The organism is Nocardiopsis sp. iso_237 (assembly GCF_056173345.1).
The window spans coordinates 2,626,878-2,684,548 of record NZ_CM149669.1 but is presented as its reverse complement, the minus strand read 5'-3'; the positions used below and the strand labels follow the sequence as shown (position 1 = coordinate 2,684,548).

Below are 57,671 nucleotides of genomic sequence, written 5' to 3'. Positions count from 1 at the left end.
GGCACGAAGGCGCCCACCGCGTGGGCCGCGCCGCGTTCCTCGGAGCGGGCGACGACCCGGCCTCCGTGCAGGCGGAGCGCGGTCTCGGTGTCGTCGTCCGGATCGACGGCGCCGGCGGCCGCGGCCAGACCCGGGTCGAGCGCGATCCTCGGTCGCGCCCAGGCCCCGGCGGGGAAGGACGGGGACAGACAGGAGCGGAGTTCGGCCAGGGCCAGTCGGACCAACGGGAGGAGTTCGGCGGGCTCGGCGGTGACGGGCACGATCGTCACCGGCACCCCCTCCGGAGCGGCGCGCAGGGCCTCCTCCACCGCCTCCAGCCGGTGCAGCCCGAGCACCGCCACGATCCCGTCCCCGACCGGGAAGGGCTCGCCGCGCAGGGTGTCGTGGGCGGTGGGCGCGGACCAGGGTTCGTCCACGGGGCGGGCGTGCTGGACGTGGGCGATGTGCGGGAGCGGCCAGGCGTCGTCCAGGTCCACTCCGGCCAGGCGTTCGCAGGAGCGGATGACCGTGAAGGGGTCGGCGAAGCCGGGCGCGGCGGCGGCCAGCTGTCCGGCACCGTGCAGGGTGGTCAGGACGCTCTCCGCGACCCTGACCCGACGCCGACCGGGGTCGGGTTCGGTGTCGAGGCTCTCCAGGGCGCACCCGAGCAGGATCGCCTGGACCGCCGTGAGCTGGGCGAACACCCGACCCACCCGTGGGTCGGCGGCCACCTCGGCCATGAGTTCGGCCCCGACCCGCTCGTCGGCGCCGGTGAGGGGCAGGCGGGCCACCCACGCGCGGGCGAAGGCGCCCAGGGCCCGGGCGGCGTCGTCTGCGGGGCTGGCCGCCCCCGCCGGGGGTTCGCGCTCGGCCGCCTCGGCCAGCACCGCGAAGTACAGGGCGCGTTTGCCCGGGAAGTTGGAGTAGACGGCGCCCCGGGTGAGGTCGGCGCGGTCCGCGATGCGGTCGATCTTGGCGTCGCGGAAGCCGCGTTCGGCGAACTCCTCGCGTGCCGCGGTGAGCACCCGCGCCCGGTTGCGTTCCTGCTGCTGTGCCCTGCTGAGCCGGACCATCTTCCTCCTCGTCTCGGTCCCCCCATCCTACGTTGAGATACCAGCAGCACTCAGATACTGTCATCATTCAAATGTCAACATCATTTTAAACCCTCGGAGGGTGGAGTGAACCATGACTGAGTACGCGTTCCAGGCCCGGGGCCTGGTCAAACGGTTCGGCCGGACGACAGCGCTGTCCGGCGTCGACCTGGCCGCCCGCCCCGGGTCGGTACTCGCCGTCCTCGGCCCCAACGGCGCCGGGAAGACCACGGCCGTCCGCGTCCTGGCCACCCTCGCCCGCCCGGACGAGGGCACCGCCTCGGTCGGCGGCTTCGACGTCGTGCGCGAGGCCCCTCGGGCGCGTCGGCTGATCGGCCTGACCGGTCAGGGCTCGATGGTCGACGACGAACTCAGCGGCCGGGCCAACCTGGTGCTCCTCGGCCAACTGCTGGACCTGCGCCGGGGCGAGGCCCGCGACCGCGCCGACCACCTCCTGTCCCGCTTCGGCCTCACCGACGCGGCCCACCGCCCCCTCGCCACCTACTCCGGAGGTATGCGGCGCCGTCTGGACCTGGCGGCCAGCCTGGTGGGTCGGCCCAGCGTGGTCTTCCTCGACGAGCCGTCCGTGGGGCTGGACCCCGGACGGCGCGAGGACCTGTGGCGGATGGTCCGCGAACTCACCGCCGAGGGCACCACCGTGCTGCTCACCACGCAGTACCTGGAGGAGGCCGACGCCCTCGCCGACGGGATCACGGTGATCGACCAGGGCCGCGTGATCGCGGACGGCACGCCCGCCGAGCTCAAGCGCCGGGTGGGCGGGCAGGCCGTGTCCCTGCGGACCGCCGACCCCGCCCGGACCGATGAGGCCGCCGAGGTCATGCGACGGGTGACGGGCCGCGAGCCCGAGCGCACCCGCCACACCCTGTCCGTACCGGTCGGGGGCGACACCCCGGCCTGGGACATGGCCCGGGACCTACGCGACCGGGGGATCTCGGTGACCGAGTTCTCCCTGCACCTGCCCAGCCTGGACGAGGTGTTCTTCGCGCTCACCGGAGCGCAGCGGGACACCGGCACCGAGAAGGAGACCGCCGCATGAGCACCACCGAGGCCCGCACCGCCGCCCCGCGCCCGGCCCCCCTCGTCCGACACAGCCTCGTCCTGGCCCGGCGCGGCCTCGCCAAGTCCCTGCGCAACCCGGGTTCGCTGGTGAACGGCGTGATGACCCCGGCCCTGTTCATGGTCCTGTTCGTGTACCTCTTCGGAGGGTCGGTGTCCGGCTCCACCGGCGCCTACCTCCAGTACCTCTTCCCCGGCGTCCTCGTCATGGGCGCGAGCATCGCCGGGATGCTCTCCTCGGGGCTGACCATCAACATCGACATGAAGAAGGGGGTCTACGACCGCTTCCGGAGCCTGCCCATCGCACGCTCCGCCCCGCTGCTCGGATCGGTCCTGGCCGACCTGGCCCGGTACCTGGTCACGGTGGTGGTCCTGTTCGCGATCGGATACCTCATGGGTTTCCGGGTCGAGACCGACCCCGGCTCCGCGCTCGCCGCCTGCGCGCTGGCCGTCGGCTTCGGGTTCGGCCTGAGCTGGGTGATGGTGTTCCTGGGCGTGCTGCTGCGCGACGAGGGAGCCGTCATGGCCGTCACCTTCGTGGCGATCCTGCCGCTGCTGCTGGGCACCAGCATGGCCGCGCCGGTCGGGACCCTGCCCGGCTGGCTGCGGGCGTGGGCCGAGACCAACCCGGTCACCCACGCCATGGACGCCGCCCGCGCCCTGCTCACCGGCACCCCTGCGGGTGACTCGATCACCCTCACCCTCGCCTGGTCCGCTGGGCTGGTGGCGGTCTTCGCCCCACTGTCGGTCCGGGTGTTCAACCGCGAGCGCTGACGGGGACTCCCCCGGCGCACCCCGCTCCCCTAGGCTGGCCCCTCCGGTCCGGTTCCCCGTCGGGCTCCCCGGCGGGGCTCGAGAGGAGTCGCGTTGAGCGTCCAGCACCACCACGTCGAGGTGAACGGCCTCCGCCTGCACGTCGCGGAGCAGGGGGAGGGCCCACTCGTCCTGCTGCTGCACGGGTTCCCGGAGAGCTGGTACTCGTGGCGGCACCAGTTCGCCGCCCTCGCCGACGCCGGGTACCGGGTGGTCGCCCCCGACCAGCGCGGATACGCCCGCAGCGACCGCGCTCCCAGCTCCGACGAGTACAGCCTCCCCCACCTGGTCGGCGACGTCACCGCACTGATCGGCGCGCTGGACGCCGAGGACGCCGTGCTGGTCGGGCACGACTGGGGCGCGGTGGTCGCCTGGACCACGGCGCTGGTCCGCCCCGACCTCGTCCGCGCCGTGGCGGGGCTGAGCGTGCCGCCGGTGCCTCCGGCGGGGATGCCGTCCGTCACGTCGTCCCGGCGTACCTACGGTGACGGCTACTACCAGGCCTACTTCCAGGAGCCCGGCCGGGCCGACGCCGAGTTGGCGGCGGACCCGGCCGCGACGGTCAGGCGGATCCTGGTGGGTGCCTCCGGCGCCAACCTTCCGCGTCCCTGGGTCGTCCCCGAGGGCGCCCGACTGCTGGACGCCCTGCCCGAGCCCGAGGAGCTGCCCGCATGGCTCACCGCCGAGGACGTCGAGGTGTTCGCGGCGGACCACGCGGCCCCGGACGCCTTCACGGGACCGCTCGACTGGTACCGCAACATCGACCGCAACCAGGGACTGATGGCGGCCTTCCAGGGGCTGCGCGTCGAGGTCCCGGCGCTGTACGTGGTGGGCGACCGGGACATGGTCACCACCCTGGAGGGCGTCCCCGAGCTCCGCGCGGCGCTGACCGGAATCGCGCCGAAGCTGCACGCTGACGTCACCCTGCCCGGCTGCGGCCACTGGACCCAGCAGGAGCGGCCCGAGGAGGTCAACCGGGTCCTCCTGGACTTCCTCGCCGCCGTACAGTGAACGGGTCCGCGGCCCCCTGAGCCGTCCCGCGCCCGAGGAGATCCGACCGTTGTCGACCGCCGAACGCCTCCAGAGCCTGTTCGTGGCCCTGGCCGCCGCGGCCGGACTGGTGGCGGGCCTGCTGGTGCCGATCGGCCCCGCGGCCGAGCACGCGGTGCTGCCCGCCCTGCTCGTCATGCTCGCCGCCGTGTTCGTCCGGATGGACGCCGCCCACGTGGGTGAGGTCCGCCGCGCCAGGACACTGGTGGCGCTGAGCCTGGTCCTGAACTTCGCGTTCACCCCGGCGCTGGCCTGGGCCCTGGGAGCGGGCCTGCTCGGCGGGCAGCCGGACCTGCGCGTCGGACTGCTGTTGCTGCTGGTCACCCCCTGCACGGACTGGTACCTGGTCTTCACCGCCATGGCGCGGGGGCACACCGGGATCGCCGCCGCTCTGCTGCCGGTCAACCTGGTCCTCCAGCTGGCCCTGTTGCCGGTGTACGTGCTGCTGCTGGGCGGGCGGGCCGCCATGGTCGACGCGGGCACCCTCGCGGAGGCGGTGCTGCTCGTCCTGGTGGTACCGCTGGCCGTGGCGATGCTGGTGCGGTGGGGTTCGGCCCGGTTCCGGGACGCCGACTGGCGTGAGCGCCACGTGACCGGACCGGCCGGGCGCCTGGTGCTGCCGCTGCTGTACACGGCCGTGTTCGCGATGTTCGCCTGGCAGGCGCGCACGGTCCTGGAGCACCTCGGTGACCTGGCGGCGCTGTTGGTGCCCCTGGCGGTCTTCTTCGCGGTTCTGCCGTTGGTCGCACTGGGCCTGTCCCGGACGTTCCGGCTGCCCGCCGACCAGAGGGTGACCCTGGCCATGGTCACCACCGCCCGCAACTCCCCCATCGCGCTGGCGATCGCGGTGGCCGCGTTCCCCGACCGGCCGCTGATCGCGGTCGCCCTCGTGGTCGGCCCGCTGGTGGAACTGCCCGTGCTGGCCCTGCTCGCCCAGGTGGTGCGCGTGCGTCGTCCCGCCGAGCCGGGGACCACCACGGCCTGACCCCGTGCGCGCCCGCCCCCGAAGCAAGAGCAGCCCCCCATGTGATGACCTGGGCGAATTCGGATATTTTGGGGTGTCGGCACAGGTCGTCGTCGGTGGCGGGAGTCGAGGGGGTGGGGCGCCAGTGGCTGCGGCCGAGATCGCGGTGGCCTTCGAGGGCGCCGGGCTGGGCGCCTGGCGGCGCGAGCCCAGGACCCGTCTGCGTCGGGCCTCCGCGCTGCCCGAGGGCGCGTCCTCCCCCTTCGTGATCGTCTCCGAGTCCCACCCGCCGGGAGGCCCCACCGAGTGGGAGCCGCACGCGCACCCCGCGCACGAGCTGGTGTGGGTGAGCCACGGGGCGCTGACCGCCCGGGTGGGTGACCGCCTGTTCACGGTCTCGGCGGGGTGCGGCCTGTGGGTGCCCGAGGGTGAGGTGCACGCCGGGCGGCTGACGGCCGGGGCCGGGCTGCACAACGCCTTCTTCTCCCCGGACCGCACGCCCCTGGCGTTCGGGGGGCCGACGGCCGTCACGATGACCCCCGCGTTGGAGTCGCTGCTGATCCACCTGGCCCGCACGGACATCGACGCCGGGGCGCGCGCACGCGCGGAGGCGGTCGTGTTCGACCTGCTGGAGCCGACCGCCCCCCGGCTGGCGCTGCGACTGCCCGGCGACGCCCGGGCCGACACCATCGCGGAGGCGCTGATGGCGGACCCCGCGGACGACCGTTCCCTGGAGGAGTGGGCCCGGGACCTGGGCACCAGCCCGCGCACGATCAGTCGCGTGTTCCGCGCGTCCACGGGGTTGTCCTTCGCGCAGTGGCGACAGTCACTGCGCGTCCACCGGGCCCTGGCACTGCTCGGTGAGGGTCTTGAGGTCCAGGAGGTGTCCGAACTGCTCGGATACGCCCAGACCAGCACGTTCATCGACGCCTTCCGACGCGTGATGGGCACGACGCCGGGCGCGTTCACGGGCGGCCCGCACGGGCGCTGACCGGTTCTCCGTATCGGCTGTCCGGAAGTCCTGATTGCAGCCAGGACGCGGCCGAACCTATTCTGAGTGAGTGAAGGCTAACCTAACTTCCCCTGGCGTCCGCCCTGCTCACGGCGGACGCGTCGCACCCACCGGGCGGGTGGCGCGCCGAGCGCCGCACCGCCCGTGAGCGCCCTGAGCGGTGACCGGCTCGTCCTCGGCCACGGCGGGACCACCGTGGTCCACGGAACCTCGCTGACGATGACCGCCGGTCAGGTCACCGCTCTGGTGGGTCCGAACGGCAGCGGCAAGTCCACCCTCCTGCGCGCCCTCGCCCGACTCCACCGGGTCGACGGCGGCCAGGTGACGCTCGGCGGCCTCGACGGTGCTCCGGGCCGCCCGGCGTCACTGCTCAGCGCGCGCCGGTTCGCCCGCGAGGTCACGCTGTTCGCCCAGTCCCGGCCCGCCCCGGAGGGGCTGACCGTGAGCGAGGTCGTCGCCTTCGGCCGCCACCCCTACCGTCGCGGGTTCTCCGGTCTGACCGTCGAGGACCGGGACGCGATCGAACGCGCGATGCGCGTCACCGGGGTTCGGGACATGGCCGACCGCGCCGCCGGACGGCTTTCCGGCGGGGAAATGCAGCGCGTCTGGCTGGCCGCCTGCCTGTCCCAGGACACCGGCGTGGTGCTGCTCGACGAACCCACCAACCACCTGGACCTGCGCTACCAGGTCGAGACCCTCGACCTGATCCGCGACCTGGTCGAGGACCACGGAGTCGCGGTCGGGGTCGTGCTGCACGACCTGGACCACGCCGCGCGCGTCGCGGACCGGGTCCTGCTGTTGAGCTCCGGCCGGGCGCACGCCGAGGGACCGCCGTCCGAGGTGCTCACCACCGACAACCTCAGCGAGGTCTACGGCATCCGGATCGAGGTCACGGAGGACCCGGCCACCGGTCGGCTCCGCATGGACCCGGTGGGCCGTCACCCGGCCCACCACCGGTAGGCCCCCGGGCGGCCCCACCCGGGCCCACACCCTCCTCCCCACCCTTCTTCCCCGCCCCCTCAGCGAAGTCCCCAGAGCAGTACAGAGCAGAGAGAACCCATCATGACCAGTGCCCGCAGACTCGCGACCCTCACCGCCGTGGCCGTCGCCCTGATCGCGTCGGGGTGCGGCACCACGAGTGTCGACGAGACCGAGTCCGAGGCCGTCGCCGCGCCCCCTTCACAGGCCTGCGCCGCGGACACCACGGCCACCTCGACCGACCCGGTGACGCTGACCGACGGGGTCGGCCGGGAGGTGGAACTCGACCGGCCCGCCGAACGCGTCGCGGTCCTGGAGTGGCAGCAGGTCGAGGACGCCCTCACGCTGTGCGTCACCCCGGTGGCCGTCGCGGACCCCGAGGGCTACAGCACGTGGGTGAGCGCGGAGGAACTGCCCGAGGGCGTGGCGGACGTCGGCAACCGCGAGGAGCCCGACCTCGACACCCTGTACGCGCAGGACCCCGACCTGGTCATCGTGGAGGCCGCCGGACCCGACGACGAGATCATCGCCCGGCTGGAGGAGCGCGGCGTACCCGTCCTCGTCACCCGGGGAGCCGACCCGGCCGACCCCATCGGCAACATGCTGAACGTCTTCGAGCTGATCGGCGAGGCGACCGGGCGCACCGAACGGGCCGACCAGGTGGTGCGGGAGTTCGAGGACCACCTGGCCGAGTCCCGCGAGCTGGTGGCCGACGTCGACCTCCCCACCACCGACTTCCTCTTCTTCGACGGTTGGCTCCAAGGCGGCAACCTCACCATCCGCCCCTACGGCCAGGGTGCCCTGTTCACCGCGCTCGGTGAGGAGCTCGGGATGACCTCCGCCTGGACCGACGACATCAACGACGCCTATGGCGACGGCGGCGTCGACCCCTCCTACGGTCTCGCGCAGACCGACGTCGAGGGCCTGACCGCCGTGGGCGAGGCCAACCTCTTCTACGCCAACGACGAGGGTGTCGGCGGCTACGTCGAGGAGCTGGAGAAGAACCCGATCTGGACCTCCCTCCCGGCCGTCAAGGAGGAGCGGGCGCACGCCTTCCCGCCGCGCGTCTGGGGCGCGGGCGGCCCGCGATCGACCGCGCAGGCGATCGACGCCTTCGTCGACTCCCTCACCCAGGAATGAGCGGTCTTCGTACCGCCGGGTCCCGTCCGGCTCCGCCGGCGGGCCCCGGCCCTCGCGGCGCGGCCGCCGGGGCGGCGGTGGTCGCGGGCCTGGCCGCCGCGATCTGCGCGCTGGGCCTGTGGCACCTCACGCAGGGCACGTCCGGCGTGGGGTGGTGGGACCTCGTCCGGTTCCTCGCGGGTGACCGGGAGGAGGTCAGCGGGGTGCCGGTCGGCCACGTGCTGGAGGGTTCGCGGCTCCCCCGCCTGTTCGCCGGCGTGGCCGTGGGCTTCGCCCTGGGCGTGGCCGGGGCGCTCCTCCAGTCCGTCACTCGCAACCCGCTCGCCTCCCCCGACACGCTCGCCGTCACGGCGGGTTCCTACTTCTCGCTCACCCTGGTCGCCGCGTTCGGCCTCGCCGTCCCGCTCTGGGCCTCGGGGCTGGTGGCCTTCGGGGGCGGACTGCTGGCAGCCGCGCTCGTGTTGGCGCTCGCCGGAAGCGCCGGAGGGACCGCCACCACGCGGCTGGTACTGGCCGGTTCGGCGTTGGCGATGGCACTGGACGCGGCCACCGGCATGCTGCTGATCCTGTTCAAGGACAACACCACCGGTCTCTTCGCCTGGGGCAGCGGGTCCCTCGCCCAGCTCAACATCGACGCGTCGCTGCGCGCGATGCCGCTGATCGCGGCGGTACTCGTGGTGGCCCTGCTGCTGAGCCGCCGTCTGGACGTGCTCAGCCTGGGCGAGGACACCGCGTCCTCACTCGGTGTCCCGGTACGCTCCACCCGGATCACGGCGGTGCTCTGTGCCGTGCTCCTCACGGGGGTGTCCGTGACGCTCGCCGGGCCGATCGCCTTCATCGGGCTGGCCGCCCCCGTGCTGGCGAGGCTGGTCGCAGCCCGTGTCCCCGCCCTGCACCGGCACCTGTTCCTGGTGACCGTCTCCGGACTGCTCGGCGCGGCCCTGATCCTGGTCGCGGACGCGTCCCTGCGCGCCGTGCTCGGTGCCGAGGGCGCCGCGTCCATCCCCACGGGCGTGCCCACGGCGCTGCTGGGCGGCCTCCTCATCGTCGTGCTGGCCCTGCGTCTGCGTGACGCGGGTCCGCTCCGCCACCCGCCGGGGGCCGGGGCCGGTCCGCGCTCGCCCCGGAGGTTCCTCGGCGTCCTGCTCGTGACCGCCGCGCTGCTGGCCGCGGCGGCGCTGGTCGGCGTGCTCGCGGGCAGTCTGTGGCTGCGGACCGGGGACCTGGCGCTCTGGTTCCAGGGGACCGCTCCGGACCTGGTCGGACGGGCCCTCGACGACCGCGTTCCCCGAGTGGCCGCGGCCGTCCTCGCGGGAGCGGCGCTCGCCCTGGCCGGGAGCGTCGTCCAGGGCACCGTGCGCAATCCCCTCGCGGAGCCGGGCCTGCTGGGCATCACGGCCGGCGCGGGCCTGGGCGCGGTGATCGTCGTGACCTCGAACCCGGCCGGAGGGGCCGGCTCCCTCACCACGATGGCGGTGCTCGGGGGTCTGGCCACCTTCGCGCTGATCTGCGCCCTGGCCTGGCGGGGAGGGCTGCGTCCGGACCGTTTCGTCCTGATCGGCATCGGGTGCGGGTACGCCCTGAGCGCGGTCACGACGTTCCTCCTGCTGCGCGCCGACCCCTGGCAGACACCGCGTATCTTCACGTGGCTGTCCGGGACGACCTACGGCCGGACCCTGCCCGACGTGCTGCCCGTCGCCGTGGCCCTCCTCGTGGCGGCGCCCCTGGTCCTCGGGCTGAGCCGCCACCTGGACCTGCTGGCCGTGGACGAGGACACCCCGCGCATCCTGGGTATGCGGGTGGGCCCGACCCGGTTGGCGCTGCTGGCGCTCGCCGCCGTCCTGGCCGCCGTCAGCGTGGTCGCGGTGGGGGTGGTGGGCTTCGTCGGGCTCGTGGCGCCCCACCTGGCCCGTTCCCTGGTCGGCGCCAGGCACGCCCGGAGCGTTCCGGTCGCGATGCTCTCCGGCGGCCTCCTGGTGTGCGTCGCCGACACCCTGGGCCGCACCCTGATCGCGCCCGCGCAGGTCCCGGCCGGGCTGATGATCGCCCTGGTCGGCGGCCCCTACCTGATCTGGATCCTGCGCCGCTCGCGCGCATGAACGGCGACGGCGCCGCACCGGCGCCGTCCACCCCCGCGAACTCCCGGAGCACCGCATGCACTCCCACCGCGAGGTCCCGTCCGAGGACCGTGTCGTCGTCCCGTTCGACCCCGCCGCGCCGCCACCGGAGCTGGTGCCGGTCGTCCCGGCCGGGGTACGTGAACGCTGGGGGGCTCCCGACCGCTCGACCCACTCCCCCGTGATCGTGGCCGTCACCGACGGGGCGTCGGGCGCCTGGACCGGGGCGGCCCTGGTGACGTCCCGGCCCGGTTCGGCGTACGCGAAGATCGTCGACGCGGTGGGGGACGGGCCCCGCACCGTCGGGGCGGTCGTCGCGTTCGCGCGCGAGCGAGGGCTCTCCCAGGTCAAGTGGGAGGGGTGGACCGTGAGTCCCGGGCAGGCGGGCGCCCTCGGTTTCACCCCGCTGGAAGGCCCGCGCGGTCAGGTGGACGACCCCGGTCAGCCATCCTCCGGCCACGTGCGCTGGCTGGTGGACTCCGAGGTGGCCGAGCCCCCGTACTACCGGCAGACCACCACCTTCACCTGCGGGGCCGTCACCGCGCTCACCGCCGGGGTCCGGGCGGGGGCGCTGTCAGCCGGGTCCCTCGACCGCGCGGCGGAGTTGGCCCTGTGGCGTGAGGCCACCAACTTCCCCGCCTGCGAACCCGTCGGCCTGGGCCTCGCCGTCCACCGCGCTCGGCCGGACGCGACCGTCACGGTGCGGCTCGACACCGACGCCCCCGTGTTGCTCGACTCCTACTCCGGGGACGAGCGGGAGTGGCGCGCCGTCCTCCAGCGCGGTTCCCGGGCCGACGCGGCCCGGGCCGGGCTGCCGGTCGACCCCCGCCGCCTGTCCCCGGAGGAGCTGCGCGCGACCGTCACCGGGGGCGGACAGGTCCTCCTGCTGCTCTCGCTGGCCACGATGCAGGGGTTCGACGTACCCCACTGGGTGCTCTGCCACGGCGCCGTGCCGGGGGCCGTGGTGGTCGAGGACCCCTGGACCAACGCCGCGACGGGCGACACCTGGGTGGACGCGCACCTGCTGCCCGTTCCGGACGCGTCGCTCGACGCGATGTCCACGCTGGGGCCGGACGGCTACCGCGGGGCCGTGCTCCTGGAGCGCACCGGACGTACCGGGGGGCGAAGCGCGGGCTGACCGCCTCCGCAGCGGAAAAAGCGGTGGACACCCGGAGGCTCCCGAGGATGGGATGGGGCAGGACCGCCCCGCCCCACCACGGAGGACAGCGACCCGATGACGGAGACCGCCGCACCCGAGCTCCCCGCGATCGACACCCGGCTGGTCCGGCGACTGGTGGACGACCGGTTCCCGCAGTGGGCGGGGCTGCCGCTGCGGCCGGTCCGCCCCGGCGGCCTCGACCACGTGATCCACCGGCTGGGCGACGACCTGTCCGTCCGGCTCCCCCGCCACGCGGGCGCGGCCGGGCAGGCGGCGAAGGAGTCGCGGTGGCTGCCGGTCCTGGCGCCGCACCTCCCCCTGGCCGTACCGGAACCCGTGGCCGTGGGCGAGCCGGGGTTCGGGTACCCGTGGTTCTGGTCGGTGTCGCGCTGGCTGCCCGGGGAGACGGCGACGGTCGAAAGGCTCGCGGACAGCGCCGCCGACGCCCGCCTGCTCGCCCGTTTCCTGGCCGCCCTCCAGCGGAGCACACCCCGTGACGCACCGGAGCGCCTGGCGGGGGAACCGCTGGTCCTTCGTGATCCGGACACCCGGGCGGCCATCGAACGGCTCTCCGACACCTTCGACCCCCGGGCCCTGACCTCGGTCTGGGAGGCCGCGCTCGACGCCCCGGTATGGAACCGCCCGCCGGTCTGGTTCCACGGCGACTTCCACACCGGCAACCTGCTGACCGGCGCCGGAGGGGTGAGCGCCGTGATCGACTTCGGCACCCTGGGCCTGGGAGACCCCGCGCGCGACCTGATGATGGCCTACACCCTGATGTCACCCGCGTCCCGGACGGAGTTCCGGGCGGAGCTCCGATCGGAGCTCGGGCTGGAGCCCGGGGAGGACGACGCGCTGTGGGCCCGCGGCCGGGGCTGGGCCCTGGCCACCGGCCTGAACGGGCACGCCCACGCCGCCGCGCACCCGGTCGTCGCCGCGCAGACCACCCGCCAGATCGAACAGGCGCTCCTGAGTTAGGGAGGGTCGGCTCCGGTGTCCGACGGGGGCACGCGCGGCGGCGCGTGGTGGTCCTGGTCACCGGCGCCGCGCGGGGCTGCCCCGCACCGGCCGCACGCGGAACGACCACGGCACGACGCCACCGCCGCTCATGGACCGTGTGTGCGCGGGCACGGCCGCGCTGGTCAGCACACCCGCGCCCGGTTTCGACCCCGATGTCCGAACCCGGGGCCCGGTCCGTCCTGAGCAGCGCTCTCGCCGGAACGCCCGATGGGGCAAGAGATTCAGGAGTGACGCAAGATGTAAAAAGTACCCAAAGTTTCATTAGACTGGGCGCTTCGTCGCCTCCCAGGACAGGATGCCCGTGGCCCCCCGATGCCCGTACGCCGAGCTGCACTCCGCTGAATTCGCCGCCGACCCGCACACGGTCAACCGGCGCATGGTCAAGGAACACGGCCCCGTGTTCCCCGCCGAGATCTTCCCCGGGATCAAGGCCTGGGTCGTCGCCGACTACGCGCTGATCACCGCGTGGTGCCGGGACACCCGCACCTTCCGCCGCGACTCGCGCCTGTGGCTCGACTGGCGCGAGGGCCGTATCCCCGACGACGCCCCGGTCGTGGCGATGATGATGCACCGCCCCAACCTCCTGTTCTCCGACGGCGACGAGCACGCCCGTCTGAAGCGCTCGGTGATCGACTCCCTGGGCCGCGTCCCGGAGAGCCGGATCGGGGAGATCACCCGCAAGCACGCGGACATCCTCATCGACGCCTTCTGCCAGCGCGGTGAGGCCGAACTCGTCTCCGAGTACGCGCGCCTGCTCCCCCTCCTCGTCCTGTGCGAGATCTTCGGCTTCTCCCGTGACATCGGTGAGCGGGTGCTGAACTCCCTCAGCGCCCTGTGGGACGGCATCGACGTCGTCAGGTCCAACGGCGAGTACGAGCGGGCGCTGTCCGACGCGATCTCGGCCAAGCACGCCCAGCCCGGCGAGGACGTCACCTCCTGGCTGCTCCAGCACCGCTCCGGGCTCAGCGACGAGGAGCTCCTGCACCAGCTGGTGGTGACCATCGGCGCAGGGGCCGAACCCACCGCCAACCTCATCTCCGGGACCACCCACACGATCCTGGCCGACGACGAGGTCCGGCAGGCGTTCCGGGGCGCCCGCGTGGGCGTCAGCGAGGCGATCGACCAGCTGCTCTGGGTCGACCCCCCGGTCAACAACTACCCCGTCCTGTACCCGGTGAAGGACGTGCGGGTCAGCACCGGCACGGTGATCAGGGCCGGTGAGCCGATCCTGCTCGGGTACGCGGCCGCGCACGCCACCATGGCCGGGGAGGGCCCGGACATCGAGTCGGGCAACCGCGCGCACCTCGCCTTCGGGGTCGGCCCGCACCGGTGCCCCGCACAGGGGTTCGCGTACGCTATCGCCCAGGTCGGGGTGGAGAGCCTCACCAAGCGCCTCCCCGACCTGAGGACGAGCAAGGAGGAGGTCCTGCGACGACCCGCCCCCTTCGCTCTGGCGCTCTCCCAGCTGCCGGTCACGTTCACCCCCGCCTCCCCGAAAGGCACGACACCTCCATGGCAACAAACATCCCCGTCCTCCACCCCTACGACCTCCACCGACAGACCGCAGAACTCCGCTCCCGAGGCCCCGTCGTCGAAGTTGAGATCGTTGGTGGCGTGGTTGTTCGGGCGCTGACCGGACACGAGGTGCTCATGGAGGCCCTCGCCCACCCCGGGGTCCGCAAGGAGGTGCGCCACTGGCGCCCCTGGACCGAGGGCGAGATCCCCATGGACTGGCCGCTCATCTCCTGGGTGGCCCCGGACAACATGCTCACCGCGGACGGGGACAGGCACCGGCGGCTCCGCGCCCTGGTGTCCCAGGCGTTCACCCCCCGCCGGGTGGAGGCCCTGCGCCCGCGCGTCGAGGCGATCACCGCGCGGCTGCTCGACGACGTCGAGGCCGGCGGTCCGGGGCCGGTCGACCTCCGTGCGGGCCTCGCGCTGCCCCTGCCGATGACGGTGATCTCCGAACTCTTCGGGGTGGGCGAGGAGTACCGGGACACCCTGCACACGCTGATCCACCGGGTCTTCGACGCCACCATCACCCCGGAGATGGCCGCGCAGACCAACACGGACCTCCAGAGCTTCCTGAGCGGCCTGGCCGAGGCGAAGGCGAAGAACCCGGGCGACGACATGACCAGCGCGCTGCTCGACGCGCGCGCCGAGGGTGACGAGCGCCTGTCGCAGAGCGAGCTCGTGTGGACCCTGATCCTCATGATCGGCGCGGGCTACGAGACCACGATGAACCTCATCGGCAACGCGGTCCACGCCCTGCTCACCCACCCGGACCAGCTCGCCCTGATCCGCGACGGCGAGGCGACCTGGGCCGACGCCGTGGAGGAGACCCTGCGCTGGGACGCGAGCGTCCAGTACCTGCCGCTGCGCTACACGGCCGAGGACGTCACCCTGAGCGGGGTGCCCGTGCCCAAGGGCGAGGCCCTGCTGATGGGCTTCGGCGCCTCCGGTCGGGACCGGGCGCAGCACGGGGAGGACGCGGACGTCTTCGACCTGCGCCGCGCCCAGAACTCCCACCTGGCCTTCTCGCACGGCCCCCACTTCTGCCTGGGCGCGGGGCTGGCCAGGCTGGAGGGGGTCACGGCGCTGGAGCAGCTGTTCACCCGGTTCCCGAACCTCCGCCTGGCCGAGGGCGAGGAGATCCCCGAGTCGGCGTCGATCGTCTCCAACGGACTGGACCGCCTGCCCGTCGTCCTGGGCTGATCCGGACGCACACGACGAGGCCCCGCGCGCCCTGGCGGCGCGCGGGGCCTCGTCGTTCCCGCGACTTTACCTCAGCATCCACTTATATAAGCGAAGATTGATATACTCTGGTCATGCATGCCTTCGACGTACTCGGAGACCCGGTCAGACGGCGGCTCCTCGAGCTGCTCTCCGACGGGGAGCTGAGCTCCGGCGAACTCACCACGGTGGTCCGCGAGGAGTTCGGGATCAGCCAGCCCGCCGTCTCCCAGCACCTGCGGGTCCTGCGGGACCACGGCTTCGCGACCGTGCGCGCCGAAGGCACCCGGCGGCTGTACTCGGTCGACGCCGAGGCGCTGCGCCCCGTGGACGACTGGCTGGATCCGTTCCGCCGGTTCTGGGCGCCGCGACTCGCGGCCCTGGAGACCGAGATCGCCCGGGGAAAGCGACAACGACGCATCCAGGAGTGACCATGAGTGAGCGCACACCCGTCGACGTGGACGGACAGATCGAGGCCGTCTCCCGCAGGCTGGACACCGGGGAACGCGACCGGCAGCCGACCCTGGTGTCCACCATCAGCCAGCGGTACGCGACCACGGTCGAGGACCTGTGGGACGCGTGCACCTCCACCGAACGGCTCCCCCGCTGGTTCGCCCCGGTCACGGGCGACCTGCGCCAGGGCGGCCACTACCAGGTGGAGGGCAACGCCAACGGCACCATCGAGACCTGTGAGGCGCCGCGCTCCTTCACCGCCACCTGGGAGTTCGGCGGGGGCGTCAGCTGGATCGCGGTCCGAGTGGACCCCGACGGCGACGGGGCCCGGCTGACCCTCGAACACAGCGCGTACGCGGACATGGAGGCGCAGTTCTGGCAGCGGTTCGGCCCGGGCGCCACCGGCGTGGGCTGGGACATGGCCCTGCTCGGACTCGCCCTGTACCTGGGCACGGGAGCGAACATGCCCGAGGAGGCCGAGGGCTGGGAGGCCACGGACGAGGGCCGTCGCTTCGTCACGGCGAGCAGCGCCCGCTGGGCGGAGTGCAGTGTGGCCATCGGGACGCCTCGACCCGACGCCGAGGCGGCTCGGGACCGCACCACCGCCTTCTTCCTCGGTGAGGAGCCGCCCGCCGAGGGCTGACCGGAGAGGCCGAGGGCTGACCGGAGGTTGAGGGCTGAGCGGAGGTCGAGGGCTGAGCGGAGAGGAGGGGGCCGCCGCGACGCCGTTGTCGTGGCGGCCCCCTCGTCCAGGAGCCTGTCACCCGCCGACACCCGGATCAACCCACGTCGGCGCTCGGCGTGTTCGGCGCGCCACCCGCGCGCGGGTTTCCCCGGATTGTCCGGAGCCGGTGATACACATCTCGGGACAGCAGCACCCCAGCCGTGAGGAACCCGCCATGCGCAGCCTGATCGTCACCGCCTTCGTTTCCGTCGACGGGGTCATGGAGGCCCCGGGCGGGGAGTCCGGGTACCGCAACTCGGGCTGGACCATGAGCTCCGTGGAGATGGACGAGGCGGCCTTCGAGATCAAGGGCCGTGAGCAGGAGGAGGCGGGCGCCCTGCTCCTGGGACGGCGCAGCTACGAGGCGTTCGCCCCGGTGTGGCCCCGCATGGAGGAGTTCGCCGGATACAACTCCAAGCCCCGCTACGTCGTCTCCACCACGCTCACCGAGGAGGACCCGCGCTGGCCCGCCACGATCCTGCGGACCGTCGAGGACGTCGCGGAGCTCAAGCGGACCGAGGGCGGCCCGCTCTCCGTCCAGGGCAGTGCCACGCTGGGCCACGCCCTGGCCGACGCCGGGCTGGTCGACCGCTACCACCTGCTGGTCTTCCCGGTGCTCCTCGGAGCGGGCAGGCGCCTGTTCAGCGACACCGACCAGGACCTCACCCGGCTCAGCCTCGTCGAGCACGAGGTGTACGCGAACGGCGTGCAGAAGCAGGTCTTCGACGTCGTGCGCTGAGCCCCGGGCGGCACCGTTCACGTCCGCCCGGGACGGTTCGCCTTCGTCCGCGAGACCTCAGCGCCTGGTGAAGCGATATCCCGCGTGGTGCAGCACGTCTCCGTCGAACTCCCCGAAAGCCCAGAAACCCAGGTCGTCGAGGTAGTCGATCCGGGATCCGTCGACCCAGTACCGGCCGGTGTAGGCGCTCTCCCTGTCTCCGCGCGCCTCGTCGTAGCGACCGTTCGGCAGCAGCTCCTGGCGGACGAACCCGTTCTCCTCCACCCACAGCCCCGTGTGGGGGTGGAGCGGGTCATGGACGGGCTCCTTCACCCGCCCCGGGGCGGCGCCCGGCTCCCGGACCGGCTGTCCGCCCCAGACCCGGACCCGCCCGCCGGTGATCTGCACGTCGAGGCGGCCGTTCCCGGCCGGGGCGGTTCCCTCGGGGGCGCAGGGCTCGTCGGCGAACCGGAACACGGCCACATCCGCGGGGCCGCCCGGGGTCAGGGTGCCCCCCACGTGGTCCCGGGTGAGATCGAGGGTGGCGGGCAGGACCACGGTTCCCGAGCAGTCGACCACGATCATGCCGTCGTCGTCGGCCGCCGTCAGCAGGCCCGGACCGACCCCGACGATCACCTCTCCTCCGATGAGGACGTCCGCCCGCTGCCAGTCGCCCATCAGCGGGTTGTTCGTGATGACGACGCCGCCCGTCAGCAGCAGCGGGCGTCCGCCCGGGTCACCCAGCTGGGCCAGCGTCGCCTCGTCGCGCCTCGGCTGGATCGCGGACCTCGGGCCGCTCGACGCGGAGGTGGTCTTCTGGGTGTCGTTCATGGTGCTCCGTGTGTCCTGTTCCCGCCTGGTGGCGTTCACGCGTCGGGTGTTCGTTCGGTGTCGCTCGTGCGGTCGTCTCCCGGCCCCCGCCTGACCGAGGAGCCGGTCCCGTGAGTCGCGGACCTCTCCCCGCAGGGCGTCCAGGTCGACGTCCAGCACCCTTCCGCCCCACTTGCGGGGCTCGCCGTTGACCAGGACGCCGATGATGTTGCGGGCGTCCGCGCCCAGGACCACGGTGCCGACCGGGTCGTTCAGCGGCATGTTGTTCAGGTCCTCGGCAGCGATGACCAGGAGGTCGGCGCGTTTGCCGGGGGTGAGCGACCCGGTCACCCCGGCCAGGCCGTTGGTCCGTGCGCCTTGGAGGGTGGCGAAGTCCAGCACGTCGTGCACGCCGATCCGGACCGGTTCGGTGTCGACGCCGTAGGCGGCGTTGACCGCGCGCATCCGCTGCACGGTGTGCAGGGCCCGCATCTGGGTGAACATGTCCCCGGCCAGGGCCACCTCCACGTCGATGCTGAGCCCGGGGCGCACTCCCGCGGCGAGTGCCTCGTCGACGGCGGGGATCGCCGTCTCCAGACCGATCTGGGCATCGGAGGTCGGCGCCAGGGAGACCGTGGTCCCGGTCTCCCCGATCAGCCTCCACGCCTCGTCGGTCAGGCCGGTGGCGTGGATCAGGGTGACGTGCGGGCCGAGGAGCCCCTGCCGGGCCCAGTCCCGCACCGAGCGGGAGGACGAGGTGCCGAAGACGGCGTCAACGCTGACCCCGACGTCCAGTTCCCTGGCGACGCGCGCCAGTTCCGGCCCGTAGGCCAGGGACGGTCCCGCGATCTCGTCGGTGGCCAGCGCTCCGACCCGCAGGGTCAGCATCCGGTCCGACCCGCCCGCGTACTCCTCACGGAGCCGGGCGAGGTCCCCGGGCCACTGCTGATCCCAGGCGCCGAAGTGCGGCCCCATCGCGGCGTGGACCCCGCGGACGCCGCTGTCCGCCAGGGCCCGGACCGCGGCGTCGGAGTGCTCGCGCGACCTGGAGTTGTGCGAGAAGTCGAGCATGCAGGTGATGCCGCTGTCGATCGCCGACAGTGCGGCCAGCCGGGTGCCGACGTACATGTCCCGGGGCTCGTAGAGAGGCGCGTAACCGGCCAGGGTGGTGGTCACGTAGTCCACGAGATCGTCCACGTCCGGCATGATCCTGCGCAGCTGGGACTGCCAGGCGTGCCGGTGGGTGTCCACGAAGCCCGGAGTGATGATCGTGCCCGTGGCGTCGACCACCACCGCGTCCCCCGCCTCCGGGACGGAGCCCACCTGGGCGATCGAGCCTCCCTCGATCAGGACGTCCGAACGTTCCAGCGTCCCGATTTCCGGGTCCATGGTGACCACGGTCGCGTTGGTGAAGAGGACACGCCGCCCGGGGTCGTCGGCCCGACGCCGGATCTCCTCCAGCGCGAGGGGGCTCCCCGGATCGTGTGTGTGGGTCTCGGAGCTCATGGAGTGGTTCCTCCTTCGGGTGCGGCACGGTGGAGGGGCTTCCACCGCCTTCACCCGAAGTCTCGTCCCGCCACGCCGAGGCGACCAGGTCGCCGTCATCCCTGGTGCGCGACTCCCAGTGACGGAGCCGCGCCGCCCGGGGCCCCAGGTCTCACTCGAACCGCCGACGACCGCTCGGCTCCCGGTCCGCCGGGTCGCCCCGATCATGGGGTTCGGCGTGCAGGGAGCCGAGCAGGCCCAGCGCGCCCTCCGAGGGGCTTCCCCGTTCCGCCTGGTAGACGATCAGCTGCTGCCCGGGGGCGCCGTTGACCGTGAAGCTGTCGTAGCGCAGGTCCAGGTCGCCCGCCTCGGAGTGGTGCAGCGGTTTGGCGTCGCCCGTCTTGCCCCGCACTTCGTGCCGCGCCCACAGGGAACGGAACTCCTCGCTCTTGAGCGCGAGCTCACCGACGACCTCGTTCAGCCGGGGATCATCCGGGGTCAGGCCCGCCGCACGGTGGAGTTCGGCGACGGTCGACGAGGCGGTCCCGCGCCACTCGCGGTGGAAGCGACGCGCCGCCGGGTCGAGGAAGACCATACGCGCCAGGTTGTCGTCCAGGGCGAAGTCGGAGTGCAGGGCCTCGGCGAGGCGGTTGCGGGCCAGGATGTCCAGGGGGTGGTCCAACACGAAGGCCGGAGTGTCACTCCAGCGTTCGAGGAGACGGGCCAGGTGCGGGGAGACCCGTGTGTCCCGGCGGGCCTGACCGCGCGGGCGTCCCTGGGCGCGCGCCAGGCGACGCAGGTGGTCCGCGGCGTCCCCGTCCAGGTCCAGCGCCCTGGCCAGCGCCTCGACCACCTGGGCGGAGGGATGACGTTCGCGGCCCTGTTCCAGGCGCATGTAGTAGTCGGTGCTGACCCCGGCCAGGAGCGCCACCTCCTCGCGGCGGAGGCCGGGAACCCTGCGGCGGCCGTACGTGACCAGCCCGAGGTCCTCGGGACGCAGCCGTGAACGCCTGGCGCTCAGGAACTCTCCCAGGTGGAACCGGGGATCGGAGCTTCGGTCGTTGCCCATGGCCCCCAGGCTAGGCCGGGGGAGGTTCGGCCGGAAGCGGTGTGGGTGGGTGGGCCGCACCCACCCGACACCTCGTCGGCCCGCTCCCGTCGTCCGTTCGGAACCCGCTCGCCTCCGCCCGCTCCGGCACCGTGTCCGACCGCGGTGTCGGCGGAGCCCCGAGCTGCGGGAGTGCGCGCTCGGCGGCGTCCAGGTCCTCCTGGAGGTCGCGGTCGTCGGTGTCCGCGTTCGCGCCGCCCTGCGCCCGGAAGGCGTGCCAGGCCCGGTGGAAGACCGCCGTGTCACTCCCCCGCATCGCCAGGGCGCGCAGCGCCGTGAGGAGTTCGCAGGCCACAAGGGTGCGCAGGGCCACGGTGGCGGTCTCCGACTGCCGCACCGCCAACGGCGCGAAGCTCGCGTCCTCCTCCGCTCCCCGGGAGAGGACCACGGTCTCCAGGGACGCCGGAGCGGCCGCCGCGCGCAGGACGCCGTAGGCGGAGGCGGCCGTGTACTCGACGATCATGGTGCCCGAGGAGCCCGCCGGTCCCGTGGCGAGGAAGGCGGGCAGCCGGGTGACCGCCGGATCGGACAGGGCCCGCAACCGTCCCAGCGACGCCGGTGCCGCCTGGGCCACGGCCAGCCTGAGGGTGTCCAGGTGCAGGGTCAGGGCGGCCATGTGGAACCCGCCGTGGTGCACGACCCCGTCGCCCACCACCAGCGGGTTCTCCTGCGCGGTGCCGGTCAGCGCGCTGACGAACCCCGCGAGGTCGGCCAGCGCGTCGACGACGACCCCCTGGACCTGGGGCGCCGCGCGGAACCCGAAGGAGTCCTGGACCCTCGCCGGTCGCGCGGGGCCCATGAGCTCACGCAGTCCCCGTGCCACGGTGGCCGCGCCCGGTACGACGGCCGCGCGGGCGGCCTCGGCCGAGAACGCCTCCGGATTGGCCTGGCCGGCCAGCGCGGACAACGCCGTGGTCACCGTGGCCGCCCTCAGCAGCGGTTCCAGGTCCGCGACCACGAGCGCGGCCCTGCCGAGGGTCAGGGCGTTGCTGCTGACCAACGCCAGCGCGTCCGATTCGGGGAACCGTGCCATCGGCGCCCAGGGGACGCTCGCGGGGCGTTCCCCCAGCAGCGTCAGCCCCGTCCCGGCGAGCGCCGCGAGGTCGCCCGTGCCCACGGTGCCGTGCTCGCGGACCCGCGGGAGGGCGCCGGTGTTCAGCATCCTCAGCAGCGCCCGGGTCGTGCGCGGGGAGACCCCGGACCCGCCCACCGCGATCTGGTTGATCCGCACGACGAGCATCGCGCGGACCGCCTCGTCGGGCAGTGGGGCCCCGCCCGCCGCCGCGTGGCTCCGCAGCAGACGGTGGCCGTGCCCGTCGGCCCCGGCGGCGACGTCCCGGTTGGCCCCCACCCCGGTGTTCCGTCCGTACACGGGCCCCCGTTCGGCGGCCCGCTCCGCCCCGCGGTGCGCGGCCGACACCCGGGCCCAGGCTTCGGTGGTCATCGAGACGGGTTCCTCGAACCGGGCCGCGCGCGCGATCCGGCCACAGTCCAGAGGCGATCCGTCCAGGCTCAGCATGCTCGCCTCCCTCCAGGTTCTGCCATCAGATGGCAGCATGGTTCCATTGTATGGAACCAACCCGAAGTTCGCCCGTGTCCCGGGCGGATTTCTCACCGGAGGAAGCCCGTGGCTGAACAGTCGACCCGGACCGTCGAGAGGGCCCTGGAACTCCTGGCCGTCGTCGCCGAACAGGGAGAGGCCTCGCTCACCGAGTGCGCGCGCCGGACCGACCTGGCGCCCAGCACCGCTCTGCGCCTGCTGCGCACCCTGGAGGCCACGGGGTTCGCCGTCCGAGGGGAGGACGGCGCGTTCCGCCCGGGCCACCGGTTGATCGGCATCGGCGCCAAGGCCCTGAGCCACGACTCACTGGTCGCGTTCGCGCAGCCGTCCCTGGCGGAGCTGGCCCGGGCGACCGGTGAGTCCAGCTACCTCTGCGTGGGCACCCCGGACCAGGGGGTCCTGTACATCGCCCAGGCCGAGGGCAGCCACACGATCCGCCACGTCAGCTGGGTGGGGCACCGCTTCCCCCAGGACGGGTCCGCGGTCGGACTGGTTCTGCGCGGCGCCCTCCCGCCCGAGGGGTTCACCGCCGCGACCTCCACCGTGGAACCCGAGGTCATGGCCATCGCCGCCCCGGTACACGCGGCCACGGGGGTCGTCGCCGTCCTCAGCGTGGTGGGCCCGGCCTACCGCCTGGACCAGGCCCGCGTCGCGGAACTGGGCGCCCTCCTGACCGCCGAGGCCGAGCGGGTGTCCACCCTCCTGAGCGGACGCTAGGCGGCGGCCTGGGCGATGGCCTGGACGCGCATCCGCACCTGGCCGCGGATGATCCAGTGCAGCAGGCGGTTGGCGATCCGCCGGTGGCGCAGGGCGCTCGGCCAACTCCTGCGCACGCGCAACCGGGCGCGCTCCCCGACCGGCTCGACGGCGATCCGGAGCGTCTGACCGGCCTCCTCGTCGACCCGGGCCCAGGTGATCTCCCGTCCCTCGACCCGGTGTGCGACCGTCTCCCTGCGCACCGGCCCGTTCGCGGGCACGAGCTCCACCACGCCGTCCCCGACGACCCGCGCCTCGGCCTCACCCGGCTCCCACTCCGCCCGCCGTCGCGGATCCGAGACCAGGGCCCACAGGCGCTCCGCCGACACCGGGACCTCCCGCTCGTAGGTGAGGCCGTCCCACCCCTCCGGATCGGCACCCGGGTCGGAGGGGTGGACCCGCTCCGACGGGGAGAGCTCACCAAGACCGGCGCGCACGAGGTCGGGATCGACCCCCGAACGCTCCAGCAGGCGCCGGACCCGCCCTCCCCCGTCGTCGATGAGCGCGGCGATCAGCGCGACGTCGCCCCCGGACCAGGCGCACTCGACCAGGAGTTCACTCACGCGCTCGGACTGGGGGATCAGGACCGGCTCCTCCCCGCCAGCCGAGAGACCGGGGGTGTCGATGTCCAACAGGGCGAGGTCCTCGCGCAACAGCGCGCCGACGGTGGCGCGCGCCTCCGTCAGGTCCAGTCCGGCGTCCATCAGGAACCGGGCTCCGGGACCACCGCTGACAAGGGCGCCCAGCAGGAGGTGCTCGAACCCCACCTCGGCGTGCCCGGCGAGGGAGGCCTCCCGGCCCGCCGCGATCTCGATGGCGGCACGGTCGCCGCCCAGGCTCAGCAGGCTCCGTCTCGCGGACTGGTTGGTCATGCCCGACCTCTCTCCGTGATGTGGCGCAGTCTCTTCCCGTACTTCTTGTGGACGGCCTGCCGGGTCACCCCGAGGGCCGCCGCGATGGAGGTCCATGACTCTCCGGATCGCAGCGCCTCCTCCACCTGCCTCAGCTCCAGGGCGTCCACCAGTGTGCGCAGTGAGGCGACCGCGCGCAGCCCCTCGACGGGGGTGGAGGTGTCCGAGGCGGTGGCCGCCAGTTCCATCGCGTCCATGGGTGTCAACCTAGGTTGCGCGACCGACCCCTGTCAACCCAGGTTGCGCCCCATGACATCTGTCATGCCCGACCCATACGGAACACCGGAGGAGATCCTGACTGGTGACACTGTGTGACGGGAGCCCGGCTCCGTAGGTTCGAAGCATGAACAGAACCCCTCGCACTCCGTCCGGAGTGGAGTACCACCGTGTCCTGTCCTCAGGGAAGCGGCGCATCGGACGCGGCGTCCTCGCGATCGTGCTCCTGATCCTCGGGATGTTCGTCTTCAGCTTCGCCGCCTCCCAGGCGGCCGGCTACGTCGACCTGCGCATGGGCAGGGTGAACCCGGCGTTGGGCGGCACCGACTACACACCCCTCTACCACGGCGCGACGATGTTCTCCCTCGCCCTGCTGATCCCGTGGAGCATGTTCGTCCAGCGATGGCTGTACGGGGTTCGGGGCGCCTCACTGCACTCGGTGACCTCCCAGTTCAGGTTCGACCTCCTCGGCCGCGCACTCGTGTTCGTCGGCCCCGTCTGGCTCCTCGCGGTACTCGTCCTGAACCTGGGCTCCCCCGTCGAGCAGACCCGCTGGTCGGCTGTCTCCCTGATGAGCCTGGTCGTGCTCACCCTCGTGCTGACCCCCCTGCAGACAGCCGGGGAGGAGTACGGACTGCGCGGCCTGGTCTTCCGGATCGCGGGCAGCTGGGGGCGTGGACCGCGCACGTCGCTGATCACCGGGATCCTCGTGTCCAGCCTGTTGTTCACGCTGATCCACGGGGCCGGCGACCCCTGGATCAACCTCTGGTACTTCACGCTCGCGGCCAGCCTGGCCGTCATCACCTGGCGCACCGGTGGCCTGGAGGTCGCCGTCGTCATCCACGCGCTGCTCAACACGGTCACCTTCCTCGTCGCCACGGCTCTACACACGGACATCGGCGGGGCCGTCACGGACCGGTCCGCCGGTGTGGGATCACCCGTCCTCCTGGTGCCCACCCTCACCGTCGCCGCCATCGCGGGCGTGGTGTGGTGGCGCTCACGGAGGACCGGACCGGCCCTGACGCCCTCCGAGCCGCGCCCGGCGGCACAATGGCGGACATGAGTCCCCCGCTCGGAGCTCGCAGGTTCCAGATCCACGTACGTTGGTCCAGCTACGGCGTCGTGACGGCACCGGCCGCATCCCTCATCGTCGGCGCGACGTGGTCCGACCGGTTCGTGGGAACCCACCCCACGGTGCTGCTCTCGACGGTGGCCCTGACCCTCGGTCTGGCCGTCGGGAACGTCCTCGTCACCAGGTGGAGCATCGACACGGTCGTCGGCCGCTCCCACCGGTTCCCCGCCGTGGGTGGCGCCGTCTGGGTGCTGGCTCTCTGCGCCCTCGTCGCCGTCGCGTTCCTGTTCCCGGACCCCGCGATCGGACCGACGGTGGCGGCGGCGGTCGCGTCGGTCGCCGCGAGCGTCGTTCCCGTCCTCGGCGTACGCCGGACGCTGGTGCTGAACGCGCTGGTCGTCGTGCTGGCCGTCCCGCTCGTGGGGGTCGCCGACGTCGCGCGGCTGCTCGTCGGGGCGGCCATGATCACCGTCGTCCTGTGGGCCTGCTGGTCGAGCGCGTGGATGCTGCGCGTGCTCCTGGACCTTCAGGCGGCGCACGAGGACCGGGCCGCGCTCGCCCTCGCGAACGAACGCCTGCGGATCTCCCGCGACCTCCACGACGTCTTCGGGCGGACCCTGGCGACCATCGCGGTCAAGAGTTCCCTGGCCTCCGAGCTCGTCCGACGAGGCCGCAACGGACCGGCCTCGGAGGAGATCACCGAGGTTCGACGACTGGCCGAGGAGGCGGGCAGCGAGGTTCGCCGGGTCGTACGCGGCGAACACCGGACGACCTGGGACGACGAACTGTCGGGGGCGAGGTCGCTGCTGGCGTCCGCTGGCATCGACTGTACGGTGACCGGGGACGCCGTGCCCGAGGAGCACGCCGAGGCGCTGGCCTGGGTCGTACGCGAGGGCGTGACCAACCTGCTGCGCCACTCCGCGGCGACCCGGGTCTCGCTCACCACGAGGCAGGAGGACGGTGCGTTGCACCTGACCATCGCCAACGACGGGGCCGGTCCCGCCGACCCCGCGCGAATCGCCGAGGGAACCGGGCTGAGCACGATGTCCGAACGCGTACACGCGCGCGGCGGCCGGGTCACGTCCCGCCACGAGGGCGACTGGTTCCGGCTCGACGCCAGGGTCCCGCTTCACGGAGGCTCGACATGATCAGGCTGCTCGTCGCTGACGACGAACACCTCATCCGGGACGCCATCGCGGGGCTGCTCGCCCTGGAGGAGGACTTCGAGGTGGTCGGCCAGGCCGCGTCGGGCGACGAGGCCCTGGCCACGGCCCTGAGGGTCCGTCCGGACGTGGCCCTGCTCGACCTGCAACTGCCCGGCCCCGACGGTATCGAGGTCACCCGCCGCCTCGCGGTCGAGCTGCCCGACTGCCGCTGCGTCATCGTGACCTCGCACGGGCGCCCCGGCTACCTGAAATCAGCACTCGCCGCAGGTGCCCGGGGCTTCCTCCCGAAGACCGTTTCCTCGCGGACCTTCGCGGAGGTCGTGCGCAGGGTCGCGGACGGAGGTCGGTACGTCGACCCGGACCTGGCCGCCGAGGCGATCAGCGCGGGCGACTCCCCGCTCAGTCCGCGTGAGTCCGACGTCCTGGCCCTGGCACGCGACGGCGCACCGGTCGAGGAGATCGCGCGGCGCGTCTCACTCACCCGAGGGACCGTACGCAACCACCTCGCCTCGGTGATCTCCAAACTCGGCGCCGCCAATCGCCACGAAGCTGCTCGTATCGCAGCAGAACACGGCTGGATCTGACCCCGTACGGGTGCCGACGGCGCACGTGGGCGCGCCTGGCTCGGGCTGGGCCGTCGCGGACGCAGGGCCGGTGCCGGGACCGACGGGGCCGTCACGCCCGTCAGCTGGCGGCCGCCAACAGCTCCTCAACCATCAGAAGCGCCCCGGGCATCATCTCTTCCTTGTCGCCGCCCATGGCCGTGTAGCTGGCGTGGACGTAGACCTGCCCCTCCACCACCGTCACGCCCGCCCCTTTGTCACCCAGGCCATCGTCCGTGACCGCGAAGTCGCCCAGGTCGATGTCAGGGTCGGCGTCCGCCTCGGTGAGATCGGGATAGTCGGTGTCGACGTAGGGCTCCTCGTAGATCTCCATGTCGAAGCTCAACGTGTGAGAATTCGCGGAGACCAGCAGGCAGCTCATCCGCAACCGGTCCAGTTTGGCCAGATCCTCCGGATCGGGGACCCCCGTCGTGCTCTGCGGATCACTGCGAAGGTCCTCCTCGCCAAGGAGCTCGTCCAGAGTTTCGTCGGACAGGACCTGACACAGGTCGTCGGGGGCCAGATCCATGGGGTCCACCGTCTCCTGAGGCACTGTTGTCTCCTCAGCCGCGTCAGCGTCCGCAGCGGCGGAGTCCGGCTCCCGCTCGGCCTCCTCAGCTCCGCCGCACGCGCTCAGCAGGAGAGCCAGCGCCAAGCCTCCGGAAGTGAACAGGGCTCGGTTTGACACGGTGGATCCTTCCTCCAAGACGTCTGGGACAGCGGCCACGATAGCGGCCACGAACAGACACCCTGCACGCGAGACGGACCTGCCTCTCAGGACACGGGCGAGCCCAAAGCCGATCACCGCCGGACGCCGCAACTCCCCGAGCGAGGTCAGGGTCGTGCGCGGGGTTCACGAAACCCGCTTCGCTTCGATCTCAACCAAGTCCGGCCCATCCCCGCGTGCACGGGGCTCACGTCCCCGAGGAGGAGTGGGAGCCGTACTTCACCGGTCCATCCCCGCGTGTGCGGGGCTCACGCGGCCTTGCGCTCGCGCTCGGAGGCGGCCATCGGTCCATCCCCGCGTGTGCGGGGCTCACTGGAACACGTAGGCGTCGGTCACCCTCCCCGGCGGTCCATCCCCGCGTGTGCGGGGCTCACACCATCGACCTGCTGGTCGAGGAGGGTTGGGTCGGTCCATCCCCGCGTGTGCGGGGCTCACGCCCGCCGGACCGCCCCGAGCGTCTGCGACCCCGGTCCATCCCCGCGTGTGCGGGGCTCACCCGCAGACGGTGCAGGTCTCCACGATGCTCTCCGGTCCATCCCCGCGTGTGCGGGGCTCACCTCCAGGACCGACCGGACCGCCCGCCCGTGGTCGGTCCATCCCCGCGTGTGCGAGGCTCACCCCGGCACTGGGGCGTTCGAGCTGGACCAGGCAGGTCCATCCCCGCGTGTGCGGGGCTCACAGTTCGTGAACTGCGACGATGTGGGCCGTTATCTCTGCTTGATCTTCGACTCGGAGCGGTCTTCGATCATCATTCCACGTGGAAACGCAGGAACGGCCAGCCCCTCACTGGGGGCTGGCCGTTCCCGTACCTTCTAGCGCTTCATGCCCTTGGCGATGGCGTCGATGATGCTCGGGCGCAGCTCGGCGGCGCTGATGATGGCGTCGACCGAACCCACCTCGACCGCGCGCTGGATGCTGTGCACGCCGTCGAACTCCGTGGCGACCTCGCTCAGCTTCTCGGCGCGGACCGAGGCCTGCACCTCGGACAGCTCCGCGTTGAGCTCGGCGCGTTCGGCGGCACTGGCCTCCGACACCCGGGTCTGCAACTCGGTCACACGCGAATCCGTCGCGGTGCGCTTGTTCACCTCACCGGCGAACACCACCGCCGCCGCCGGGGCGCCGCCCAGGACCGACGCGAACGACCCCTCCAGGGCCAGCACCGTCATGTTCGGGTTCAGCGCCTTGGAGAACACCACGAACGCGCCACCGTGGTAGCGGGAGATCACGCAGAACACGATCGGGCCGTCGAAGTTGACGATCGCCCGGCCGATCTCCGCGCCGTACTCCAGCTGGAGTTTGCGCATCGACTCCGGCGAACCGTCGAATCCGGACAGGTTGGCCAGCACCACGAGCGGCCGGTTGCCCGAGGCGGCGTTGATCGCGCGCGCCGTCTTCTTGGACGAGCGCGGGAACAGCGTGCCCGCCGTGTAGGTGTCGGGACCGTCGGTGGGCGGGAACCCGCGCCGCGCCACCGAGCGGGACTCGATGCCCACCAGGCAGACCGGCCAACCGCCGATGTGCGCGTCCTGCACCGCCGAGGTGTCGGCGTCGGCCATCCCGGCCCAGCGCTCCAGCACCGGGTGGTCCTGGTCGGCCAGGGCCCGCATCACCGTGCGGATGTCGAACGGCTTCTTGCGGTCCGGGTTGTGCTCGGCGGAGAAGATCTCCCCCACCGTCGTGAAGTCGCTGCCCTCCACGGAGTGCGGGAAGTCGGAGACGTCCCGGTGGTCGGGGTCGCTGGTGACGGCCCGGCGCGGCCCCTCCTCGCCCGGCAGCACGTAGGTGTGGTCGTAGTGCGCCATCAGCACGTCGCGGGCGGCGGGCAGGTTCGGCGCCCAGTACTGCGCCTGGCCGTTGGGGCCCATCACCCGGTCGTAGCCGCCGATACCGAAGTTGTCCTCGGCCGACACACCTCCGGAGAAGTCCAGCGACTGCTTGCCGGTGAGCACCATCGCGGAGTCCGGCGTCATCACCAGGATGCCCTTGGTGTGCATGAGCATCGTCGCCTCGGCGTTCCAGTACGGCTGGGCGCCGACGGTGATCCCGGCGACCACGATGTTGATCTCGCCGCCGTCCTGGGTGAACTCCACGATCCGCTTGAGCGCGGCCGCGACCCAGTCCATGTTCTCGGTACCGGAGGTCATCGAGATGCGCGCCCCGGCGGAGAGGGCGAACCACTCCAGGGGCACCCGCATGTTCTCGGCCAGGTCGATCGCGGCGATGACCCGCGAGCACTCCGGCTCGGACAGCGCGCCCAGCGCCTTGGTCGGGTCACCGAGCAGCACCACGCGGGTGACGCCCTCGGGGTGGCGTTCGGTGGGCGTGGTGACCACACCGGCCACGATCGCCGCCGAGTTACGGCCCCGGGGACGGTCCACCGGCACCAGCAGGCCGTTCTCGTCGAGGTCGTGTTCGACGAAGGTGCCCTCGGTCCCGGTGAGCATGTCGGTCAGCTCGTAGGGGTAGACGGTTCCGCGTCGGGCGGCGCGCAGGACCTTCTGTCGGTAGTCGTCCAGCGGAAGCACCGGCTCGGTGGACGGTTCCCCGACGTGGACGCGGGCGTCGCTGCCCGGGTCCAGGGCCACCCGCACGGCCATCTCGGTGAGCTCGCCCTCGTCGGTGCGCTGGCGGGCCACGAACTGGACCTCCTCCAGCCCGGCGCCGTCGGTGGTCGGCAGAATGCGCTCCACCAGGGCGTTGAGCTCGTCGATGCTCAGCTCGGTGGGCGGCCACACGTACATCAGGATGCGGTTGGTGTCGAAGCGCTTGTTGTGCGGGCGCTGCGCCTGGATGTTGCGGATGGCGTCCAGGCAGGCGGCGAGCGTGCCCTCCACGGCGGGGAGCGCGACCAGGCGGCCGTCGGCGTCGCGGAGCGGGGTGAGGTCGCGGACCTGGCCCAGGGCGATCAGCCGCTCGTCGGACGGGTTGCTGCGCGCCACGGCCTTGACGAGGTAGACCTCCTCGTCGGCGGACGGCAGACGGGTGAGGTCGAACTCCCGGAGCCGCTGGAGCTGGAGCCGCTGCGCGATCTGCGGGTGCAGACCCCGGATGAGGCGGTCCTCGACCAGTTCTCCGCCTTCGGGGCGGAAGGTGAAGTGGTGGTGCATGACCGCGCCGCTGGTCCCGGCGACGGTGGCGGTGACCCGGCGCACGCCCTTGGGCAGCGTGTGGTCGGCCAGGATCCCGGCGAGCCGCACCGCCATGGCGTCGGCGTCCGGCTGGTCCTCCCAGGTCACGTACAGGTCAGCGACGAGTCCGTGCTCGGGGGCGTCCGCCGCCAGCTCGGCGACGGCCCCGAGGGCGTCGGGCAGGTCGGCCAGGTCCACGGCGGTGGCGACCACACGGGTCACCCCGTGGGAGTTGGTGTGCTCGGTGGTGACGAGCTGGCAACCACCGCTCTGGCTCGCGGTGACCTCGGACAGGCCCCGGTTGCCGTAGTAGCGCCGGGTCAGGACCTCGAGCAGCGGAGCGTGGTCCTTGCCGGGACGACCGATCCGCTGACCGATCAGGCGCACCAGCGGTTCGGAGCTGGCGACCATGGTCTGGATCCGGTCGGCGCGGTCCGGGGAGTCCGGTTCGCGGTCCAGGTGGCGCAGCTCGTCGCGGACGGCCGCGTAGACCTTGGCGCGGTTGCGGCGGAGCAGCGGCTGCGTGAACCAGCGGAACACCACGCCCCGGGCGAGGTCGGACACGGCCGGGAAGCGGACCTGCGTGGCCTCGATCAGGTGTTCCAGGGCGAGCCCGGCGCGTTCGCCCAGCGGCTCCTGCGGCGGGGCGTCGGCCAGCCAGTGGCGCAGCAGCTCCGTCACGAGCGTGACGTAGCCGCCCATGCGCTGCTGGGCGAGGAAGATCCGGAAGACCGCGTCCTCCAGCTCCGGGGTGCGGTCGAGGTCGGTGACCCCGTAGTGGGCGAGGACCCGGGTCAGCCTGTTCTGGTAGCCCTCGATCACCCCGGCGCGCTCGACGTCGAGGCTCTGGAGGTAGCTGTGGAAGTACTCGCGGGGGCTGTGCACCCGGTGGTCCTGCTCGGCGTCGACGGCGCCGCCCGGCTTGTTGCGGCTCAGCTCAGACAGGTCCGCGAACACGGTGAGCAGGTCGAGCTCGCCCTCGATCGGCTCCGCGCCGAGCTCCCCACGCGCGGTGAGGTAGTCGGCCAGCACCCGCGTGCGCTCCTCCGGGGAGAAGTCGAAGCCCAGCAGCAGGCCGCGCAGGTCGCTGAGGCCCCGCTCGGCGCGCTCACCGGCGGAGGCGGCCGGAACCGGTGCGGGCAGGTCGATCTCGACGACCTCGTCCTGGGCGTCGGTGTCCTCGGCGTCGTCGTCGCCCAGGGGCTCCAGACGCATCAGCGGGGCGCCGGTCTCGACCTGGCCGCCCACCGCCACGGGGCACTCGCGCACCCGGGCGCGGAACGGCGCGCGCAGCACCGTCTCCATCTTCATGCTCTCCAGGACGAGGATCGGTGCGCCCGACTCGACCTCGTCACCGACGGCCAGCGGGGTCGCGACCACCAGGGCGGGGGCGGGCGAGCGGACGACGCCGCCCTCGTCGCGGCTGACCCGGTGGGTGACGCCGTCGATCTCGACCAGGTGGACCGGGCCGTGCGTGGCTGACACGAGCCGGAACCGGCGTCCGTTGACGGTGATGTGACCGCTGTGGGCGTCGAAACGCTCCACCTCGACGTCGGCGGGGTGGACGTCACCACCGCCGGAGACGCCGACACGGAACCTGTTGTGCCCGATCCGGGCGACACTCACCCGGTAGCTCACGCCACGGAGCTTGAGGTCCAGGGGTCGGCCGGTGTCGTGCTGCACCTGCGGACGGCCGCCGTGGGCGGTGGACAGCAGCTGCTGGCGGCTGGCCTCCTCCTCGTCGCGGTAGGCCTCGATGGCCGCCGCGGCGAGGGCGACGCCGGAGTGCCGGTGGGCGACCAGGCGGCCCTCGGCGCGGACGCGGTCGATCCAACCGGTGTCGGCGCTGCCGTCGATGACCTCGGGCTGGTCGAGCAGGTCGAGGACGAAGCTCTTGTTGGTCGCGCCGCCCTCGATGATGACGGTGGTCTCGGACATGGCGCGGCGGAGGCGGCCCAGCGCCTGGTCGCGGTCGCGTCCGTAGGCGATGATCTTCGCGATCATCGAGTCGAAGTCGGCGGGGATGCTGTCGCCCTCGCGCACACCGGTGTCGACGCGGATGCCGGGACCGGAGGGCATGTCCAGGCGGGTGATGCGGCCCGGGGAGGGCGCGAAGTCGCGGTCGGGGTCCTCGGCGTTGAGCCGGGCCTCCACCGCGTGCCCGACCTCCTCGGGCTGGGTGCCCTCCAGCTTCCCGCCGGAGGCCACGAACAGCTGCATGCGGACCAGGTCGGTACCGGTGGTGATCTCGGTGATGGGGTGCTCGACCTGGAGGCGGGTGTTGACCTCGAGGAAGGCGAACAGCCGCTCACCGGGGTGGTAGAGGAACTCGACGGTGCAGGCGCCCCGGTAGCCGACGGCCACGGCGAGGCGTTCGGCGGAGGCCCTGAGCTCGGCGGCCTGCTCGGGTTCCAGGACCGGGGAGGCGGACTCCTCGATGATCTTCTGGTTGCGGCGCTGCACGGAGCAGTCGCGCACGCCCAGCGCCCACGCGGTGCCCTGGCCGTCGGAGATGACCTGCACCTCGACGTGTCGGGCGCCGGTGACCAGGCGCTCCAGGAAGACCACGCCGGAGCCGAAGGCGCGCAGCGCCTCCTGGCTGGTGCGCTCGTAGGCGTCGGTCAGGTCCTCGGCGGAGGCGACCATGCGGATACCGCGACCGCCGCCGCCCGCCGTGGCCTTGAGCATCAGCGGGTAGCCGATCTCGTCGCCGGCGCGCAGGGCCTCCTCCAGGGTGGCCACCTCGCCCCGGCTCCAGGGAGCGACGGGGACGCCGACCTCCTCGGCGATCAGCTTCGAGCCGATCTTGTCACCGAGTTTGCGCATCGCCTCGGGGCTGGGGCCGACGAAGGTGACGCCGATCCGCTCGCACAGTTCCGCGAAGTTGGGGTCCTCGGCGACGAAGCCCCAGCCGACCCATGCGGCGTCGGCCCTGGTCTCCAGCAGGGCGCGTTCGAGGACGGCGAGGTCGAGGTAGGGGCGGGCCGAGGCCGGGCCCAGGTCGTAGGCGACGTCGGCCTCACGCACGAAGGTCGAGTTGCGGTCCGCGTCGGTGTAGAGGGCGACCGTCTCGATCCGTGCCCCGGTTTCCGCCGAGAGGTCCCGGACGGCGTGGATGAGCCGCATCGCGGCCTCTCCACGGTTGACGATGGCGACACGACTGAACACCGAATGCCCCTCCCAAGTACTGCAACGCAGAAGGCGACGTCCGGATCTCGGAGCGCCGCCTGCACCTGCTTCTAGCTTGGTGGATCAGCTGGAGTACACCAATGTCCCGAATTGCTCATGCCGGGGCCGTGGCTTTGTGGGATCTCCACAAAAACCGTCTCGCCAGGGCCCGCTGGAGGTCGCCAGACGCGAGGTTTGCCACAACCGCACGGATCTGGAGTGCTGTCGGCGGGTGCGCGAGGGAGGTGACCGAATCTCCCAGGAGCGGCGGCCCGCCCCGTCCGGGGGCCCGGTCAGGCCTTGGCTACGGGCAGGAGGATCCGGACCGCGGTCCCCCCGGGGCCGCTCTCGATCTCCACGCTTCCCCCCTGCGCCGTCACCAGGGACCGGACGATCGACAATCCCAGGCCGACGAGTCCGCCCTGCTGGTCGGGGCGTGTCGTCACGAACGGCTCGAACACCAGGGGGAGCACGTCCGGGTCGATCCCGTCCCCGTCGTCCGTGACGGTCAGGGCCACCGTGTCCCCTTCGACTCCGGTGGCCACGTCCACGACGACGTGCGGCGGGTTGTGGTCGATCGCGTTGGAGACCAGGTTCATCAGGCACTGCTCCAACCGGGCCTCGTCTCCGAGCACGACCTGGGGGGAGGCCTCGTGGAAGACCACGGACCGCGCGTGGGACAGGGAGGCCACCCTGGCCCGGACCGCGTCGAACAGGTCGGGCAGGAACACGGGGCCGAGGTGGGCGTCGACCCCGTCGCCGCCGCGCGCCACCGCCATGAGGTCCTCCAGCACGCGCCGCAGCCGTTCGAGTTCGGCGTGCACGATCTCCGCCTCCGGCCCGCCCAGCAGTTCCAGGTGTCCCTCCGCGACCGCGAGGGGCGTGCGGACCTCATGGGAGATCGCCGCCAGGTAGCGGCGCCGTCCCGTGTCCGCCTGCTCGATGCGGGTGAGCATGCGGTTGATCTCGGTGGCCAGCTCCGCGATCTCGTCCCCGGTGTCCGGGACGGGCACGCGGGTCGCCAGGTCGGTCGGTGAGATCCGCTGGGCGGCCGCCGACACCTTCCGCACCGGCGCCAGGGTGCGTCGCACCACCAGCCACAGCGCGACCCCTCCCCCGCCGATGCCGATGCCCCCGGCCACCGCGGTGAACAGCAGGACCGTGGCGGCCGTGTCCTGGACCGTGTCCAACGGCGCGGCGACGGTGATGACGGCGATCTTCTCGTCGGCCGCGTCGGTGACCGGGGTGTCCAGGACCCGGACCCGACCGACGTCGGTGTCCACGGTCCGCGCGACCCCGGGCGCCGACGCGGGCGCGTCGTCACCGCGCATCAACCCCGCGACCTCGGCGGGGCCACCGGTGCTCTGGAGACGGACCCCGTCGACGTGCACCAGCGACACGTGCCGGGGGCCGCTGGGCCGAATCGCCAGCGCACGGTGCGCGGCGCGCTCGGCCTCGGGCCCCGACACCATGCCGTCCAGCCCCGCCGCGGCGGGCAGCTGGTCGCCCAACGTGTCGGTCAGCAGCGCGGACTCCTGTCGCAGCAGGTCGTCGACGTCGTTGCGGCCGGAGACGAGGACCAGTTCGTAGGTGAGGGCGGTGACACCACCGACGACCAGCACCATCACCATGAGCGCCCGAAGGACCAGGCGCCTGGTGAGGCTCACCCCTCGCCGCCGCTCAGGCGGTAGCCGACGCCCCGCACGGTCTGGATGCGTTCCGCCCCGAGCTTGCGACGCAGTTGGCTGACGTAGACCTCGACGACGTTGGACGCTCCGTCGAAGTCGTAGCCCCACACCAGGTCGAGCAGCCGGGACTGGGAGAAGACCTGGCTGGGATGGTGGAGCAGGACCGACAGCAGGGCGAACTCCCGCGCGGACAGGGGGACGACGGCTCCGTCCACGAAGGCCGTGTGCCTCCCCAGGTCCAGGGTGACGCCCCGGGCGGTCACGGCGTCGGCACGGTCCGACCCGCTGGTGCGCAGCCTGGCACGGACCCGGGCCAGCAGTTCGTTCACGCTGAACGGTTTGACCACGTAGTCGTCGGCGCCGGCGTCGAGGTTGACGATCCGATCGCTGACCGCGTCCTTGGCGGTGAGCACGATCACCGGCACCGTGGGACGGCGCAGGCGGAGTCGGCGCAGGACCTCCTCGCCCGCCAGGCCCGGCAGTCCCAGGTCGAGGATGACCAGCTCGACGTCGGTCGACAGCGCCATGACCAGACCGTCGATGCCGTCCGAGGCGGTCACCACCGTGTGCCCGGCGTTCTCCAGAGCGCGCCGGACGAAGGAGACGATGCCCTCCTCGTCCTCCACCACCAGAATCGCCACCGCGCCGAACCCTCCCGTTCCCTTGGACCGGCCCAGCATGCCGTTCGATGCTGAGGCCATGATGAAGGCAACCTGAAAGCCGTCTTCAGGTTGGTTTCAGGTTCCCATCATCGACCTGGGGGACAATGGAGTCCTCTCGACACCCGCGGTTGGAGGGACCGATGACGCGACGCCGCACGACGGTCCTGGTCTCGTGCGCGGCGGTGGCCCTGTCGGTCCTGGGTGTGGGCGGATACGCCGTGCTCAAGGACCCGGAGCTGGCGGTGGAGACGATCCGCCTCGACGGTTTCACCGGTGCCCCCACGCTGCGCCATCCGGTCGGGGAGGGCACGTCGCGCCCGGTCGACGGCTTCGAGCAGCTGACCGGCGAACTGCGTTCCGGCGGCACCGCCGAGGACTGGTACGTCGCCGGGGTGGGGGTGGACTTCGGCCCCCGTGCGTGGCTGCTCGCCGATCCGGTGGTGGAGGACTTCGACGGCGACGGCACGGCGGGCACGATCCTGGAGGAGCTGCGCTCCCTGGAGGGAACCGAGGTCACTCTGGGGGTCCGCTACGGCTCCGAGGGGGACGGTGCCCCCGACGGCGCGGTCGTCTTCACCGTCAACGGAGTGCAGTTCCGGGACACCGACGGCGGGCCCGCGCCGTGGGAGGACACCGGGGCCCGGCACGAGGCCGACCGGGAGGAGGTCTCCGCCACCGCCGAGGAGGCGGTCGGAGAGGGGGCCCGCGCCACCGGTGTCGAGCGGATCGACGAGAGCGGCCCGGGGTGGGCGGTCCGGGTCCTGGGTGCGGACGGACAGGACTACGAGGTGATCCTCGACCTCTCCGGCGGGGTCGAGGACGTCCGCGCGCGCGACTGACGTCCGACGCCCGTACCGCCGCGACGGTCTCCGACACGTCCCCGCCCCAACCTGAAGGGCGTCTTCAGGTTGACCTCAGGAAGCGCTCAGAAACCACTGACACGCTGTTCCGGCTGGGTCGAAACGAGAGAGGAGACGGGGATTTGTCGGGTCCGTCATCCCTGCGGCTTTCCACTGGGAAGTGGGTGGCCTGCGCCGCGACGGCGTTGGTCGTCATCGCGAGTCTGCTGAGTTACGGCTGGTACCAGGGGCTGGTCGGCAACATCACCACCGCCCAGGTGGACACCGACGAGTGGGACCGGCCCACCGACGTCGAGGGCGTCATGAACATCCTCGTCATCGGCTCGGACGTGCGTTCCGGCGAGAACGCCGACTACGGCGCCGCCGAGGGCGAGCGTCCGGACACGATGCTCATCGCGAGCGTCAACGTGGACAACGGCGCGGCCACCCTGGTGAACCTGCCGCGCGACCTCATGGTCGACCTGCCCGGCTGTGACCCTGTGGAGGGGTACGAGGGCATGCAGCCGCAGGAGGGCATGATCAGCTCCGTGATGACCTTCGGCGGTGTGGGCTGCCAGTGGCAGGTCGTCGAGCAGGTCACGGGTGTGCACCTGGACCACTTCCTGATGATGGACTTCGTCGGCTTCAAGGACATGGTGGACGCCATCGGCGGGGTGGAGATGTGCATCCCCGAGCCGGTGGACGACCCCAAGGCGCACCTGGTGCTGGACGCCGGGCTCCAGACCCTGGACGGTGAGGACTCCCTGGGCTTCGTGCGCTCCCGCTACTCGCAGGGCGACGGCAGCGACCTGTCCCGGATCGACCGCCAGCAGGAGTTCATGGGCGCCATGCTGCGCCAGGTCCTGAGCAGCGAGGTGATGAGCAGTCCCGTCACCATCACGCGCTTCCTCGGCGCGGTCACGGACTCGATCACCACCGACGAGGGACTGACCGTGGACACCATGGCCGACATCGCCATCTCCATGCGCGAGGTCGACCTGGACCGGGTCCAGTTCGTCACGGTGCCCAACGGCGCCCACCCGGCCGACGAGAACCGCATCATCATGAGCGACGCGGCCCCGGCCCTGTTCGAGGCCATCAACAACGGCCAGGACCTGGGCGGAGGGAACGACGGCGGCGAGGCGCAGGAGAGCTCCGTGGAACCCGGCGACGTCACCGTGGAGGTGGTGAACAACACCGGGATCGAGGGGCTCGCCCTGGAGATCCAGGCGGTCCTGGTCGACGACGGGTTCGTGGTCACCGGCACGGGCAACCCCGAGCAGCGTGCCCCCGAGGCGACCACGGTCTACCACGGCCCGGGCGAAGAGGACGCGGCCGGGTTGCTCGCGAACAGCCTCACCAACGCGCAGACCGAGGAGGTCGAGGGCCTGGAGCAGACCCTCGAACTGGTCGCCGGATCGGACTGGGAGGGCTTCGGAAGCTCCTCCTCCGACAGCGACCTGTCCATCACCGACGACCTCGGCGGCGTCACCGCCGAGGAACAGGAGAGCGCGTGCTGACGGGGCGACGACCGCGTCGGGCGAGCGACGCCCGGCCCGGGGGGCCGAGTTCCGATGCGAGGAAACGTGAACGCCCGATCGACCGTGACCGTGGGCGGTGACGGCTCCCGAGCCAGTCTCGACGCCGTCGAGTGGGCGAGCGCCTACGCGCGCCTCTGGGAAGCCTCGCTCCGGATCGTGACCGTGGGGTCGTCCGAACCGGCCAACAGGAGCCCGATCTCGGACTCCAGGAGGCAGATCTCCCGCGAGGAGTTCCAGAGCGACCAGCGGCTCCGGCGCAGGGCGGAGGCGGCCTTCTCCCGCGCCGTGGGGGCCGTACCGGAGGACCGCATCGAGGTGCTGGTCGTCGCCGGGGACCCCGTCGACGCACTGCTCGCCTCAGCGGACGGGGGCCCGTTGGTGGTCGGCACACGCCGACTGGGGTTCCTGTCCGGAACCATCGCCGGGTCCGTCAGCCGAAGGCTGATCGGCCGCTCCCCCGGCCCCGTGACCGTCGTCTCCGGGGCCGCCACACAGGGACGGGGACGCGTCGTCGCGGGCGTCGACGGCGGTCCCTCCACCCGCGCGGTGGTGTCCTACGCCCTTGAGGAGGCCCGGATCCGCGGGGCGGAGCTCCTGGTCTTCCGAGCGCTCGGAGACTCCTCCCCGAACGAGCGCTCCGGGACGGCGGCGGCGATCGACGCAGCGAGGAAGTCGGACCGGTACGTGCCCGTCCGTGAGGAGGACGAGCGGGGCGATCCGGTCGACCTCCTCGTGGAGCGCTCGGCCGACGCCGACCTGATCGTCATCGGGACGCGGAGCCTGGGGCTGACCGCCGGGCTCCTGCGCGGGTCGGTCGGACAGAGACTGACCGTGCGGGCCCGGTGCCCGGTCGTGGTCATCCCCGGCTGAGGGCCGGGGCTCCGCTCAGCGGTCCGTGACGGGCTGCCTGAGGATGGTGCGCAGCCTCTCGGGGGCGCTCCTGCGGGGATCGCTGAGATAGATCTCGTGGTGCCTGCCGGTCATCCGCAGGCCGTGATCCGGGATGAACCCGTCGTGCATCCGCGCGAGCACCTCGGCCTCCTCGTCGAAGGGGCCCACGTGCAGCGTCTGCACGCAGCGGCCCTCGGAGAGGGATTCCAGGCGGACGTCGTCCAGGCGGGTCGGCCGCTTCCTCCCACGGACCTCCTCGACGGGGCCGGGACCAGGCCCGGCCCGATCCAGTCGGGAACCATGAGCATCAGTGTCCACTCCCACCGCGACCTGTCCCGGGAGACCGTGAAGGAGCCCATGTCCCGGGCCCACCACAGCCCCTCCAGGGGCGGAACGACGTAGTCCCGGCCGAGCTCGCGCCTACTGGCGAACTTCAGCGTGTAGGCGACCGGATAGAGCGCCTCGACCCCCTCGGTGAAGAGCGGGGAGGAGTTGGGGTCGCCGTGTCCGTCCACCATGAGGTAGCGGAGGTCCGGCACGTCCAGGACGCGGAACCGACCGCGTCGGGCCCGGTAGGAGTCGAGACTCCGTCTGAAGTCGGTCCTGTCCGTCATCGGCGGTACCCGCCTCGTCGTGCGGCTCCGGAGAACCGGAACGGACACCGGTCCGTTCCACGTGGGCGCGAAGGGACTCGAACCCCTGGCCTATTGCTTGTAAGGCAATTGCTCTAACCAACTGAGCTACGCGCCCGTGTGTGCGTCGCGAGAGATCATACCGCTTCGCGGTGGTTCCCCGCGCCCGGATCATCCCGCCAGGTGGCGGGCCTGGGCCACGTACTCGTCGACGTCCCGGGGACGGTCGACGGGCGTGTGCGCGGTCCAGCGGACGGTGCCCCCGGCGTCGATGAGGAAGGTGCCCCGCCGGGCCACTCCGCGCCCGTCGTCGAAGACCCCGTAGTCCCGGGCGACCCCGCCGTGCGGCCAGAAGTCCGAGAGCAGCGCGAAGGGGAACCCCTCCCGGTCGGACCAGGTGCGCAGGGCGAAGGTCGAGTCCACCGACACCGCCAGCACCGTGACCCCGAGACCTCGGAGCACGTCATGGTGTTCGCGCAGGTCCGCGAGCTCTCCGGAGCACACCCCCGAGAAGGCCAGCGGGTAGAACACGACGAGCACGGGGCCGCCCCGCAGGGCGCTCAGGACGGTGTCCTGGCCGTACTGGTCCCGGAGGCTGAACTCGGGCGCGCGGGCGCCCACGGAGACGGTGTCGGTCATGCTCGCGTTCGTGTCGGCCGACCGCACGGGCCGGTACCGGCGCCCGCCGGTCGGCGGGCGCCCCTCAGCGCCGCGCGTCCGTGCTTCCTGGGACGCGCGGCGCCGGACGACTCACCCGGTACGGGTGGTGTCCGTCACCGCTTGGGAACGACCAGGCGGGTGCCCGACCAGTCGGCGCCGATGCTGACCGCGCTGGTCTGGGACAGGCCCGAGGTGGTGGCGGCCTCGGCCACGTCGTTGGGGGACACGTGCAGCTCACGACCGGCCTTCGGGGTCAGGACCAGGATGGTCCCGCCGTCGGCGATGGTCGTCACCGTGTCCATCAGAGCGTCGGTGAGGTCGCCTTCCTCGTCGGACCGCCACCACAGCAGTGCCGCGTCGACGTCGCCGTCGAAGTCCTCGTCGACCAGTGCCTCGCCCGTGAGTTCGGCGATGGAAGCGCGCAGTCCCTCGTCGACGTCATCGTCGAACCCGAATTCCTGCACCACCTGACCCGGCTTGAATCCGAGTCGGTCAGCCAAGCCGCGTTCGCTTTGTGCCTGGCCCGCGGTCGCGCTCACGAAAGTTCTCCTCCACAGATGGTTTTTCTCAATCTTGCCTGCACGAAGCAGTTGTCACAACGATGCCGGGCATTTTTTGTCGCCCGTCACGTGGGTCCGTAACCATCGCTGATGGCCTAGTTCACACGCTAGTGGCATATCCCGTCAACGCGCGTCCGAACCCGGCTCGCGTCGAATCAGCTCATCCGGACTCCAGGAAGGACAACCGGACCTGCCGATCCGGGTTGTCCACGTTCAGGTCCACGATCGCGATGGACTGCCACGTGCCCAGTTCGAGTCTGCCGGATAGTACTGGCACTGTGGTCTGCGGTGCGACGAACGCCGGCATGACGTGTGAGCGTCCGTGTCCTCGGGACCCGTGCCGGTGACGCCACCGGTCGTCGGCTGGTAGCAGGTCGTCGAGGGAGGCCAGGAGGTCGTCGTCGGACCCCGCGCCCAGCTCGATGATGGCCACACCCGCCGTCGCGTGCGGGACGAAGACGTTGAGCAGGCCGTCGCCGCCGCTTCGGGCGACGAACTCTCGGCACTGCTCGGTGATGTCGGTGACGCTCTCCGATCCGCCGGTGTGCAGCTCAAGGATCAGTGTCCGCATAGCGACACCTTCGCGCAGCCTGGCCCCCGGTGCAACCATCACCTGTGCGTCCGCGGGTGACCGAACCCCTCTGAAGGGGCCATACTCCTCCCCGACGTGTGTGAAACTGGACGAAAGAAGGGATAAGGGTGACTGTCTCGTTACTTTTGGGGCCCGTGCTTCGCCACGTGGGCCCCGCCACGGCGACGGTGTGGGTGGAGACGGACGCCCCCTGTGACGTCCGGGTTCGCGTGGACGGCGGGCCGGTCTCGGCCAGCCGCACCTTCACGGTCCACGGCCACCACTACGCCGTGTGCGAAATCGAGGGCCTGACGCCGGGTTCCGTCCTTCCCTACGAGGTCTTCCTCGGTGAGGACCGGGTGTGGCCCGAACCCGACAGCCCGTTGCCGCCGAGCGTCCTGCGCACCCTGTCCCCGGACGCGCCGACGCGGCTGCTGTACGGCTCCTGCCACACCCCCACCGGTGACACTCCCGAGGGCCTGGTCCGCTACGGCCCCGACATGCTCCGCGCCACCGCCCGCCGTCTGGCCCGTGAGGACCCGACGGAGGACAACCTGGTCCTGCTGCTGATCGGTGACCAGGTCTACGCCGACGAGGTCCAGGAACCCATGCGGGCCTTCCTCCAGGAGCGGCGCGGCGCGGACGACCCGGACGGCGCGCCCGAGGGCGAGGTCGTCCGCTTCGACGAGTACGCCGAGCTCTACCGCCAGGCCTGGTCCGATCCCCAGGTGCGGTGGCTGCTGTCGACCGTGCCCACGCTGATGGTCTTCGACGACCACGACATCCGCGACGACTGGAACACCTCGGCCGCCTGGCGCGGCGCGATGGACGGCCACCCGTGGTGGCGCACCCGGGTGACCAGCGGTGTCGGCGCCTACTGGGTGTACCAGCACGTGGGGAACCTCTCCCCCGACGCGCGCGCCAAGGACCCGCTGTGGGCTGCCGTGCGCGACCACCGCGATCGCGGCACCGACGCAGGGGACACGGTGGACTCGTTCGCCTGGCGGGCGCACGACGACCCCTCCTCCTACCGGTGGAGCCACCACCACGACGTGGGCGGCGTGCGGGTCCTGGTGACCGACACCCGCTGCGGCCGGGCCCTGGACGAGGACGACCTCTCCGGCGGTTCCAGGTCCATCCTGGGCCCCGACGGGCACGACTGGCTGGACGAGCACCTGACCGGCGGCCCCGACCACCTCGTGGTGGCCTCCACCGTCCCGGTCCTGCTGCCGCCCTCCGTGCACCACCTGGAGGCGTGGAACGAGGCGGTGTGCGCGGGTGCCTGGGGTTCGGCGGCCAGGGGCCCCGCCGAGCGGCTGCGCCAGGCCCTGGACCTGGAGCACTGGGGCGCCTTCCAGTACTCCTTCCACCGCCTCGCGGACGCCGTGCTCGACGTCGCCCGTGGCGGCCGGGGTCCGGCTCCCGCCACGGTCCTCCTGCTCAGCGGAGACGTCCACTTCTCCTACCTGGCGCGCGCCCGGGCGCGCGCGGGACGGACGACCTCGCGGGTCGCCCAGCTGGTCTCCTCCGCGCTCTGCAACCAGCTCTCCCCGAACCTGCGCCGTGCGGCCACGGTGTCCGCGAGCTGGCCCCTCCAGCTGGCCGGGGGCGTCCTGACGCGGCTGGCCGGGGTGCGCCGCAGCCCGCTGTCCTGGCGTCTGGCGGAACGGCCCTACTTCGGCAACACCATCGGTGAGGTGGTCTTCGACGGCCGCGAGGCCGAGGCGCGCTGGTACCACTGCCCGCAGGGCGGGGACGACGCCCTGCCCGAGATCCGTCGACGGGTCCGTGTCTGACCCTCGGAACAGCTCCGGCGGCGCCCGTGTGGGCGCCGCCGGAGGTGTTTTCGGAGTCCCGTGCCGGAGTGCGGCTAGGGAGTGTTTTTTGGATGCTTTCGCCGGTGGCGGCGGAGCCGCCATCGATGCGAGCGGCCGTCGCCCCTACTGTGCGCTGCTACGCAAGCTCCGCAGCCTCGCACAGCGGGGGCCCGCCCGGGTTTGGCTGTCCGAGCTTCATCGGCGCAGTGAGAGGCAGCCTGGTGGTCGCGAGCGCGGAATGATCCAAAAAACACGACCTAGGGCTTGTGCGAGGGCGGGCGCCGACTGGCGTGCCCCCGGCGCCGGTTGCGCACGCTCAGACCGAGCGCGCCACCCTCCTCCAGGAGCTGCCGGGCGGCCCGGTTGACGGTGCCGCGCGACCCGGTGGCCGCCGCGGGGGTGTCCTCGGTCTCGACCAGGTCGGGCTTGGGCAGGAGTGTGGTGGGCTCGTTGTCCTGGTCGTCGAGTTCCTCGGGAAGCGCGTGCAGCTTGCGGGTGCGCTGGAGCCGGGGCCCCTCCGCCTCGGGCCGGTCCTCGACGGGGGCCTGCGCCTCGGTGGGGTTGCGCTTCTCCTCGTCGACGGCCTCCTGCCACGCCTGGTCCTGCTGCTGGTCCTCCTGCTTCTGGCGGTCCAGACGGCGGGCGCGGTCGGTGCGCCACGCCCGGTAGGAGCGGACCAGCGTCGTCACGACCGGCCAGGTGACCCTGGCGGGCCGGGAGAGGGCGTGCCAGAGGTAGGCGGTGGTACCCCAGGCCTCCATGGCGCGGCGGGCCCTGGTGATGGTGAAGAACGTGGGCATGGCCAGCAGCAGCTGCGGCCAGGCCAGGGCCAGCGCGGCGAACAGCGGGTACATACCGCCGCCCGCGATGGCGGCCGCGGCGCCGATGACCATGGGCACCAGGGCCAGCGCCACCCTCAGCTGGGTGAACTGCCGGAAGCGGTGCAGGGAGCGGCGGGCCGAGACCGGCGGCGCCAGACCCTCGGGAAGCGGGGTGGGCTGCACGATCACGGCGAGCAACAGCGTTCCCACGCCCACGCTCGCGGCCAGCAGGATGGTCCATCCGGCGGCGGACATCGCGCCGCCCACCAGCAGGTACACCAGACCCAGGACCGGAATCGGCGCGGGGAGCCAGAACAGGACACGCCTGCGCAGCTCACCCTCCTGTGTGGGTTGGAGTACGAAATCGATCACCGGGCGTAGTATCCGGAACCTCTTCCTCGGTCGCTCGACCACAGCGTTGGACCCCCCAAGAACGTCGTGACGGAGCGGTGCGGGGAGCGACGCCCGAGGGTTTTCGTCGTCTCTGGCTCCACCTGCAACCTGCCCGTATCAAAGCTATCTCTTTTCGCGTAGTCCCCGGGCGCACACGGTCAGTTACACACATACCCGACGCTGGTGAAACTTCCATAAACCAGACGAAAAGGGAGGCAACGATCAGATTACGACGTGGCGGAGGTCACGCCCGTGAGCGTGGCCGACACCGGCCACGGCGTCGATCAGTCCCGGGTTTCGGACAATCGGCCGAGGGCCACCGCCACCCGGAGCACGAAGGAGCCCCGCCCGTCCGAGGGGATGTGCCCCGTGAGCTCGGAGATCCGGCTTAGCCGGTAGCGCACCGTGTTCGGGTGCACGAAGAGCATGCGCGCCGTGGCCTCCAGTGACGAGGCGTGTTCGAGGTACACCGACAGCGTGTCCAGCAGCGGGGAACCGGCTCCCTGGAGGGGCAGGTACACCTCCGTCACCAGCTGCTGGCGGGCCTCCGCGTCACCCTCCAGCGCCCGCTCGGGCAGCAGGTCGTCGGCGAGCACGGGCCGGGGGGCGTCGGGCCACGCGACGGCGGCCCGCAGACCGTTCACCGCGGACCGCACCGAGGAGCCCGCCGCGTGCAGGTCGGCCACGGCCGGGCCCACCACCACGGGCCCGTCCCCGAACAGCCCCGCCAGGGGCTCCACGGGCTCGATCGGGAGGTCGTCGACCGGGTGCCGGTCACCCACCCCGACCACCACGACCACACGGCGCCCCTGCATGCCCGCCAGCACGTCGTAGCCCAGGCGGCGCGCGGCCGAGCGCAGGTCGTCCATGACCTTGCCGCCGTCCTCGTCACCGATGTCCCCGGCCACCGCGATCACCGGCGTGTGCGACCAGCCCAGCGCGGACCCCCAGGTCTGGAGCCCCTCCACCTGGTCCCCGTGCAGGAGCGCGTCGACGATCAGCGCCTCCAGCCGCGCGTCCCAGGCGCCACGGGCCTCGGCCGCGCGTGCGTAGACCTTGGCGGAGCTGAAGGCCACCTCACGCGTGTAGCGGAGCATGGCCTCGCGCAGCTGCTGTTCGCCGCCCGGGGCGGCCAGGTCGTCGACCTGGTTCTCGACCACCTCGATGACCACCCGGATCATGTCGACGGTCTGCTGGAGGGAGACCGACCGGGTGAGTTCGCGCGGGGCGGTGCCGAACACCTCCACCGTGATCGCGGGACGGCCGCGGGCCGGGTCGCGGAACCAGTCCACGAAGGCGGCCACTCCGGACTGCGCCACGAGGCCGATCCAGGACCGGTCCTGGGCCGACATCCGGCGGAACCAGCCGAGCCGCTCCTCCATGCGGCTGACGGCGGCGGTGCCCAGCGCGCCCATGGAGCGTTCCAGGCGTCGGACGGTCTCGGCGCGGATCTGGTCCTGAGGGGCGCCGCTCCCGGTCGGCGCGCTCGCGCCGTCCTCGGTCGGTCGGGGTTCGGTGTTCACTCGTCTAGGTTCGCATCCTCTCCGCACCCGATCCGGAGTTCGCCCCCGTGTCGGCCGTCACCCCCCGGATCCACCGGTTCGGGAGCGGCGCGCGAGGGGCCCGCGTACCGTCGGAAAGTGATCTCCTCCACCCGTTTCGGGTTTGTGGGCACATGACCGGTGGCTTTTTGTGGATTACCTACAAACGGACTTCGGTGAACTTCGTGTCTCCCACCATCCAGCTGGTGATCTCCTACAGGGCAAGGTTGATGTCGTGCTTGTAATCGTTGCTCCAGGCCAAGGCGCCCAGGTTCCCGGTTTCCTCTCCCCGTGGCTCGAACTCCCCGGCATGGCCGAGACGTTCTCCTCGTGGTCCGAGGTGACCGGTCTCGACCTCGTGCGTTACGGCACCACGGCGGACGCGGACGAGATCCGCGACACCGCCGTCGCCCAACCGCTCCTGGTGAGCGCCGGACTGGCCGCGGCCACCGCGCTGCTCGGGCCGCTGGCCGCCCCCGGCGCCCCGCTGCCCGCCTCGCCCTCCCTCGTGGACGCCACGGCCGGGCACAGCGTCGGTGAGTTCACCGCCGCCGCGCTGGCCGGTGTGCTCTCCCCCAAGGACGCGCTGGCCCTGGTGGCCGAGCGCGGACGCGGGATGGCCGACGCCGCCGCCCGCACGGAGACCGGGATGACCGCGGTCCTGGGCGGTGAGCGCGAGGCGGTCCTGGCCGCGATCGAGGCGGCCGGGCTCACTCCGGCCAACGACAACGGCTCCGGCCAGATCGTGGCCGCCGGAACCACCGCCCAGCTGGCGGCGTTCGCCGAGAACCCGCCCGAGCGGGCCCGACTGCGCCCCCTGTCCGTGGCCGGTGCCTTCCACACCGAGCACATGGCCCCGGCCGTGGATCGGGTGCGGGACGCCGCCCGGAACCTGCCCACCGCCGACCCCAGCGTCCGTCTGCTCTCCAACGCCGACGGGGCCGTGGTCGAGAGCGGCGCCGAGTACCTGGACCGCCTCGTCTCGCAGATCTCCTCACCGGTCCGCTGGGACGCCTGCACCGACACCCTCTCCGGCCTCGGAGTGACCGCGTTCATCGAGCTGACCCCGGCGGGCACGCTCAGCGGCCTCGCCAAGCGCGCGCTGCGCGGTATCGAGATCCTCGCGGTGAAGACCCCCGACGACCTCGAACGCGCCGGCGCCCTCATCAAGGAGCACGCGGGGACCCCCTCCCCCGCGAGCAGCCAGCAGGAAGGCTGAGCATGTTCAACGTCCCCAGTGCGCCCGGCGGCGCCGCGATCCGTTCCTTCGGCGGGTACCAGCCGTCGCGGGTCGTGACCAACGCCGACCTGGAGGCCCGCGTCGACACCAACGACGAGTGGATCCAGAGCCGTGTGGGCATCAGGGAGCGTCGCGTCGCCGGTCCCGAGGACTCCGTGGCGAGCATGGCCGTGGCCGCCGGAGGCAAGGCGCTCGCCGCGGGCGGGATCTCCCCCGAGGACATCGACCTGGTGATCGTGGCCACCTGCACCGTGCAGGACCAGATCCCGAACACCGCGGCGACCGTCGCCGCCCGGCTCGGCATCACCGCCCCGGGCGCCTTCGACGTCAACGCGGCCTGCGCGGGCTTCGTCTACGCGCTCGGACTGGCCTCGGACTCGGTCCGGGCCGGAAGCTCCCGCAACGTCCTGGTGATCGGCTCGGAGAAGCTCAGCGACTGGGTGGACTGGCAGGACCGGTCCACCTGTGTGATCTTCGCCGACGGCGCCGGGGCGGCCGTGGTCTCGGCCTCCGAGGAGCACGCCGTCGGTCCGGTCGTCTGGGGTTCCTCGGGCGAGCGCGCCGACACCATCCACCTGCGTGAGGGCAAGTACCTCCACCAGGAGGGCCAGGCCGTCTTCCGGTGGACCACCACCGAGCTGTACAAGGTGGCACTGGAGGCCATGGAGCGCGCCGGGGTGGAGCCGACCGAGCTCACCGCCTTCGTGCCCCATCAGGCCAACCTGCGGATCGTCGAGTCCATCGCGCGCAAGCTGGGGGCGCCCCAGGCACTCGTGGCGCGCGATATCGTCACCGCGGGCAACACCTCCTCCGCCTCGATCCCTCTCGCGCTCTCGCGCATGGTCGAGCGCGGGGAACTTCCGTCGGGGAGCACCGTGCTCACTCTGGGATTCGGTGCGGGCCTGGTCTACGCCGCACAGGTGATCCGCATCCCCTGATCCGATGATCCGGTCCCGGCGGACGCGGGCCAGCCCGCCCCGCTCGGGAACGTCACCCGGCACCACTTTCGTCAAGCAAGGAGAACACGACATGGCCGACCACAGCGAGCAGGACATCCTCAAGGGCCTCGGCGAGATCGTCGAGGAGATCGTCGGCACCGACCCCGCCGAGGTCACCCCGGAGAAGACGTTCGTGGACGACCTGGACATCGACTCGCTGTCCATGGTGGAGATCGCCGTCGCCGCGCAGGACAAGTTCGGCGTGGAGATCCCCGACGACCAGCTCAAGGACCTGAAGACGGTCCAGGACGTCATCAACTTCATCCAGAAGTAGCGCGTCCGGGCCGCCGGTCCGCACCCCGGCCCGGCGGCCCGACCCGTCCCCACCAAGGACACCCCAGACCCACTCATTCGCCACGCCTCCCGGCACACCGAGCCGGGATCGACCCACGAGAAGGGCGATCGGATCATGTCCAAGACCGATGTCGTCGTCACCGGCCTCGGCGCCACCACCCCCCTCGGGGGTGACGTCGCGACCACATGGTCCGCGCTCCTTGACGGCCGCTCCGGGATCAGCATGCTGCCGGAGGACTGGCACGAGAAGCTTCCGGTGCACTTCGCCGGGCGGATCGCGCAGGAACCCTCGGAGAAGCTGCCGCGCCCCCGGCTGCGCCGCCTCGACCGGACCCAGCAGTTCGCCCTCATCGCCGCGCAGGAGGCCTGGGAGCACGCGGGTACCCCCGACGTCGACCCCCTCCGTCTCGGTGTGGTGGTCTCCAGCGGGATCGGTGGCATCCTCACCATCCTGGAGCAGTACGACACCTTCCGTGAGAAGGGCTGGAAGCGGGTCTCCCCGTTCACCGTGCCCATGCTCATGCCCAACAGCCCGGCCGCCGCCGTGGCCCTGGAGTTCACCGCTCGCGCGGGCGCCCACGCCCCCGTCAGCGCCTGTGCCTCCAGCGCCGAGGCCATCGCCAACGGTGTGGACATGATCCGCGCGGGCCGTGCCGACGTGGTGATCGCGGGCGGCACCGAAGCCGCGATCCACCCCCTGAACATCGCCTCCTTCGCCTCCATGCGCGCGCTGTCCACGCGCAACGACGACCCGCAGACCGCGTCCCGTCCCTGGGACAAGGACCGCGACGGCTTCGTCATGGGCGAGGGCGCGGGCATCCTCGTCCTGGAGTCCGCGGAGCACGCCGCCAGGCGCGGCGCGCACGTGTACGCCCACGCCTCCGGTGTCGGCTACACCGACGACGCCCACGACATCGTCATGCCCGACCCCGAGGGCGCCGGGCAGGCCCGCGCCATCACCCAGGCGCTGGCCGACGCCGACCTCAAGCCGAGCGACATCGTGCACGTCAACGCGCACGCCACGTCGACCCCGGCCGGGGACGTCGGCGAGACCCGCGCGATCCGCACGGCGCTGGGTGACTCCGCCGCCGACCGCGTCGCGGTGACCTCCACCAAGTCCATGACCGGCCACCTCCTGGGCGGTGCGGGGGCCGTGGAGTCGATCGCGACGATCCTGGCGCTGCACGACGGCCAGATCCCGCCGACCATCAACATCTCCGAGCTCGACCCCGAGGTGGCCGTGGACATCGTCCGCGACAAGCCCCGGGAGATGCCGAGCGGAGACGTCGCCGCCATCAACGAGTCGTTCGGCTTCGGCGGCCACAACATCGCCGTGGCCTTCCGCCGCGCCTGATCCGACCGGCCGCGCACCGCGCGGCACAGGGTCCTCCAGTGGGCGTCACCGCACGGTGACGCCCACTGTCGTGTCCGTGACCTCCGTCGACCGTTCGTGAACGCCCGGCGGCCCGTGTCCCAAGAACGGACGAACTCCGCCGCGCGGGTCTTCATGCGGGCGCGCCCGCGCGCGACCATGGCAGACGTGTCCACCCTGCCCCGTCCCCACGCCCGCCCGGCCACCGGCGCCGACGACCGGCCCGGGCGCCGCCGTCGCGGCCCGGCCTTCCGACCCGTCGTGGACCTGGACTCCGGTGCCGTGGTGGCCGTGGAGGTCGTCGCCGCCGTTCCTGCGGGGCTCGGCCGCCCGGACGGACGGGGCGGCGGGTCCGCCCCGGTGGCCGAGTGGTTGGCGTCCCTGGTGCGCGCCGGTGTCGGGGTCGAGAGCCTGCTGCCGCTGGTCCTGCCGCTGCCCTCGGCCGCCCTGGTCGACGGCACCGACCTGCCAGGCCTGGTCGAGGGCGCGCTGCGCCGGGCCGGGCGCCGACCGCGCGACGTGACCCTGATGCTCACCCCGGACCTTGTGGAGCTGCCCCGGGCCTCCGTCCTGACGGCGGTCTCGGGACTGCGCTCGCTGGGGTTCCGCTGCGGCTTCGGGACCGCGATGACCCGGCCGGACCTGGTCGTGGAGGCCACCCCGTTCCTGATCCGGTTGGATCCGGTCCTGGTGTCCGGGATCGACGGCGACCAGCGCAACGGGGGGATCGTGGACGGGCTGGCCCGGATCGGGCGGAGCAGCGGCGTGTACGCGATGGCCGACGGCGTGGACCGGAGCGAGGAGATCGTGCGCCTGCGCGCGTGCGGGGTGCGGCTGGGCTGCGGCGCGTTCTTCGCGGACCCCGGCTGGCGGCCCGGTGAGAAGGTGACGCCGGTGCCGGAACCGGCGGCCACGGCCCTGGACGACACCGACGCGGGCCCTCGGGTCACCGAGTTCATGGTGCCGCCGCTGGACTTCGACTCCGAGTCCACGGGTGAGCACGTCCTGGAGGCGTTCACCGGGGACACCGCGCTCAACAGCGTGGTGCTCATCGACCACCGGGAGCGGCCGACGGGGGTCATCGACCGGACCCGCTTCCTGCTGTCGGTGACGGGGCGGTACGGGCACGCCCTGCACGCGAAGCGTCCGGCGCTGCGGCTGGCGGAGTCACCCCGGACCGTGCCCGCCTGGATGTCCGCGATCTCGGCGCTGCGGGTGGCGGGGCGGGACCGCGAGCGGGTCTACGACGACCTGATCGTGACCAACCCCTACGGCCAGTGCGTGGGGGTCGTGCACGTCAGCGACCTCATCCAGTCGCTGTCCCGGCAGTGACCCCGGACAGCACGGAGGCCGCGCTCCCCCGAAGGACGGGGGGCGCGGCCACGATGAGGGTTCGGGCCCGGCGCGGTCAGCGCAGGGGCTCGGGGCCCTTGGTGCCCGAGGGGCTGCTGGTCGGGGGCGTGTCGTCCGCCGAGTAGTCGTTGTAGTGCGTGTCCGCCCCGGACCTGCGCAGTTCCTCCCGCAGCTGTTCGCGGGTCTGCTCGTCGTGCAGGAAGTCCAGCTCGGGTCGGCGCGGCAGCAGGCCGTCACCGGAGGAGCGGCCCATCGCGCGGCGGCGCAGCCACGGCACGAGGTACTGGCGGGCCCAGCGGCGGCCCTCCCTGCGACGCAGGATGCGGGGCAGCTGCTGGGGCGGGGTGGCCCACGGGTCGGTCCAGGACTCGGGCGGCCCCATGGGGTGTCCGAGCAGGTCGGCGACGCGCGCCGCGACGATCTGGTGTCCGGCGCCGTTGGGGTGCAGCCGGTCGTCGCTCCAGGCCCGGGGGTCGTTGAGGGCGTTGAGGGCCCACAGGTCGACGATCTCGGTTCCGGTGCGCTCGGCCACGGCCCGCATGTGCATGCTGAACACCGCGATCCGGCCCCGGTAGAGGCGCAGGACGGGGATCCATCCGGTGTCGTGGCCCGCCAGGATGACCACGCGGATGCCCGCGTCACGCAGCTGGCGCACGCCCCACTCGAACTTCTCGGCCAGCTCGTCGAGGTCGCCGCCGGGGCGGAGGACGTCGTTGCCGCCCGCGAGCACGGTGACCAGGTCGGGCTTCCACGCGAGGGTCTGTTCGAGCTGTTCGCCGAAGATGTGTTTCATCCGACGTCCTCGGACGCCGAGGTTGGCATAGCGGAAGTCCGGGGAGAGCGTGCCCAGGTGTTCCGCGAGGCGGTCCGCGAACCCCCGGTACTCACCGCCGGGACCGCTGTCGTCCAGCATCCCCTCTGTGATGCTGTCACCGATCGCCACGTAGGACCGGATGAGCTCCGGTCTGTCCGCGGGCGCAGCAGTGGGGGGATTCATCTCAAGGTCTGTCACGTCAACCAATCATCCGGATCGACCGTTCCTCGCCTGCCATGCGCCGGGGTGCGTGGGAACGGAAGTCTTGGCGGGTCGCGGTCTGCCGCTGGCCCGAATGTCCGAGCACCGTCGGCCCCGAGGTGAGCCGCGTCGCGGACACCCGGCCGAGGGGCGCTCGGGAGAGGACAGTGCCCGTCCAGCATACCCTCGACCGACGTCAGCGTGCCGGGCTCGCGCGTGGTGCTGGGGCACCTTGGGGACAACGCCCGGAGGGACCGAGAAGAGCCAGAAGTCCCTTATGAGGTAGATCACAACCCCTGGTGCCCTCTGGGGGCGAATCTCCTTGGTCACGGTGATCACACGCGGAGGTCACCTCCGGGTATCGGCCGCCCCGCTCCCCCCGGGACTACCCATGTGGGCCCGGGGCACGTACGATTCCGGGGAAGTGCTCACGGCACCCCTGTCCCTCGGCCCGCCGTGCCCCCACGCGGACGACCGAGTCGGTTCAAGATCCGTCCTCTCCCGGGTCAAGGGCGCGTACTGTGGTGCATCGAACCGAAGGCCCGTGCGGTTCCTCCCCAATTCACGTGCAGACACCAGGAGGTCGAGGTCCCCAGCGGATGAACGCCGTCTCTCCGATCTGCCTCGTCGACCTCGCGCCCGCCCTGCGGTGGTCGAGATCGCCGGACGTGGCACCCCTGCTCCACCACGACCGTCTCATCGACGGCTGGTGGCACTCGCTGCCCGTCACCCGTGTCCTGGACATCGCCGGTCCGCCCTGGCTGGCGAACGGCCTGGCGCGTCTCGCGGTCGAACACTGGGGGCACATCGCCCTCTCGGAGTTCCTGCCGAGCCTGCGCACCCAGCCGGTGGACTGCTCCGACCTGGCCGAACCGGTCCGGGGCGCGGTGTTCGAGACCGCCGGTGACTGGGACCGCCTCATCGCGTCGACCCCCCAGGAGATGCACGAGTGGCGCCTGACGGGCTGCGGTGTCCTGGACATCGTGAGCACCGTCGCCTGGCGCGCCCTCCAGCCCTGCTGCGAGCTCCCCGGCGGACCCACCCCCTCCCCCGCGCTGATGACGGAGGCCGTGCGGACCATCGCGCACTGGCTCCCCGACTCCGCCCCCGAACACGTGCGCAGCGCGCTCGACTACCTGGAGAGCGCCACCGGAGCCGGTGGCGCGCCCGACCCGAACGACGGTTCCGGGGACTCCGCGAACCCACCGCAGACACCCGCCACCCGTGCGATCCGGACCCTGCGGGCCCTGCGCGCCCAGCGGGACCAGGAGCAACCCGTCGTCGAACAGCCCGCCGAACAGCGGCCCGCGCCCGTGGCGGAGGCCCCTGCGGCGGTCGGCGGCATGGTCAGCTCGGCGGCCATGATCCCGGGCTCGGCCCTGAGCACCGAGTCGGTGAGCGGCGAGGCGGCGGACACGGCGGCCAGCAGCGGTGTCGGGGACCTGCGTTCGCAGTTCCGCAGTTCGCTCCTGGGCCCCGGCCGGACGCTGCGCCGTCCCAGCTTCAGCCGGACCAAGGCACCCGCACCCGAACGCGTCGAGGAGCCCCCGGCGCCCGTCCTGGGCCAGCACCCGTTGGTGGACCAGGTCGAGGAGATGTTCCGCTCCTGGCCCGAGCTGGAGCGGACGGTGGCCGCCGAACGGCTCTTCGCCACCGATCCGATCAGCATCCGGGTGCTCTCGGAGCAGATCTCGGTGGACGTGACCGAGATACGCGGAGCACAGCGCAAGGTGGAGGAACGCCTCCTGCGGTGGCTGGGCTCCCCCGAGGGCGCCGCCATCACCAGGCACCTGCGCGAACTCTCCGACCAGCTCGGTTCGGCGACCACCATCGACCGTCTCATCAACGCGCACCCGGACCACCCGGTGGACGTGCCCACGCTGCACACGCCGTTGTGGCGCGTGATCATCACGCTGTTCACCGACCGGCGCATGCACAACGGCTGGCTCATCGCGGACGACCCCAACAAACTGCGCTGGCAGACCCGTGAGCTGCTGGGCGACGGCCCCAACCTGACCGAGGCGGGCATCCGGCTGGGCCGGATCGGCATCCGTCCGCAGGAGCTCCGCGCCTGGCTGCTGAGCACCCCCGGAGTGAGCCTGCGCGACGGAAGCGTGTACGTGGACACCTCCGTCCCGATGGAGGCTCCCGGCGACGGCCACGCCACCGAGGAGTCCGGCGCCACCACCGAGAACGGCCTGCCGATCCGGCGCCGCCCCGACGGCCAGCCCGGCCCCGCCGAGCCCGCCGCCCACGGCGCCGAACCGCTCCACCAGCACAGGCACGAACCCGAGCAGGGCGGGTTCGCGCCCGTCCCGCCGCCCGTACCGTTGGCCCCGCCACCGGTCCCGCCGGTCGCCCACCCGGCGCACCACGGCCCGGTCCGACCGGGGGCGAGCGACCCGGCCGCCTCGGCGCGCTGCTTCCGCGCCCCGGACGGTCGCTGGTGGCACCGCATCGACATCACGGCGGACCACCTCAACGGCGCTCCCGTGGCGGTGCCCACCGGCTACGCCACCCATCTGGGGTTGCAGCCCGGCCGTCTGCTGTGTCTCACGGCTCCCGGTGCGGACCTGCTGGTGCTGGTCTGGCGCGACCAGCCCGCCTTCGACTCCCTGCGTCCGCTGCTGCGCCGCCAGGCCGCCCAGCCGGGCGACCGCATGTTCATCACCGTCTCCGGTGACCGGCTGGACGCGCGCAAGCTGCCCGCCGGGGACCTCAGCGGGCATCCTCCGGCCGCACGCGCGCTGCACCTGATCGGCTACACCGCCCCGGCCGCCACGGAGGAGGCGCTCAGGATCCTGTCGCGCCGGATCACCGACCACGGCGACGAGTCGCTGGCCGACCCCCAGTCGCTGCTGGAGGCGCTGTCGCTGCGCGGCGACGAGGACATCGCGGGAGAGCTGCGCTCGGCCATGTTCGCCACGCACTAGGCACCGCACCAGGCGCCCGACAGCTCGGAGGGGGCCGCACCGGACACGTTCCGGTGCGGCCCCCTCTTCCGTGCGCCCGGGGTTCGTTCCCGGGGGCGGGGTTCCGCATTGGATCGGAACGATGTAGGTTAGCCTTACCTAATTGATTTGAGGTGGTCCTCCTGCTGCCGTACCCGAACTCCCTCACGCCCTCCCCCGCCGAACGCGCGCGCTCCGTCCTGTCCAGGCCCAACCCGGCCACGGTGACCAGTACCGACGTCTCCCTGCACCTGACCGGAGCCGTCTGCCACACCACCTTCCAGGGCGAGGTCACCCTGCTCGTCCCCGACCAGCACCGCGTGCTGGCCGAGATCGGTGAGGGCGTCCTTGAGGCCACCGTCGAGTTCACCGACACCGCCCCGGTGGACCTGCGCGACCCGACCCGCTCCCTGCTGTGGATCAGCGGCGAACTGCGCCTCCCCTCCCCTCGCGAGGCCCGCGACCGCGCGCTCGCCGCCCTGACCGACGACCCCGACGAGCGCCTGCTGGACCTGGGCCACGGGCGCACCCTGATCGTCATGGCCCCCCACCTGATCATCCACTCCGACCACGAGGGCTGCCACCTGCTGAACCCCGAGGAGTTCACCGACGCGGCGGCGGACCCCTTCGGCCGTTGGGAGGGCCCCTGGCTGCGCCACCTGGAGGACGACCACCCGGACGTGCTCTGGGCCCTGGTCAGCCGCTGCGGCGCCCCGCTCCCGCCGGGACGCCCCCGACCGCTCGGCGTGGACCGGCACGGCCTGCGGCTGCGGCTGGAGGGCCCGGACGGCGACCACGACGTCCGCATCCCCTTCAGAAGACCCGCCCGCACCCCGCACGACGTCGCCCACGAGGTCCAGGAGATGGCCGGACTCGACCGGCACCAGTGCTGACCCCGGACACACGAAGGGCCGGAACCCCGAAGGGTCCCGGCCCGTGCTCCGACGGAGTCGGATCAGACGTTGAAGCCCAGCATGCGCAGCTGGTCCCGCCCGTCGTCGGTGATCTTGTCCGGACCCCACGGCGGCATCCAGACCCAGTTGATCTTCACTTCGCGCTCGCTCAAGATGCCTTTTACCTGGTTATACGTGATGACGGAGATCCAGGGTGGACCAAATACCGCACAGGATCCCGCACAGTGTCCGAAAGCGATGCGCTGAGTGGTTCGCTCTGGAGATGATGGGTGATCGCGGGTGATGGTAGGGCTCAGGCGTCGTCCTCCCCGACGACGAGGACGGGCATCGGACCGTAGTCCTCGAACTCGGACATCGGCTCATCGTAGGCCTCGGCGGAGGCGGCGTCATCGTAGGCCTCGGCTAGGCTCGCGCCTTGCGCGCCGAGAATGCCTTCCCAGTCGAACCCCATGCCTTCGAGCCTATCCGAACTCTGCGAGCGCACTCGCGACGCGGGCGAGGTCCTCGGCCTCCTCCTCGGAACCGATCAGAGGAGGTACGGACGCATCAACAACCACAAGTATGGGCTGGCGAGCAGAACGCGGATCGCGCGCACGAGCCCGGAGACCGACGCAGGACGCATCGGGGTCCAGGACTCGATCTGCCCCAGCGGTCGATGCTGGCCAGGACACCGGGTTCATGCGCCAGCCGGGGTACAGGTCGGGTCGCTAGTACCGGTGAACCGGTTCACGGCCGGGGTCTCTGCGGAAGACGACGTCGCCCACGAGAGAGCCCAACCACTCGTAGTTGGCATTGACGACCTCGATCCACGACTAGATCCCACAGGCCGGGACGGCCCCAACACTCCGTGCGAGGCCGGAGCGAGGAGGCAGCCGGCGAAGTGCGGTCGGCGTAGACGCAGTCGGGAGAGCAAGTCGGCGTCCGGGTGGCCGAAGAACACGGTGCCGCAGGCCAGGAGGCGACGCACAGAGCCCTCGTCCTCTCTGTACTCAGCGAGCCGGGCACGTGACAGGCCAGGCGCGACGGCGCGAGCACGCAAGAGCTCATGCGCGCCGACAGGTGAAAGAAGGCCGAGACGGTCGACGTCTACGACCGCTCGTGGAACCCGGCGGCGCGCAACTCCGCAATGAGGCTGGGCCTGTAGGCCTCAATCCTCCTCCCCCCAGGTCGGCTCCCCCCG

Annotated in this window: 49 protein-coding genes, 1 tRNA gene, 1 pseudogene and 1 CRISPR repeat array (2 of these 52 cut by a window edge); of the genes and pseudogenes, 30 read left to right on the top strand and 21 right to left on the bottom strand. The window is 72.2% G+C overall.

Annotation, left to right across the window (positions count from 1 at the left end):
• Positions 1–1,052: the 5' portion of a TetR/AcrR family transcriptional regulator gene (locus AC0VYM_RS12365; protein ID WP_475462296.1), read on the bottom strand. Its footprint begins 49 nt before the window's first position; only the first 1,052 of its 1,101 coding nucleotides appear in the window; its start codon is at positions 1,050–1,052; the stop codon falls past the left edge of the window.
• 112 nt (positions 1,053–1,164) lie between these two features.
• On the opposite strand from AC0VYM_RS12365, the gene AC0VYM_RS12360 reads away from it, so the two are divergent.
• From AC0VYM_RS12360 to AC0VYM_RS12290, 15 genes are all read left to right on the top strand, one after another.
• A complete protein-coding gene (locus AC0VYM_RS12360; protein ID WP_475462295.1) occupies positions 1,165–2,127 on the top strand; it encodes an ATP-binding cassette domain-containing protein in 963 nt (320 codons plus the stop codon).
• Positions 2,124–2,921, top strand: a complete 798-nt coding sequence (locus tag AC0VYM_RS12355; protein WP_475462293.1) for an ABC transporter permease — start codon at positions 2,124–2,126, stop codon at positions 2,919–2,921. The genes AC0VYM_RS12360 and AC0VYM_RS12355 overlap by 4 nt, the downstream gene beginning before the upstream one ends.
• 93 nt (positions 2,922–3,014) lie before the next feature.
• Positions 3,015–3,971: an alpha/beta fold hydrolase gene (locus AC0VYM_RS12350; RefSeq protein ID WP_475462291.1), complete on the top strand. Its 957-nt coding sequence runs from the start codon at positions 3,015–3,017 to the stop codon at positions 3,969–3,971.
• A 49-nt stretch (positions 3,972–4,020) separates the two neighbouring features.
• Positions 4,021–4,995 (top strand): arsenic resistance protein, encoded by a 975-nt coding sequence (locus tag AC0VYM_RS12345; RefSeq protein WP_475462290.1) that lies wholly within the window; start codon positions 4,021–4,023, stop codon positions 4,993–4,995.
• A 124-nt stretch (positions 4,996–5,119) separates the two neighbouring features.
• Positions 5,120–5,965, top strand: a complete 846-nt coding sequence (locus tag AC0VYM_RS12340) for a helix-turn-helix domain-containing protein (protein ID WP_475462288.1) — start codon at positions 5,120–5,122, stop codon at positions 5,963–5,965.
• A 165-nt stretch (positions 5,966–6,130) separates the two neighbouring features.
• Positions 6,131–6,946: an ABC transporter ATP-binding protein gene (locus AC0VYM_RS12335; protein WP_475462286.1), complete on the top strand. Its 816-nt coding sequence runs from the start codon at positions 6,131–6,133 to the stop codon at positions 6,944–6,946.
• 102 nt (positions 6,947–7,048) lie between these two features.
• The gene (locus tag AC0VYM_RS12330) at positions 7,049–8,104 is read left to right on the top strand and encodes an iron-siderophore ABC transporter substrate-binding protein (RefSeq protein ID WP_475462284.1); all 1,056 of its coding nucleotides are present in this window, start codon (positions 7,049–7,051) and stop codon (positions 8,102–8,104) included.
• Positions 8,101–10,203: an iron ABC transporter permease gene (locus tag AC0VYM_RS12325; RefSeq protein WP_475462282.1), complete on the top strand. Its 2,103-nt coding sequence runs from the start codon at positions 8,101–8,103 to the stop codon at positions 10,201–10,203. The genes AC0VYM_RS12330 and AC0VYM_RS12325 overlap by 4 nt, the downstream gene beginning before the upstream one ends.
• Positions 10,204–10,258: 55 nt before the next feature.
• Complete coding sequence (locus tag AC0VYM_RS12320) at positions 10,259–11,359, top strand: peptidase C39 family protein (protein ID WP_475462281.1); 1,101 nt, start codon at positions 10,259–10,261, stop codon at positions 11,357–11,359.
• Positions 11,360–11,455: 96 nt separating this feature from the next.
• Entirely contained in the window at positions 11,456–12,358 is a 903-nt protein-coding gene (locus tag AC0VYM_RS12315) for an aminoglycoside phosphotransferase family protein (protein WP_475462279.1), read from the top strand.
• Positions 12,359–12,701: 343 nt separating this feature from the next.
• The gene (locus AC0VYM_RS12310; RefSeq protein WP_475462278.1) at positions 12,702–14,033 is read left to right on the top strand and encodes a cytochrome P450 family protein; all 1,332 of its coding nucleotides are present in this window, start codon (positions 12,702–12,704) and stop codon (positions 14,031–14,033) included.
• Positions 14,015–15,115: a cytochrome P450 family protein gene (locus AC0VYM_RS12305; RefSeq protein WP_475462276.1), complete on the top strand. Its 1,101-nt coding sequence runs from the start codon at positions 14,015–14,017 to the stop codon at positions 15,113–15,115. Before AC0VYM_RS12310 ends, AC0VYM_RS12305 begins: the two co-directional genes overlap by 19 nt.
• Before the next feature lie 113 nt (positions 15,116–15,228).
• Entirely contained in the window at positions 15,229–15,564 is a 336-nt protein-coding gene (locus AC0VYM_RS12300) for an ArsR/SmtB family transcription factor (protein WP_475462275.1), read from the top strand.
• Positions 15,565–15,566: 2 nt separating this feature from the next.
• Entirely contained in the window at positions 15,567–16,229 is a 663-nt protein-coding gene (locus AC0VYM_RS12295; RefSeq protein ID WP_475462274.1) for an SRPBCC family protein, read from the top strand.
• Between the two features lie 256 nt (positions 16,230–16,485).
• On the top strand, positions 16,486–17,049 hold the full coding sequence (locus AC0VYM_RS12290) for a dihydrofolate reductase family protein (RefSeq protein WP_475462272.1): 564 nt from the start codon (positions 16,486–16,488) through the stop codon (positions 17,047–17,049).
• 57 nt (positions 17,050–17,106) lie between these two features.
• Here AC0VYM_RS12290 and AC0VYM_RS12285 read toward each other — a convergent pair whose 3' ends face one another.
• From AC0VYM_RS12285 to AC0VYM_RS12275, 3 genes are all read right to left on the bottom strand, one after another.
• On the bottom strand, positions 17,107–19,344 hold the full coding sequence (locus AC0VYM_RS12285; protein ID WP_475462270.1) for an Atu4866 domain-containing protein: 2,238 nt from the start codon (positions 19,342–19,344) through the stop codon (positions 17,107–17,109).
• Between the two features lie 151 nt (positions 19,345–19,495).
• Complete coding sequence (locus tag AC0VYM_RS12280; RefSeq protein WP_475462269.1) at positions 19,496–20,392, bottom strand: helix-turn-helix domain-containing protein; 897 nt, start codon at positions 20,390–20,392, stop codon at positions 19,496–19,498.
• A gap of 10 nt (positions 20,393–20,402) precedes the next feature.
• On the bottom strand, positions 20,403–21,989 hold the full coding sequence (locus tag AC0VYM_RS12275; protein WP_475462266.1) for an aromatic amino acid lyase: 1,587 nt from the start codon (positions 21,987–21,989) through the stop codon (positions 20,403–20,405).
• A gap of 69 nt (positions 21,990–22,058) precedes the next feature.
• Here AC0VYM_RS12275 and AC0VYM_RS12270 point away from each other — a divergent pair, with 69 nt between their 5' ends.
• Entirely contained in the window at positions 22,059–22,709 is a 651-nt protein-coding gene (locus tag AC0VYM_RS12270; RefSeq protein ID WP_475462265.1) for an IclR family transcriptional regulator, read from the top strand.
• Here the strand turns inward: AC0VYM_RS12270 and AC0VYM_RS12265 are convergent.
• Together AC0VYM_RS12265 and AC0VYM_RS12260 are read right to left on the bottom strand one after the other, a co-directional pair.
• Positions 22,706–23,620, bottom strand: a complete 915-nt coding sequence (locus tag AC0VYM_RS12265) for an SRPBCC family protein (RefSeq protein ID WP_475462263.1) — start codon at positions 23,618–23,620, stop codon at positions 22,706–22,708. The two genes, AC0VYM_RS12270 and AC0VYM_RS12265, sit on opposite strands and share 4 nt — an antisense overlap.
• Positions 23,617–23,856: a hypothetical protein gene (locus AC0VYM_RS12260; protein WP_475462261.1), complete on the bottom strand. Its 240-nt coding sequence runs from the start codon at positions 23,854–23,856 to the stop codon at positions 23,617–23,619. Before AC0VYM_RS12260 ends, AC0VYM_RS12265 begins: the two co-directional genes overlap by 4 nt.
• Before the next feature lie 146 nt (positions 23,857–24,002).
• On the opposite strand from AC0VYM_RS12260, the gene AC0VYM_RS12255 reads away from it, so the two are divergent.
• Genes AC0VYM_RS12255 through AC0VYM_RS12245 form a run of 3 tightly spaced genes read left to right on the top strand, consistent with a single transcriptional unit; the run spans position 24,003 to position 26,697 of the window.
• Complete coding sequence (locus tag AC0VYM_RS12255; protein ID WP_475462259.1) at positions 24,003–24,938, top strand: lysostaphin resistance A-like protein; 936 nt, start codon at positions 24,003–24,005, stop codon at positions 24,936–24,938.
• Positions 24,935–26,095, top strand: coding sequence for a sensor histidine kinase (locus tag AC0VYM_RS12250; protein ID WP_475462257.1), 1,161 nt, complete (start codon positions 24,935–24,937; stop codon positions 26,093–26,095). Before AC0VYM_RS12255 ends, AC0VYM_RS12250 begins: the two co-directional genes overlap by 4 nt.
• Entirely contained in the window at positions 26,092–26,697 is a 606-nt protein-coding gene (locus AC0VYM_RS12245) for a response regulator (protein ID WP_475462255.1), read from the top strand. The genes AC0VYM_RS12250 and AC0VYM_RS12245 overlap by 4 nt, the downstream gene beginning before the upstream one ends.
• A 100-nt stretch (positions 26,698–26,797) precedes the next feature.
• Here the strand turns inward: AC0VYM_RS12245 and AC0VYM_RS12240 are convergent, their stop codons facing one another.
• From AC0VYM_RS12240 to AC0VYM_RS12225, 4 genes are all read right to left on the bottom strand, one after another.
• Positions 26,798–27,403 carry a Clp protease/crotonase-like domain-containing protein gene (locus AC0VYM_RS12240; protein ID WP_475462253.1) on the bottom strand — a complete coding sequence of 202 codons (606 nt, stop codon included), beginning with the start codon at positions 27,401–27,403 and terminating at the stop codon, positions 26,798–26,800.
• A gap of 201 nt (positions 27,404–27,604) precedes the next feature.
• Positions 27,605–28,121: a CRISPR direct-repeat array (repeat unit 29 nt; unit sequence CGGTCCATCCCCGCGTGTGCGGGGCTCAC).
• Positions 28,122–28,254: 133 nt separating this feature from the next.
• On the bottom strand, positions 28,255–33,738 hold the full coding sequence (locus AC0VYM_RS12235; protein WP_475462252.1) for an ATP-binding protein: 5,484 nt from the start codon (positions 33,736–33,738) through the stop codon (positions 28,255–28,257).
• 293 nt (positions 33,739–34,031) lie between these two features.
• On the bottom strand, positions 34,032–35,405 hold the full coding sequence (locus tag AC0VYM_RS12230; protein WP_475462250.1) for a sensor histidine kinase: 1,374 nt from the start codon (positions 35,403–35,405) through the stop codon (positions 34,032–34,034).
• Positions 35,402–36,067: a response regulator transcription factor gene (locus AC0VYM_RS12225; protein WP_475463010.1), complete on the bottom strand. Its 666-nt coding sequence runs from the start codon at positions 36,065–36,067 to the stop codon at positions 35,402–35,404. Before AC0VYM_RS12225 ends, AC0VYM_RS12230 begins: the two co-directional genes overlap by 4 nt.
• Positions 36,068–36,228: 161 nt before the next feature.
• Here AC0VYM_RS12225 and AC0VYM_RS12220 point away from each other — a divergent pair, with 161 nt between their 5' ends.
• From AC0VYM_RS12220 to AC0VYM_RS12210, 3 genes are all read left to right on the top strand, one after another.
• Positions 36,229–36,927 (top strand): hypothetical protein, encoded by a 699-nt coding sequence (locus tag AC0VYM_RS12220; RefSeq protein WP_475462249.1) that lies wholly within the window; start codon positions 36,229–36,231, stop codon positions 36,925–36,927.
• A gap of 143 nt (positions 36,928–37,070) precedes the next feature.
• Positions 37,071–38,447 (top strand): LCP family protein, encoded by a 1,377-nt coding sequence (locus AC0VYM_RS12215; protein ID WP_475462247.1) that lies wholly within the window; start codon positions 37,071–37,073, stop codon positions 38,445–38,447.
• Positions 38,448–38,513: 66 nt separating this feature from the next.
• Positions 38,514–39,338, top strand: coding sequence for a universal stress protein (locus AC0VYM_RS12210; protein WP_475462246.1), 825 nt, complete (start codon positions 38,514–38,516; stop codon positions 39,336–39,338).
• 15 nt (positions 39,339–39,353) lie between these two features.
• On the opposite strand, the gene AC0VYM_RS12205 is transcribed toward AC0VYM_RS12210, so the two are convergent.
• The 5 genes from AC0VYM_RS12205 to AC0VYM_RS12185 form a co-directional block, all read right to left on the bottom strand.
• Positions 39,354–39,542: a GyrI-like domain-containing protein gene (locus AC0VYM_RS12205; protein WP_475462244.1), complete on the bottom strand. Its 189-nt coding sequence runs from the start codon at positions 39,540–39,542 to the stop codon at positions 39,354–39,356.
• Positions 39,543–40,035: 493 nt separating this feature from the next.
• Positions 40,036–40,109, bottom strand: a tRNA-Val gene (locus AC0VYM_RS12200).
• 53 nt (positions 40,110–40,162) lie between these two features.
• Positions 40,163–40,630, bottom strand: coding sequence for a peroxiredoxin (locus AC0VYM_RS12195; RefSeq protein ID WP_475462242.1), 468 nt, complete (start codon positions 40,628–40,630; stop codon positions 40,163–40,165).
• A gap of 134 nt (positions 40,631–40,764) precedes the next feature.
• Positions 40,765–41,190 carry a DUF3052 domain-containing protein gene (locus AC0VYM_RS12190; protein WP_026129353.1) on the bottom strand — a complete coding sequence of 142 codons (426 nt, stop codon included), beginning with the start codon at positions 41,188–41,190 and terminating at the stop codon, positions 40,765–40,767.
• Between the two features lie 181 nt (positions 41,191–41,371).
• Positions 41,372–41,782 carry a secondary thiamine-phosphate synthase enzyme YjbQ gene (locus AC0VYM_RS12185; RefSeq protein WP_475462241.1) on the bottom strand — a complete coding sequence of 137 codons (411 nt, stop codon included), beginning with the start codon at positions 41,780–41,782 and terminating at the stop codon, positions 41,372–41,374.
• Between the two features lie 128 nt (positions 41,783–41,910).
• Between AC0VYM_RS12185 and AC0VYM_RS12180 the strand changes: the two genes are divergently transcribed.
• On the top strand, positions 41,911–43,578 hold the full coding sequence (locus AC0VYM_RS12180; RefSeq protein ID WP_475462239.1) for an alkaline phosphatase D family protein: 1,668 nt from the start codon (positions 41,911–41,913) through the stop codon (positions 43,576–43,578).
• A gap of 278 nt (positions 43,579–43,856) precedes the next feature.
• On the opposite strand, the gene AC0VYM_RS12175 is transcribed toward AC0VYM_RS12180, so the two are convergent.
• Together AC0VYM_RS12175 and AC0VYM_RS12170 are read right to left on the bottom strand one after the other, a co-directional pair.
• Positions 43,857–44,792, bottom strand: a complete 936-nt coding sequence (locus AC0VYM_RS12175; RefSeq protein WP_475462237.1) for a hypothetical protein — start codon at positions 44,790–44,792, stop codon at positions 43,857–43,859.
• 305 nt (positions 44,793–45,097) lie between these two features.
• Positions 45,098–46,336, bottom strand: a complete 1,239-nt coding sequence (locus AC0VYM_RS12170) for a PucR family transcriptional regulator (RefSeq protein WP_475462236.1) — start codon at positions 46,334–46,336, stop codon at positions 45,098–45,100.
• A 328-nt stretch (positions 46,337–46,664) separates the two neighbouring features.
• Here AC0VYM_RS12170 and AC0VYM_RS12165 point away from each other — a divergent pair, with 328 nt between their 5' ends.
• From AC0VYM_RS12165 to AC0VYM_RS12145, 5 genes are all read left to right on the top strand, one after another.
• Positions 46,665–47,573: an ACP S-malonyltransferase gene (locus tag AC0VYM_RS12165; protein WP_475463009.1), complete on the top strand. Its 909-nt coding sequence runs from the start codon at positions 46,665–46,667 to the stop codon at positions 47,571–47,573.
• 2 nt (positions 47,574–47,575) lie between these two features.
• Entirely contained in the window at positions 47,576–48,532 is a 957-nt protein-coding gene (locus tag AC0VYM_RS12160) for a beta-ketoacyl-ACP synthase III (protein WP_475462234.1), read from the top strand.
• A gap of 91 nt (positions 48,533–48,623) precedes the next feature.
• Positions 48,624–48,866 carry an acyl carrier protein gene (locus AC0VYM_RS12155; protein WP_017545094.1) on the top strand — a complete coding sequence of 81 codons (243 nt, stop codon included), beginning with the start codon at positions 48,624–48,626 and terminating at the stop codon, positions 48,864–48,866.
• Between the two features lie 135 nt (positions 48,867–49,001).
• Positions 49,002–50,240 (top strand): beta-ketoacyl-ACP synthase II, encoded by a 1,239-nt coding sequence (gene fabF, locus AC0VYM_RS12150; protein WP_475462232.1) that lies wholly within the window; start codon positions 49,002–49,004, stop codon positions 50,238–50,240.
• A gap of 177 nt (positions 50,241–50,417) precedes the next feature.
• Positions 50,418–51,590 carry an EAL domain-containing protein gene (locus AC0VYM_RS12145; protein WP_475462230.1) on the top strand — a complete coding sequence of 391 codons (1,173 nt, stop codon included), beginning with the start codon at positions 50,418–50,420 and terminating at the stop codon, positions 51,588–51,590.
• A gap of 76 nt (positions 51,591–51,666) precedes the next feature.
• Here the strand turns inward: AC0VYM_RS12145 and AC0VYM_RS12140 are convergent, their stop codons facing one another.
• On the bottom strand, positions 51,667–52,608 hold the full coding sequence (locus tag AC0VYM_RS12140) for an SGNH/GDSL hydrolase family protein (RefSeq protein WP_475462228.1): 942 nt from the start codon (positions 52,606–52,608) through the stop codon (positions 51,667–51,669).
• A 617-nt stretch (positions 52,609–53,225) separates the two neighbouring features.
• Here AC0VYM_RS12140 and AC0VYM_RS12135 point away from each other — a divergent pair.
• Entirely contained in the window at positions 53,226–55,559 is a 2,334-nt protein-coding gene (locus AC0VYM_RS12135; protein WP_475462226.1) for a hypothetical protein, read from the top strand.
• 152 nt (positions 55,560–55,711) lie between these two features.
• Complete coding sequence (locus AC0VYM_RS12130; RefSeq protein ID WP_475462225.1) at positions 55,712–56,470, top strand: DUF2470 domain-containing protein; 759 nt, start codon at positions 55,712–55,714, stop codon at positions 56,468–56,470.
• 62 nt (positions 56,471–56,532) lie between these two features.
• Here the strand turns inward: AC0VYM_RS12130 and AC0VYM_RS12125 are convergent.
• From AC0VYM_RS12125 to AC0VYM_RS12115, 3 genes and pseudogenes are all read right to left on the bottom strand, one after another.
• A pseudogene (locus tag AC0VYM_RS12125) lies at positions 56,533–56,637 on the bottom strand (metal-sulfur cluster assembly factor); the annotation flags it as partial.
• Between the two features lie 146 nt (positions 56,638–56,783).
• Positions 56,784–56,942 (bottom strand): hypothetical protein, encoded by a 159-nt coding sequence (locus AC0VYM_RS12120; RefSeq protein WP_475462223.1) that lies wholly within the window; start codon positions 56,940–56,942, stop codon positions 56,784–56,786.
• 696 nt (positions 56,943–57,638) lie between these two features.
• Positions 57,639–57,671, bottom strand: partial view of a helix-turn-helix domain-containing protein gene (locus tag AC0VYM_RS12115; RefSeq protein WP_475462221.1) — the final stretch only. Its footprint extends 471 nt past the window's final position; only the last 33 of its 504 coding nucleotides appear in the window; its start codon lies beyond the right edge, outside the window; its stop codon occupies positions 57,639–57,641.

Bases quoted from the DNA above. Each gene is read 5' to 3' on its own strand.
- AC0VYM_RS12360 (WP_475462295.1), top strand. From the start codon at position 1,165: ATGACTGAGTACGCGTTCCAGGCCCGGGGCCTGGTCAAACGGTTCGGC.
- AC0VYM_RS12285 (WP_475462270.1), bottom strand. From the start codon at position 19,344: ATGAGCTCCGAGACCCACACACACGATCCGGGGAGCCCCCTCGCGCTG.
- AC0VYM_RS12245 (WP_475462255.1), top strand. From the start codon at position 26,092: ATGATCAGGCTGCTCGTCGCTGACGACGAACACCTCATCCGGGACGCC.
- AC0VYM_RS12330 (WP_475462284.1), top strand. From the start codon at position 7,049: ATGACCAGTGCCCGCAGACTCGCGACCCTCACCGCCGTGGCCGTCGCC.
- fabF (WP_475462232.1), top strand. From the start codon at position 49,002: ATGTCCAAGACCGATGTCGTCGTCACCGGCCTCGGCGCCACCACCCCC.
- AC0VYM_RS12265 (WP_475462263.1), bottom strand. From the start codon at position 23,620: ATGACCAACCAGTCCGCGAGACGGAGCCTGCTGAGCCTGGGCGGCGAC.
- AC0VYM_RS12195 (WP_475462242.1), bottom strand. From the start codon at position 40,630: ATGACCGACACCGTCTCCGTGGGCGCCCGCGCGCCCGAGTTCAGCCTC.
- AC0VYM_RS12165 (WP_475463009.1), top strand. From the start codon at position 46,665: ATGGCCGAGACGTTCTCCTCGTGGTCCGAGGTGACCGGTCTCGACCTC.
- AC0VYM_RS12120 (WP_475462223.1), bottom strand. From the start codon at position 56,942: ATGGGGTTCGACTGGGAAGGCATTCTCGGCGCGCAAGGCGCGAGCCTA.
- AC0VYM_RS12140 (WP_475462228.1), bottom strand. From the start codon at position 52,608: ATGAATCCCCCCACTGCTGCGCCCGCGGACAGACCGGAGCTCATCCGG.
- AC0VYM_RS12355 (WP_475462293.1), top strand. From the start codon at position 2,124: ATGAGCACCACCGAGGCCCGCACCGCCGCCCCGCGCCCGGCCCCCCTC.
- AC0VYM_RS12325 (WP_475462282.1), top strand. From the start codon at position 8,101: ATGAGCGGTCTTCGTACCGCCGGGTCCCGTCCGGCTCCGCCGGCGGGC.
- AC0VYM_RS12185 (WP_475462241.1), bottom strand. From the start codon at position 41,782: ATGCGGACACTGATCCTTGAGCTGCACACCGGCGGATCGGAGAGCGTC.
- AC0VYM_RS12250 (WP_475462257.1), top strand. From the start codon at position 24,935: ATGAGTCCCCCGCTCGGAGCTCGCAGGTTCCAGATCCACGTACGTTGG.
- AC0VYM_RS12280 (WP_475462269.1), bottom strand. From the start codon at position 20,392: ATGGGCAACGACCGAAGCTCCGATCCCCGGTTCCACCTGGGAGAGTTC.
- AC0VYM_RS12320 (WP_475462281.1), top strand. From the start codon at position 10,259: ATGCACTCCCACCGCGAGGTCCCGTCCGAGGACCGTGTCGTCGTCCCG.
- AC0VYM_RS12160 (WP_475462234.1), top strand. From the start codon at position 47,576: ATGTTCAACGTCCCCAGTGCGCCCGGCGGCGCCGCGATCCGTTCCTTC.
- AC0VYM_RS12275 (WP_475462266.1), bottom strand. From the start codon at position 21,989: ATGCTGCCATCTGATGGCAGAACCTGGAGGGAGGCGAGCATGCTGAGC.
- AC0VYM_RS12220 (WP_475462249.1), top strand. From the start codon at position 36,229: ATGACGCGACGCCGCACGACGGTCCTGGTCTCGTGCGCGGCGGTGGCC.
- AC0VYM_RS12255 (WP_475462259.1), top strand. From the start codon at position 24,003: ATGAACAGAACCCCTCGCACTCCGTCCGGAGTGGAGTACCACCGTGTC.
- AC0VYM_RS12260 (WP_475462261.1), bottom strand. From the start codon at position 23,856: ATGGACGCGATGGAACTGGCGGCCACCGCCTCGGACACCTCCACCCCC.
- AC0VYM_RS12295 (WP_475462274.1), top strand. From the start codon at position 15,567: ATGAGTGAGCGCACACCCGTCGACGTGGACGGACAGATCGAGGCCGTC.
- AC0VYM_RS12155 (WP_017545094.1), top strand. From the start codon at position 48,624: ATGGCCGACCACAGCGAGCAGGACATCCTCAAGGGCCTCGGCGAGATC.
- AC0VYM_RS12145 (WP_475462230.1), top strand. From the start codon at position 50,418: ATGGCAGACGTGTCCACCCTGCCCCGTCCCCACGCCCGCCCGGCCACC.
- AC0VYM_RS12300 (WP_475462275.1), top strand. From the start codon at position 15,229: ATGCATGCCTTCGACGTACTCGGAGACCCGGTCAGACGGCGGCTCCTC.
- AC0VYM_RS12290 (WP_475462272.1), top strand. From the start codon at position 16,486: ATGCGCAGCCTGATCGTCACCGCCTTCGTTTCCGTCGACGGGGTCATG.
- AC0VYM_RS12135 (WP_475462226.1), top strand. From the start codon at position 53,226: ATGAACGCCGTCTCTCCGATCTGCCTCGTCGACCTCGCGCCCGCCCTG.
- AC0VYM_RS12315 (WP_475462279.1), top strand. From the start codon at position 11,456: ATGACGGAGACCGCCGCACCCGAGCTCCCCGCGATCGACACCCGGCTG.